Source organism: Streptomyces beijiangensis, assembly GCF_017315755.1.
Classification (GTDB): Bacteria; Actinomycetota; Actinomycetes; order Streptomycetales; family Streptomycetaceae; genus Streptomyces; species Streptomyces beijiangensis.
Genome location: NZ_JAFLRJ010000007.1, coordinates 1 through 55,708 on the forward strand (window position 1 = coordinate 1; position 55,708 = coordinate 55,708).

The following is a 55,708-nucleotide window of genomic DNA, read 5'->3' on the forward strand; positions in this document are numbered from 1 at the left end:
CGCCGTCGGGGAAGAGCTCGTGCGGGAGTTGGACGTAACGGCCGGTATAGCTGAGGTCGGTGTTGTAGAGGGCCAGCAGTGGGTGCTGGTAGTTCTTGCCGTCCTCCAGCGGGGCGATGATCCGGCCGTCCGCGTAGTCGATGTCGCCGATGTGGTCGGTTCCGTACTGGCTGCTGAGGGCGGCTGGGATCGCGAAGGGGTTCGAGGAGGTCTGATGGTCGCCGGAGACCGTCGTTCTGACCAGGCTGTAAGTGCCGGAGTAGTAGAAGGACGTGTTGTCCGTCGCGATGCCCTGGCCGCGCGTGAGCGCGGTGAGAGCCGTCCACCGCTGGTAGTCGGGGGTGCGCGACCAGCCGGCGGCGCTCGCCGACTGCGGCAGCAGGGCGAGCGCGACGGCCAGTCCGGTGCAGGTGAGCGCCGTGCGTGTGCGGTTCATCGACTCGGGTCTCATTCCGCTGTCAGCCGAGCAGCTTGGCGCGCAGGGATGCGATCGTGGTGTCGTCGAGCTTGAGGCCCTTGCGCAGATACGCGTCGAAGCTGCCGTACAGATGGTCGACCTCGGCGAAGGCGGCCCGCAGCCAGGACAGTTCCACTGCCTTCGCGTCTCCCGTGTACGTGTTGCTGGCGAGGAAGTCCGCCTCTACGGTGGCGCGCGGGACGCCAAGGAGCGTGAGCAGTACGGCGGTGCTCCAGCCGGTGCGGTCCTTGCCCGCGGAGCAGTGGTAGACCGTGGCGCCCTCATTGGTGGCCACAGCGGTCAGCAGGTCGTGGAAGGCGTAGTCGGCGCCCTTGAAATTGACCATGAACGGGTAGCCGATGGACTGGCCGAGGTCGGAGGAGCCCGAGAAGAGCCCGGCGGCCAGTGCGGCGGCGAGGGTGATCAGGGCCGGGTCGTGGAAGCCGATGCCGTGGCTGAGCGAGACGACGTCCGCCACCTGGTAGCGGATGCCGGGCGGGAGCGCGTCCGGATCCTCTTTGCGCTCCGAGGCGTTCCGTAGATCGACGTCGAGGGTGAGGTGCTGGGAGAGGAGCTTCTGCTGCTCGGCCGGGGTGAGCGAGGAGAGTTTGTTGGAGCGGTAGACCAGGCCCGTACGGACCCAGTGGCCGTCGGTCGTGCGATAGCCCCCGATGTCACGGAAGTTGCGTGCCGACGTGATGGACAGGGACCGTTCCGCGATGACGAGCGGTGTGCCGCTGTCGGGGGTGAGGCGGAAGTACCAGCGCTCGGCGGCGGGCAGCGTACCCGCGGGGACTGCGAGAGAGCCGGAACCGGCCGAGGTGCCGACGACCGTGCCGCCGGCGGCCGTCGGGTCGGTGACGGCCGTGACCGTCACCGACGCGCTGGGGGACGACCAGGAGAGGGTGTAGCCGCCGTCGGGGGCGAGGTGGGCCTCGGCCGCGGTGAAGGGCGCGGGAGCGGTGGCCAGGGCCGCGGCGGCAGCGGGCGGCGCCGCGGCGGCCGGGGATGCCAGGACGGGACCGGCGCCGATGAGCAGGGCCGTGGCGATCGCGGCACCGGTCAGCTTCCGTTGCGTACGCATGAAGGTGTTCCTCCGGTCAGGGCGTGGGGGCGGCGGTGCAGGGGAGTGTGCCGCAGACATCTATGACCTGCCCGGTGGTCAGGAAGGTGGCCTTCTGCTGTCGCGCGGCTGACGAGTTGCGGGGATCCGAGTGCGGGTCGTGCCCGTAAGCGGGTTCCGTGGGCGGGGTGTTGGTGACCGGCGGGCTCGGCGTGCCGCTGTCCCAGACCACCAGAGCGGAACCCTGATAGGGGAGTTGGGACGTGGTGACGGGGCGGATTCCCCAGTACGGGGTCCGGTCGGGGCTGCGGCCGGGCGTGAGTGCGGGGCTGACGATCCGGGCGCCGATCGTGCGGGCCTCGGCCTCGGCGGCGGCATTGGCCACCTGGTGGTCGCCGTACGCGATGTGCATCAGCACCTGGTGGCGGTCGGTGAGCTGAGCCGCGTAACCATTGGTCTCGCCCCGGTCCCAGACCATCTGGAACAGTTGCAGGACGACCTGCTGCCGGAGCTTGTCCGGGTAGGCGCCGTCCAGGACCTGCTGGAACGGTGCGAAGTCGGCGCTGCGGTTGAGGAGGAGGCCGTAGTTCATGCCGGTGACGCCGAGGACCCCGCGCCTGATGTCCTTCGACGCGGCGACGAGTGCGCCGCCGAGGATGCCGCCCTGGCTGTTCCCGTCGTACGAGAGCCCGTGAGCGGTGTCGAGCAGGGGGCGCCCCTCGGGCGTGCGGAACGCGGCGTCGGCGGTCAGTCCGTGGGGGTGGATCAGGTCGCGGCCGAGGAACAGGGCGTTCAGCATGCCCTGTTCGGAGCGTTCGGGGACGGTGGGGAAGCGGCTCAGGTCGGCCAGGGCGCCGAGGACGACGGGGATGTCCTCCTGGGCCATGCCGATCCAGTCGGTCGCGCAGAACGTGAAGTTGTGCTCGGCGGCCATCGCCTTGACGTTGCCCGCGCCGACTTCGTTACGGCTGCCGAGCAGTCCGTGCCCGTACAGCGAGGGGCGGGACGGCGAGGTGAAGGCGGAGCGGGGTATCTCGCAGCGGAAAAAGGCGAGTTGGGTGTTGCCGGGGAGACTGCGGGGCCGGCCGTCCCGGCCGCGGAGGAGTGTGGACCCGGGGAGTCCGCCGGGCAGTGAGAGGTAGCTGGGGACGGTGACCTGGCCGGAGACCTCACGGGCGATGCGCGGATCCTGGGCGGCGGTGAAGTCCTTCACCTCGGTGACCTTGAACTCCGGTGCTGCGGAGCCGAGTCGGCGGAAGGCGTCGTCCCGGAGGGAGAAGAGGTCACCGGTGAGGCCGCGGTCGCTGGCCACCGTGAAGTCCCAGGCGAGATAGAGCGATTTACTGCCGACACCGGAGTGCTTCAACGCGCCTAGTACGGGGGTCAGTTCGCGCTGGCGCTCGTACAGCGGGTGCGTACGGGGGAGCCGGTGGCCTGCCGCCGTCGCGAAGGCCTCCGGGGCGGTGAGCGTACGGCCGTCGGAGTCCTTGAGGGAGCGCAGGGCGACCAGATAGCGGTGGCCCTCGCGGAAGTTGCGCGCCGGGTGGATGAGCAGTGCCCGGCGGTCGGGCCGGGTGGCGTTGGAGTCCGGTTCCGCCCAGTACGGCCACCGCTCGCCCGTCGCGGCATCCGTCAGGACGATGGGGGCGTCGGCGGCCAGGGAGCGTCCGATGTCGGTCAGCGGTGCCGCTCCGGTGGCAGTCAGGTCGAGCCCCGGCACCTGCACGATCAGCGCGGACCCCGGCGAGAAACCGTCGGACCGGTTCCAGGCGGTGGGATCCGCGGGGACGCCCGCGGCGTTCCGGGGGAGCGTGGCAGGGGTGAAGGCGACCCGGCGCCCGGTGGGCGTGGAGGGGTCCGCGCGGGTGAACCAGTCGTTGGGGAACGGCAGCAGGCACTCGGCCGGGGCCAGCGGATCGCAGCCCCGAACCGCTGCGGGCGGGCCGACGGCCTGGGACGCGGTGGGCGACAGAAGTGCGGCGGCGGCGCCGAGCGCCGCCGCCGGCACGGTGAGGAGACGGAAGCGCATGGGGGTCGTCAGCCACCGATCCGGGCGCCGACGAAGGTGGCGTACGCCTGCTCGCCCAGCGCGTTGGGGTGCAGCGGCGCGGCCGGCGCGGTCGGCAGGAAGCCTTCCAGCCACTTCACGCCCGGCACCTGACAGGCGTCATGACCCTTGCTCGGGGTGCGCACGTCGACGTACTCGGCGCCATGGGCGGACGCCTGGGCGGCGATCACCCCGTTCATCCGGTCGACGCTTCCCTGCAGCCAGTCGGCGTCACTGCCGAGCACCGGCACCACGGGCCAGCAGCCGCCCCGCTTGATGTACTCCCCGTACCCCGTGACCAGCACCCGGGCCTGCGGGGAGCGCTGGTGGATCGTGTCCAGTACGACGGCGAGCTTCGGCCCCAGCGCATCGATGCGCAGCGCCTCCTGGTCGACCCCGTCCTTGATGTACGCGTCCTTGCAGTGGGCGCCGAGAGGGTTGAGCTGCAGACAGTCCTGCGCGACCCCCACCAGTCCGGCGTCATTGCCGCCGATGGTGAGCGTGACCAGGGTGGTGTCGGCGCTGAGCGCGTCGAACTGGGGCGGTGCGGTACCCGCGTCCACACCGAGCAGGGAGAGCTTCTGCGGCTGGGTCATGTCCCCGGTGTCCGCGCCGCTGCAGGTCACGTCGCGGAACGCGTCGACCTTCAGCCGGGCGGCCAGCAGATGCGCGTAATTGCGGGTGGAGCGCCCGCAGGCGAGCGGCCCGGTGATCGGCGGTACCAGCGGGCCCGATGCCATCGAGTCACCGAGCGCCACATAGACCTGCCGGCCCGCGTCGGCCGAGGCGGGCGACGCGCCGACGCCGAGGGAGGCGCCCGCCAGCGCCGCCACCCCCAGCGCGGTCCGGACCAGGCGGCGGAATCTCGGGTAAGTCTCTTTGCTGTACGGAGAGTTCACTGCGGCTCCCGGCTGCTGTCACTGCGGTGGTGGACTGTGCCGACGGCCATCTTGCAGACTCGAGTGACGCTGTTTAACTGGTGGGTAACGCAGACTTCCCCGGGGGCCGTTGTGACGCGTGACAGAGAAACCGGTCCGCCAGGGGCCGGGACGCACCTGCGGATCGGCGGCCGGCCGGTCGGTCCGTACCTCAGGGCGAGAAGCCCCGCCCTGGCCCGCCAGGTCGTCGAACGGCTCCTCGCCGAACTGCCCGTGTACGCGGGGCTGCCGCGCGAGGAGGTCGCGGGCGACATCGCCGACATCGTCCAGCACAATCTGCGGCTCTTCGCGGACGTCGTCGAACACCGTCGCCCCGCAACCGACGCCGAGCTCGACCAGCAGCGCGACTCCGCCGCCCAGCGCGCCGAGGAGGGCGTGCCGCTGGACGCCATCCTCACCGCGTACCAGCTCGGCACGGCCATGTGCTGGGAGGAGATCTCCGCGGACGCCGGCCCCGGCGACCTCGCCGACGTACAGGCTGCCGTCGCCCACATCATGGTCCTGCAAAGGCAGTTGACCTCGGCGGTGAGCGCCGCCTACCTGGAGGCCAGACAGATCCTCGACAGCCAGGAGCACGGCGGCCGGCACGCCCTGCTGGCGGCGCTGCTCACGGGCGATGGGCCCGGCCTGCTACGGGCCGGACCGCGCCCCGCTGCCCTCTATGCCGCCTTCACCTTCGCCTTCGGCGCGCATCCCGACGAGACGGAGCCGGGCCCGGGATCGCGTATCGCCACCCGCCGCAAGATCAGACGCGTGAGGGCGGCTCTCGACCGGTACGCGGGAGAGCCCGCCCTCACCGCGCTCGACGGCGAGGGCGGCACGGTACTACTGCCGGTGGCCGCAACGCCACCCTGGGACGAATTGTGCGCCCTCGTCGAAGGGGCCGCCGGATCGGCCGCCGTGCCGGTCACGGCGGCGGCCGACGTGGTCGAGCCCGCCGCCGTACCCGATGCGGTGGCGCGCACCGCGGAGATCGTGGCGGTCGTACGGTCGACAGGGCGCGGCCCGGGTCTCTACCGGCTCACGGACGTGCTCCTCGACTACCAGCTGAGCAGGCCGAGCGCGGCACGCGACGGGCTCGCGAAACTGCTCGGCCCGCTGGAGTGCAAGCCGGAACTGCTGCACACCCTGGAGACGTTCCTCGGCTGCGGACTCGACCGCAGGACGGCGGCGGCCGTCCTGCACATCCACCCGAACACGGTCGACTACCGCATCCGGCGCATCGCCGGGCTCACCGGCCTCTCACCCGCCCGTCCAGCCGACCTCCAGCACCTCAACGCGGCGCTCGTGGCGCGGCGTTCACTCACGGGCGGGCCCCAGGAGGCATCGAGGCCGGGCACTTCCTAGCCGCGCTCGGCGTTCAGCGCGTCCACCGCGCCCCGGGTGTCGCCGATGGTGGCGTAGTCGACGGCAACGAAGTTCACCGGCCTGCCGCGCTCCCGCTCACAGGCGTGGGCGCGCTCCAGCACCTGCGCCCGCGTGTTGATCTTCCCGGCGTCCAGCCTGCTGCCGCCCGCGACCGTGATGAAGTGGTTGAGCAGGAAGAGCCGCTTGCCGGTGCCCCCGCGGTGCGGGACACAGCTCAGCTCCGCCGGGCTCTGGAAGGAGAAGGGGGTCTCCATCCCGTAGCGGTAGAAGTTGCGGTACCAGGGCGCGGGCCCGTCCGCCCGCTCCGCGAAGACCACCAACCGCTTTCCGCTGTCGATCATCTTGCCCAGCGTGGGCCAGGGGCGGTCGGGGTCCTCGTCGGGTACGTACAGCAGATCCTTCAGCCCGGCCTGCTCGAAGGCGCTCGCGGTCTCCTCGCCACTGATGTCGTCCTGGACGATCAGCGTCAGGATCTCCGAGGGGTGTCCGCGCAGCCAGCTCCCGATCTGCTCCAGTGCCGGTACGAGAGGGACCGCACCGGCGCGGCAGACGGCGTGGCACAGCCAGGTCCCCTCGCGCGGCGGGTTGAACCGGTTGACGGCTGCCGCGATCTGGCGCTGCTGCTCCGGCGGAAGGTCCGAGGCACGGAGGCGTTCCGTCACCTCCGCCGGGCTCTCCCAGTGGTAGGTGTCGATCTGGAGGGCGCGCACCCCGTCGTTCAACTGGCCGACGATCAGCGGGTCCTGCAGGGGACCGATGAACTTGTCTGCGGTCGTCGACATCGCATTGTGGGAGGTGACCTGGGCGAGTTCGTCGTACGGAAGGTCGCACAGCCTGCTGCTGCCCTGGCAGATGCGCTGCCCCTGCCCGGCGAAGGCGAGAGGGACCAGGACGATCCCGGCCAGGGCGAACGCCGTCGCGCCCAGCGCTGCCCAGGCCGGCCGGCGCGGAGCGGCACCGAGCGCGTCCCGCGCGCGCAGCACCCCGGCGAGGGCGACGAGCACGGCCCCCGCCGCCACCGGGACCAGAGCGGTCAGCAGCGCGACGGTCACCACGCGGTCGACCGCGCTCCGCTGTACGTCGTCGACCAGCCGGGCGACCGAGCCGGGCCACGAAGCCGCGGGCTCGACCACCGACCCGCCCGTCGTCCACCGGGCGACCGCGATGACGATCGCGAAGAGCAGCCCGCCCGCCGCGATCGTCCAGCCGAGCAGCATCACCCGGCGCGAGCGCGACGAGGGCCCGGTCAGCCAGAGCGCCGCCAGGGCCGCGAGCCCCAGTGCGGCGGCGACAGGCTCCACCACGCCCAGCGCGAGCCGGGTGGCGGACCGCACCTGGTGCACCGTCGCCAGAGCCCCTTGCGAGGTGTCGAGGTCCGCTGTGATGTTCCAGGTGCCGCCGTCGGCCGCCTGCCGCAGCTGCGCGGCCGCGTCCTGCGTACGGCCGGAGAAGGCGGCGGGGCCGACGGCGGCCAGCGCCGTGCCCACGTCCCCGCTCCTGAGCGCCACCTCGACCTCGGGGCGCAGCGCCGCACGGTCCGACTGCGGTACGACTCTCAGCAGCGCGTCCGTCGCCGTCGCCGCCTCGTCGGGCGACAGGGCGAGCCTGGGCAGACCGGCGGGCGGGCGGCCGGCGACGACATCGCGTGCGGCCGCGTTGATCCCGTCGAGGAAGGCCGGGAAGTCGGGTTCGGTGCTCTGCTGCACCGAGGCGATCAGATCGCCGAAGTAGATCTGTGCGAGGGTTCCGACGTTCGCGCTCAGACGGCGGACGTCGACGGTCAGCCGCAGGGTGCTGTGCTCCCCCCTGAGGTAGCCGATCACCTCGGAGATCTGCTGGTCGACGAGGGCCCGCAGGGTCTCCGGCGGCAGCACGATCTTGAGGTTGGACGTGAGGATCGCCTCGGGGACGGGCAGCTGCCCCAGGAGGTTCCGGGTCACCGGTGTGATCTGCGGATCGACGAGGACCTGGTCGTACACCCGGTTCCAGGCGTGTTCGTCGTCGAGCGCGGTCCGGTAGAAACCGGCGCTGAGTACGGTGCTGCGCGCGGTGGCGGCCCCGGCCACGGCGACGATGCACAGCACGGCGAGCACGCACAGGGCCGGGCGGAGCATCCTCGAGGCAGAGGCGGGCAGGCCCATGCATTCATGCTGGGCCACCGGTGACGCGGCGGCGACCCGGGACGAGGCGCATCCGACGATTTCATGCCTACGATGACGAAATGGTGACGTACCGCCCCACGCCCGGAGTGGTGACCGACGCCCTGGCGGAGCTCCTTGAGCGGTTCGCTCCTCTGCGTGAGGGCAGCCTTGCCGACTACATCCCCCAGCTGGCCCTGGCCGACCCGGACGACTTCGGGATCGCGCTGGTGAGCATGGAGGGCCACTGCTACCAGGCGGGCAGGGCGGACGTCCCGTTCACCGTGCAGTCGGTGTCCAAGCCCTTCGTCTACGCGCTCGCGCTCTCCCGGCTCGGCCTCGAAGAGGTGACCAGGTGGGTCGGTACGGAGCCGAGCGGCGACGTGTTCAACGCCATCAGCCTGGAGCCGCGTACCGGCAGACCCGCGAACGCGATGATCAACGCGGGGGCGATCGCCACCACGGCACTGGTGCCCGGGACCACTCCGGAGGAGCGGTTCGGGCACATTCTGGACTGCCTGAGCCGGTTCGCGGGACGCTGCCTGGACGTCGACGAGGACGTGTACGCGTCGGAGGCGCGGACCGGGGACCGCAATCGCGCCCTGGCCTTCCTGCTGAGCAGTGCGGGCACGCTGCCCGGCGACCCGTCCGAGGCGGTGGACACCTACTTCCGGCAGTGCTCGGTACGGGTGACCGCGGCCGATCTCGCCGTGATGACGGCGACGCTGGCCAACAGTGGCGTCAACCCGGTGACCGGCGAGACGGTGGTGTCGGAGGAGGTCGCGGTGCAGGTGCTCGCCGTGATGGCGTCGTGCGGGATGTACGACGCCTCAGGGGACTGGCTGCTGCGGGTGGGGCTGCCGGCGAAGAGCGGGGTCTCCGGCGGCCTGGTCGCGGCCGGCCCGGCCCGGTTCGGCATCGCCGTCTTCAGCCCGCCGCTCGATGTGCACGGCAACTCGGTGCGCGGTGTGGCGGCGCTGCGGGATCTCTCCGAGCGGTTCGGTCTGCACCTCATGCGCCGCCCGGTGCAGCTCGCCCCGACCGTCGCCCCGACCGTCGTGCCGGGCACAGGGCCCGCGGACGAGGAAGTGCGCCTGGCCGCCAGGGGATTCCTGGATTTCACCGCCGCGGAGCGCCTGCTCCACGGACTGGCCCACGGCGGTCCGGAGTCCGGCGGCCGGGTGGTGCTCGACCTGACGGACGCGACCGGAGTCGATCCGTTCGCGGCGCGGCTGCTGCGGGCGGCACTGGCGCGGCTGGAGGGGAGCGGGCGGCGTACGAGTGTGGTCGGCGGTGAGGCGCTCGCCCGCGATGCGGGACCCGGATCTGCCGGATTTTCCGGATGATTCATATGTAATGCGGCATAACGAGTCAACTTTCGTGGCGTGAGTCTGCCGTCGCCGCCCGAGTGCGGTCTACCGTGGGACTTCCTGTCCTGGGGAGAGTGGTGGCAGCGTGGACACTGCTTGGAAGATCCTGGTGGTGGACGACCGCGAGGACAACCTCTTCGCAGTCGAAAGCGTGCTGCGCCATGTGGGCCGGCCGGTGATCTGTGCGCGCAGTGGGGACGAGGCGCTCAAGACCGTCATGCGCGGCGGGATCGCGGTGATCGTGCTCGATGTGATCATGCCGCAGATGGACGGTCTGGAGGTGCTCGCGTACCTCAAGAAGCTGGATCACACGAGGGATCTGCCGGTCATTCTGATGACGGGCCTGGGCCGGGACGACGATCTCGCGGCGCGTGCCTACCATCTCGGCGTCGCGGACTTTCTGGTCAAGCCCGTCGACCCCTGGGCGGTACGGGCCAAGGTCAGGGTGCTGGCGGACCTCTACGCGGACAATCAGAACCTGCGGCGGCGTCTCGACGCCGCGCAGTCCAGCGGCGCGTTTCCCGAGCCTCGGGTGCCCGTGCAGCGTGACGGTCCCGACGATCACGGCCGGGTCGTGAACGCGGCCGAGTGAGGTCACGCGGCCGGGACGGTGTGGTGGATCTGCCGGAGGAAGGCCGCGTTGGTCGGCGTACGGCGGAGCTTGTCAAGCAGCGTCTCCAGGGTCGCCTGGCTGTCCCTGGTGTGCAGGGCCCGGCGCAGTCCTCGTACGGCATTCAACTCCGCTGCAGGAAGCAGCAGTTCTTCGCGGCGGGTGCCCGAGGGAGTGATGTCGACGGCCGGGAAGATGCGCTTGTCCGCAAGGGTGCGGTCCAGGCGGAGCTCCATGTTGCCGGTGCTCTTCAGCTCCTCGAAGAAGTAGTCGTCGGCCCGGGAGCCGGTGTCGACGAGCGCCGTGGCGAGGATGGTGAGGGAGCCGGCCTCCTCGGTGTTGCGCGCGGCTCCGAACAGGCGCTTGGGGCCCTGGACGGCGGCGGCGTCGACACCGCCGCTGAGGGTGCGGCCGCCGGCCGCGGCCGCGTTGTTGTGGGCCCGGCACAGCCGGGTGAGGGAGTCGAGAAGGATCACGACGTCCTGGCCCTGCTCGACGAGGCGCTTGGCGCGCTCCACGGCGAGCTCGGCGAGGGCGATGTGCTCCTTGGCCGGCCGGTCGAAGGTGGAGGCGAGCACCTCTCCCCGTACCGAGCGGCGCATGTCGGTGACCTCCTCGGGGCGCTCGTCCAGCAGCACCACCATCAGATGGACCTCCGGGTGGTTTGCGGCGATGGAGGCGGCGAGCTGCTGAAGGAGGACCGTCTTGCCGGTCTTGGGCGGCGCGACGATCAGACCGCGCTGGCCCTTGCCGACCGGCGAGACGAGGTCGACGAGCCGGGTGGTCACTCCGCCGGCGGGGCTTTCGAGCCGGAGCCGCTGGTCGGGGTGGAGCGGGGTGAGGTCACGGAAGTGCGGCCGGCGGCGCAGCGTCTCGGGCAGTTGCCCGTTGACGCGCTCGATGTGGCTGAGCGTGCGCTGCCGTGAGCAGGAGCCCTCGACGATATCGCCGGTGCGCAGGGCGTGTTGGCGGATGAGGGCGGCGGACACCTGGGTGTCGCCGGACGTGGGGTGGTAGTTGACGGAACGGAGGAAGCCGTTCCCTTGGCGTGTGACGTCCAGGACGCCGGTGACCTGGGTCAACGGGGTCTGGACAGGCGGGTGTTCAAGGGTGGTGGTCATGATGGAGTCCTTTCGCGGACATGATGAAGGGAGTCCCGGCAGGGGGCGGTGTCAGCACGCCCCCGGACCATGGGCAGAGAGTGCCCGGGCCGGGAGAGAAGAGGTGGTGCGAGGGGCTGGATCGCCGATCGGAAAGACGGGCGCATCAGCATGGTGGAAACGAAGAAGCACCGGCGCCATCAACGTGGCGTACACAAGTGCTGTAAGCACCATAGCACGGGTCGGTGATTCATGGTGCGGGTCTACGGTGCCGGGCCGGGATCACTGGGTACGCTGAGGCCGGTGTTCACCTCCGAGGGACCCACATTCCGCGAGCTCACCGTGCAGGCGCTCTCCTCCATCGAGCGCGGCTACGACCTGCTGGCCCCCAAGTTCGATCACACCCCGTTCCGTACCCCCGACCGCTTCCTCGACGCGACCGCCGAGACCCTGGCTCCGCTGGGTCCCTTCGACGCGGGTCTCGACGTCTGCTGCGGGACGGGCGCGGGCGTCGGCATGCTGAGGTCGCTGTGCCGGGAGCGGGTCACCGGGGTCGACTTCAGCGCCGGGATGCTGGCTGCCGCGCGGGAATCCGTACAGGGTGATCAGCCGCCTGCGGTGGACTGGGTGCGGGCCGACGCGCGTGAGATGCCGTTCGACGGTGCGTTCGATCTGGCTGTGAGCTTCGGGGCGTTCGGACACTTCCTGCCCGCCGAGCGGCCCGCCGTGTTCGCCGGGGTGCACCGGGCGCTGAGGCCCGGCGGAGTCTTCGCCTTCCCCATCGGAGCGCCCCAGCCCCTGCGGTCCCCGCTCTACTGGGCGACGCTCGGCTTCGACTCGGTGATGCGGGTGCGCAACGCACTGTGGCGGCCGCCGTTCGTCATGTATTACCGGACCTTCCCGCTGCGGGGGGTGCGCGAGGACCTCGTGGAGGCCGGATTCTCCGTGCGACTGCTCCCGATGGAGGAGTTCGGGCGCCGCGCGGACGGCAGCCCCAACTGGCGGCTGCTGGTGGCGGACCGCCTCTGACGCTTGTGTTCATTTCCTGAACACACCTATCTCTACGGCAAGTTCTTCCGTCACATGTCTTGACGGAATGCTGCGGGCGACCAAGACTCACACCTCGTAACACCGTATTTACACGTGTGACCAGTTCAAGTTCTGTCCGGGTTGCGGGACCCGGATCCTTAAGCCGCGCGGGCGACGGAGCCCGCACCGCGTGCTGCGCGGCGACTCCTTCTCCGGAGGTCTCCTCGTCATGCCTGCCGCACCGAACGACGCCACACCCCGTACGAGCCGACGTGATCTCTTCAAGCAACTCGGCGGCACCGCAGCCGCTTTCGCCTTCCTGGCCGCAGCAGGTCCGCTCGCCACGGCCTCACCGGCAGTCGCGGCGGCCGCAGGGCCCGTCCGCACCTCGAACCGGGTGCGCAAGCTGCTCACCCGGCTCACCATCGACGAGAAGATATCCCTGGTCCACGGCGCGACCGACCCGCAGAGACTCGGCCAGGCCGGCTATCTGCCGGGCGTCGAGCGCCTGGGCATCCCCGAACTGCGGCTGACCGACGGACCGGCGGGTGTCAATGTCGCGAGGTCGGCGACCGGACTGCCGCCGGTCTCCACGCTCGGCGCCACCTTCAACCCCCACCTCGCCCGCGATTACGGCGCGGTCATGGGGCGCGAGGGCCGCACGCTCGGCATGGACGTCCTGCTGGCCCCGCAGATCGAGCTCTCCCGCACCCCGCTGTTCAGCCGCAACAAGGACCAGGCGGGCGAGGATCCGTACCTCAACGCACTGATCGGCGTCGCACAGGTCGAGGGCGTACAGGCGCAGGGCATGCTCGCCCAGGCCAAGCACTTCCTCGCCAACAATCAGTCCGTGGGGCAGAACGGCGACTTCACCACCGGCAAGGGCGCCTACGACTTCCGGGTCGACGACCGCACCCTCCACGAGATCTATCTCCCTGCCTGGGAAGCGGTGGTACGCGCCGGAGTCGCCTCCGTGATGGCCGCGTACAACCATCTCAACGGCCAGTGGAACTCCGAGAACAAGACCACCCTCACCGGTATCCTCCGCGGTGAACTGGGCTTCGACGGATTCGTCACCTCGGACTGGGGCGCCACCCACAGCGTCTCCATCGACGCCGGCCTCGACATGCAGATGCCCGACGCCGGCTACTTCGGCACCGCGCTCAAGGCCGCGATCGCCGCCGGCACGGTCCCGCAGGCGGCGCTCGACACCGCTGTCGGCCGCATCCTCGGCCAGTACGACGCCTTCGGAATGCTCGATTCCACCCGGGTGCACGCCCGCGGGAACGTCGACGTCGAGGCCGGGGCGCGCGTCGCCCGTGCAGTCGCCACACAGGGCGCGGTGCTGCTCGCCAATGACGGTGGCCTGCCGCTGAGCCGGACCGCGCTCCGCGATCTCGCCCTCATCGGCCCGACCGCGGCCCAGGTCGCGATATCGGCCTCGGGGGAGCGGGCGTACGGCTTCGAGGAGCGCATGGTCGGTCCGCTCGACGCCTTGCGGCGGACCGCGGGCCATGACGCGCACATCCGTTACGCGGCCGGACTCGACCTCACCGGCACGGCCGTGCCCGCCTCCGCGTTCCCCTCGGGCCTCACCCGTACGTCGGGCACGGGGGCCCAAGTCCCCGACCGTGCCGTCGACTTCACCGGCGGCAGAGCATTCGCCACCGGCTCGACCGAGACCTGGACCGGTGACTTCACTCCGCCGACCACCGGCGAGTACGCCCTGTCCGTACAGGGCTGGGGCGCCGCCCTCGGCCTGTCGCTCGACGGGACCCAGATCGTCACCGCGGCCACCTCGCGCGACAGCTTCGTCCGCAAGTGGAGCAGCATCGTGCCCACCACCGACGGGCTCGACAACGGCCGGACGTCGCTGCAGCTCACAGGTGGCAGGACGTACGCGCTGAAGATCACCGCGACCGGCTGGGCGGCGGGCACCGCGGACCGCGGCCCCGTACAGGTCCGCTTCGCCTGGGTCACCCCGGAGGAGCGTGCGGCCAACATCCGGGAGGCCGCCGCCCTGGCCCGCACGGTGCACACGCCGGTGGTGTTCGCGTACAACGGCGCGGGCGGGTCCTTCGGCGGCGCGAGCGAGACCGGCAGCCTCGCGCTCCCCGACCACCAGGACGAACTGATCGCCGCGGTGGCCGCGGCCAACCCGCGCACGGTCCTCGTCCTGAACACAGGAACCCCCAACACCATGCCCTGGCGGCGGCAGATCGGCACGATCCTGCGGGCCGGTTACGTGGGCCAGGAGGGCGGCTGGGCCACGGCCGACCTGCTGCTGGGGCGCGCAAATCCGAGCGGGCGGCTCACGGTCACGTACCCGAAGCAGCTCACCGACCACCCGGCGCACGCCCCCGGGCACCCGGAGCGCTACCTGGGCGTCAACGAGGTGGTGACGTACAGCGAAGGGATCTTCACCGGCTACCGGGGCTTCGACAAGGCAGGCACCGAGCCGCTCTTCCCCTTCGGGCACGGCCTGTCCTACACGGAGTTCGGGTACGGGCGGCTCTCCGTGCGCCGGGACGGTGACGGTCTCGCGGTGTCCTTCACGGTCACCAACCGCGGGCGCAGGTCCGGGGCCGAGGTGCCGCAGGTGTACCTGGGCGCGGCGCACGGCGCACCCGTGGAGATGGCGGTGAAGTCGCTCGCAGGCTTCGAGCGCGTCGAGCTGGACCCGGGGGAGTCCCGCCGGGTCACCGCACGCATCAGTGAGCGGCAGCTTTCGTACTGGGACACGGTGCGTGGCCGCTGGGTTCGGGCCAGGGGTGAGCGCCCGGTGTACGTGGGCGCCTCCTCGCGGGACATCCGCCTCACGGGGACGACGGGCGGGTCGCACGGGCACTGAGCCGCCGGTAGTGGCGGTGGGGGCGGATGGGTCTGCTGTGTTCCGTACGGGAACAGGCAGGCCCATCCGCCTCCCCGGGGCGCAGGACCGTGGACCAGATACCCCCTAGGGGTATAGTGTCCGGTGTCGGAAGCCACTCCGAGGAGCAGAGGGTTCGTCATGAACACCGGACTGAAGATCACCGCTTTTGCCGCCGCCGTCGCCGCCACCTTCGGCACGGCCTACGGGGTGGGCCAGGCTGTCGACCCCGTGGTCGCGACGGACCGGGGAAACAGCGCCCAGGGCGGTCACGACGCCGGTGGCGAGCACGGCGGGCATGACGGACAGGCCGCCGGCGGAGGTGCTCCGGCCACCGGGCTCAAGAGCTCGGAGGGCGGTTACACCCTGGCTCTGGACAAGCCCTCGGTCGCCGCGGGCGTGCCCGGCGAGATCCGGTTCGCCGTCAAAGGCGAGGACGGCCGCAATGTCACCGCGTACCGGCGCGAGCACGGCAAGGAGCTGCACTTCATCGTCGCCTCGCGCGATCTCACCGAATTCCGCCATCTGCACCCCGTGCGCGCCGCCGACGGCACCTGGTCGACCCCGGTGCGCCTGCCGAAGGCCGGTGCCTACCGGGTCTTCGCCGACTTCACGCCGGCGGCCGAGGGTGCCGAGGGGCACACGCTCGGCACCGGGCTCACGGTCTCGGGCGAGGCGAGCCCGGCACCCCTGCCACCCGTCCGCGCCACCGCCGGGGTCGACGGCTACCAGGTCGCTCTCTCGGGCGCCCTGCACTCGGGCCGGGCGGGAGAGCTGAGGCTGACGGTACGGAAGGACGGCAGGCCGGTCACGGATCTTCAGCCCTATCTGGGCGCGTACGGGCATCTGGTCGCCCTGCGCTCCGGGGATCTCGCCTATCTTCATGTCCACCCGAACGACGGGGGACCGGGACCCGTGGTGTCGTTCACGGCGACCGCGCCGAGTGCAGGTGTCTACCGGCTGTTCCTGGACTTCCAGCACGAGGGGAAGGTCCGTACCGCCGCATTTACGGTGCGGGCGGCGGGGTAGCAGTCGGCCGCGGGGCCCGATATCGAGGAGGCGGCCAGTGAAGACGGTGGTGGAGGTCGACGCGCTCGTCGGCGCTGCGCATGCGGGGCAGCTCGACAAGATCGGCGTCCCGTACGCCGACCATGTGCGAGCGGTCGCCGCCGGGCTGGCGCACTTCGGCCCGGACCTGGAGATGGCCGGGCTGCTGCACGACATCGTCGAGGACACGGACTGGACGGCCGGAAGACTCCGCTCCGTCGGCGTACCGGACCATGTCGTCGGCATCGTCCAAGCCGTCACCAATCAGCGAGACATGTCGTACGAGGAGAAGATCCGGCGCATCACCCGTAGCCGCGACGCCACGCTCGTCAAGATCGCCGACAACGCGCACAACAGCATCCCCGAGCGTGCTGCTCAGCTCCCGGCGGCAGAGCGTGACCGCCTTGCCGCGAAGTACCGTGCCGCGCGCGATGTCCTCTGGGCGGCGGCCGACCCTGCGCAGGTCGAATCCATCATCGCGATCGTCAACCCCGCGCTGCTGACCGAGCTCCGGGAGCGGCTGGCCGGGTGACGGCCGTGGTCCTGGCGCTTCGTCACGCGTCAGGGCCGGTGCCGAGGACGCCTTCGCCGAAGGCGGCGGCGAGCGCCTTCGCGATCACGTCGGGCAGATCGGTCCTTCCGTCGTCCTCGGACCAGCGGACCAATGCCGTGTGCATGGCGGCCAGGCAGGCGCTCGCCGCCGCTTGGGTGCGGAATGCCGTGTCGGAATCGGTGGCACCGTCCCCGAGGGCGTCGACGATCGCCTGCTGCAGCGCGTAGTTGTTGTCCAGATGCCTGGCCCGCAGGGCCGGCGTCGAGATCATGAGCCGCAGCCGGGCGAGCAGGAACTGCTCGTTCGTGGTCGGGCTGTCCCCGCTGTTCCCGCTGCCGCCACTGGTCAATGTCGTGGCCGCGTCGATGAGCGCGCTGCCGATGCGCCGGACCAGTGGCTGCGCGGCGGAGGACGCGGCGATCCGCTCGGCGACGAGCCTGGCGTGCTGGTCGACGAGGACGAGGTCCTCTTTCGTGGGGAAGTGCCGATAGACGGTCATGGGTGACACACCTGCGGCTTCGGCGACGTCGGCCACGGTCGTGGCGTCGTATCCGTGCCCGGTGAAGAGCCGTACCGCGTGCGCCTGGATCACGCGCTGCGTCTCGGCTCTCCGTTGTGCTCGCAAGGTTGAGTGCTGATCGGGCATGTGGTAGACCCTATCGTATTGGTAGTGACTACCAGATTGGTAGCGGCTAACGGTATGGGGTGGCGGACATGGGCGATCTGTCGGATCTGACGGGCAGGACGGCGCTGGTGACCGGGGCGTCGCGCGGGATAGGGCAGGCGATCGCGGTCCGGCTGGCGGCGAGGGGGGCGGTGGTCATCGTGCACTTCGGAACGGACGAGGGTGGTGCGGCGGCGACGGTCGACGAGATCGGACGTGCCGGGGGAGCGGCGTTCGCCGTCGGGGCGGAGCTGGGTGTCGACGGCGACGTCGAGACACTCTTCGCGGGAGTCGAGGCGCGCCTGGCCGGACGCCCGCTCGACATCCTCGTGAACAACGCGGCTGCCGCACCCGCAGGCCCGCTGGGTGTCACGACGCGGGCGGAGTTCGACCATCTCTTCGCCGTGAACGTGCGGGCGCCGTACTTCATCGTCCAGCGCGCATTGCCGCTGTTCCGCGACGGCGGCCGCATTGTCACGATCTCGTCAGTGGCGACCAGGATGGCGAACCCCGGCCAGACGTCCTTCGCCATGACGAAGGGGGCGGTCGAGACGATGAGCATGACTCTGGCCAACGAGCTCGGGGTGCGCGGGATCACGGTGAACGCGGTGGCCCCCGGGGCCACCCGTACGGCGACCAACGGTTCGTACTTCGAGGCGCCGGGCCTGGCCGAGTTCATCGCGGGGACGACGGCGCTCGATCGGCTGGGCGCGCCCGACGATGTCGCCGACGTGGTCGCGTTCCTCGCCTCCGACGCTGCGCGCTGGATCACCGGCCAAGTGATCGACGCAAGCGGTGGCCTGTTCCTCGGTCCGCGCGTCTGAGGCCGGAGCCGGTTGGTGCCGAGTGGCGCCACTCGGTGCCATTTCGCGCTGCAGAGGTGCATGGGCGTGCGTGGCGCGCCATGGTCGCTCAGCTGAGTGCCACGTGTCTTCGCAGGTCAGAGTGGTCGAACCGGATGCCGACGGCGAGGATGTCGCCGTATGGCTTGCAAGTGGCACCACTGTGGTGCCATCATGACGTCATGGACCTCACTCCGTATATCGACAAGCTCCGCCGCGAACTCGCGGTGGCCGCCGAAGCCGGCGGTGACGAAGCCCGTGAGCTGGCGGAGAGGCTCACCGCTCCACTGGGGTCGGCGACCCGGCTGGCCATGCTCAATGTGCTCTCCGCCGCGACGGACGAGATCACCCGCGAGCTCGCCCCCGGCTCGGTCGATGTACGGCTGCGCGGGCTCGACCCCGACTTCGTGGTGACGCTGCCGCCCACCGACGGCGGCGCCCGCGAGGAGCCGGCTCCGCCCACCGAATCGCTCAAGACCTCGGCCCCGGCCGACGGCGACGAGGGTGGCACCGCCCGCGTCAACCTGCGTCTGCCGACCCACCTCAAGTCCCGTGCCGAGGAGGCCGCGGCCCGCGAGGGTCTGTCGGTCAACGCGTGGCTGGTGCGCGCCGTGTCGGCCGCGGTCGACGGTGACATCCGGCCGCGTACGCCGGAGAGGGCCCAGACCCTCGGGCAGAGCTTTACGGGCTGGGTGCGCTAGCCGCACTCCCGCCCCTCGCACCACTTCACCCACACCACGTCCCACCAGCGGGGACGCCCTGTAGACCCAAGAGGACGGGACAGCCATGCCTACTTTCGACACTCCCGAACCGATCTCGGCCACGACATACGTGGAGGCCGGTTCCATCGGGTTCAGCGCGGGCGACCGCCTCGACACCGTCGTCGAGGTGCGGCCCCGCGACCCGAAGCGGGACCAGGACGTACGAGCGGCCGACCAGACCCAGGTGACGTACGCCGGCGGCGCACTGACTGTCAGGACGCCCAAGCCCAATCTGTTCGGCCGCACCGGCACGGTCGATGTGACGGTCGAACTGCCCACGGGCTCGCGCATCGACATGACCGGCGCCTGGGCCCAGGTGCTCGGTGAGGGCCGGCTCGGCGAGGTCCGCGTGAAGACCTCGTCCGGCGATGTCCGCCTCGACACGACCGGCCCGCTGTAGCTGATCGCGTCGCACGGCTCGATCACCGTGGACCGGGTGGAGGGCAGGGCCGAGATCACCACCAGCTCCGGCAGTCTGCGCGTCGGCCTCGTCGACGGTCCGGCCGTCCTGAAGAACTCGCACGGCACCACGACCGTCGGCGCCGCGACCGGCGAGCTGCGGGTGCGTGGCGCAAACGGAGACATCGAGATCCGGCGCGCCGAGGGCTCGGTCACCGCCGTCACCTCTCACGGCACCCTGCGCGTAGACGAAGTGGCCCGCGGCACCGTCCAGTTGGAGACCTCGTACGGCGCCATCCAGGTCGGCGTCCGCGAGGGCACGGCCGCCTGGCTCGATGTCCACTCGGGCTCCGGGCAGGTGCGCAACACGCTCACCGCGTCCGAGACCCCGGGGAAGACCGAGGACACCGTCGAGGTCCGCGCCCGCACCCGGTACGGCAACATCGACATCCGCCGCGCCAAGGTCTGACCCCGGAAGCGCCCGTCTCGACTCGCTCACCCCGCCAGCCACTTCATCCCCCCGAACGGGAGGGCCCCATGCCTTCTTCTGTCATGCCCATGTCTATCAAGCACGACGGTCACCCGTCGCCTGCCGCCGTCTCCGCCGTCGGTCTGCGCAAGTCGTACGGCGACAAGACCGTCCTCGACGGCGTCGATCTGCGCATCCCGGCCGGGTCGGTGTTCGCGCTGCTCGGGCCGAACGGCGCCGGGAAGACCACCGCCGTGAAGATCCTCTCCACGCTCATCACCGCCGACGGCGGGCAGGTCCAGGTAGCAGGCCACGACCTGGCCGTCGCCCCGCAGGCCGTACGGGCGGCGATCGGTGTCACCGGACAGTTCTCTGCGGTCGACGGGCTGATCACCGGCGAGGAGAACATGCTCCTCATGGCGGACCTGCACCACCTGTCCAAGCGTGAGGGGCGGCGCGTCACCGCCGAGCTGCTGGAGCGCTTCGACCTCGTCGACGCTGCCAATAAGCCTGCCTCCAGCTACTCCGGCGGTATGAAGCGCCGCCTCGATCTCGCGATGACGCTGGTCGGAGGCCCGCGGATCATCTTTCTGGACGAGCCGACCACCGGACTCGACCCGCGCTCCCGCCACAACATGTGGCAGATCATCCGCGAGCTCGTCGCCGACGGCGTGACCGTCTTCCTCACCACCCAGTACCTGGAAGAGGCCGACGAACTCGCCGACCGCATCGCCGTACTCAACGACGGGAAGATCGCCGCCGAGGGGACGGCGGACGAGCTGAAACGGCTCATCCCCGGCGGACACGTCCGGCTCCGGTTCGACGACCCTGCCTCCTACCAGTCCGCCGCGGTCGCCCTGCGCGAAGTCACCAGGGACGACGAGGCGCTGGCCCTGACCATCCCCAGCGGCGGCAGCCAGCGCGAACTGCGTTCCATCCTCGACTGGCTGGATGCCTGCGACATCGCGGCGGACGAACTGACCGTGCACACCCCCGACCTCGACGACGTGTTCTTCGCCCTGACCGGCAGCACCGACGTCCCCGCCCAGCCCAAGGAGACCGTCCGATGAGCTCCCTTTCCCTCGCGGTGCGCGACTCGTCCACGATGCTGCGGCGAAATCTGCTGCACGCGCGGCGCTACCCGTCCCTGACGCTCAATCTGCTGCTCACGCCGGTCATGCTGTTGCTGCTCTTCGTCTACATCTTCGGAGATGTGATGAGCGCCGGCATCGGGGGCGGCGGGGCGGACCGGTCCGACTACATCGCGTATCTCGTCCCCGGCATCCTGATGCTGACCATCGGCGGCACCACCATCGGCAGCGCGGTATCCGTCTCCAGCGACATGAACGAGGGGATCATCGCCCGCTTCCGTACGCTGGCGATCCACCGCGGTTCCGTGCTCATCGGGCACGTCGTGGGCAGCGTGCTCCAGTGCATCGCCAGCGTGGTCCTCGTCGGCGCCGTCGCCGTGGCCATCGGCTTCCGGTCGACGGACGCCACCGCTCTGGAGTGGATCCTGGCGCTGGGGCTGTTGACGCTCGTAGCCCTGGCGCTGACCTGGATCGCGGTCGGGATGGGCCTGTCCAGCCCGAACGCCGAGGCGGCAAGTAACAGCGCCATGCCGCTGATGATCCTGCCGCTCATCTCCAGCGCCTTCGTACCGGTCGACGCGATGCCGGGCTGGTTCCAGCCGATTGCCGAGTACCAGCCGTTCACTCCGGCCATCGAGACCCTGCGCGGGCTGCTGCTCGGCACCGAGATCGGCAACAACGGGTGGCTGGCCGTCGTCTGGTGCCTTGGGCTGGCCGTGCTCGGCTACTTCTGGTCCAGGTCACTGTTCGACCGCGACCCGGAGTAGCGCCGGTTTCTCGGGGGTACTGTCCTGCCCGCACCCCGCCGCGCACCCTTCGCAGAGATCGGCGTGCGCGGCGCTGCAGGGGGGCCGTTTCGGTTACGACTTGGGCGGGTCCTGCTCTGATCCCAGCTGCTGCTTGAGCTTTTCCTGGGCGGTGTCGACCTGGCTGCTGTATTTGCCCTGGGTCTTCTCGTCCACGAAGTCGCCGGCCTTGTCGATTCCCTGGCCCGCCTTGTCCTCGTGGCCCTTGAGCATCTGCTTGAGCTTGTCCAACATGGCCATGGTGCTCCTCCTAGAACAGCCCCCACACCACAGGATCCCCCCTTTCCCCGCCACTCCGCATCCGGGGCGATCCTCCCGGGGGCGGGCGCTGTCCGACACATAGGGTGTGAATATGTTCAATTCGAAGCGAATCAAGCCAGAGGACTCCTGGCGGGGCGCCATCGTCGACAAGAGCCGCAACATTCCCGACGGCTCGAACATGTACCACTACATCAAAGTGGAACTGACCGAGGGCCAGACCAAGAAGTTCCGCGTCGACAAGGCGCTCTGGGAGACGCTGGAGGTCGGCGATCGTCTCATCAAGCAGCCCGGCAACGCCGCCCCCACAAAGCAGTAGGTCAATGCCGCCGACACCGATGCAGTCGCCCGTGTTGGTGCCTGGGCCGATCCCACCTGCGGCTACGCCCCGCGAGAACCAGCGAGTGGCTCCGGGATGCGCCAAGTCGGACCGCGACCCGGAGTAGCGCCCGTTTCCCGGGGTATCGGTCAGTCGCACACTGGCGGTACATATCCCTGCCGAAAGAGGCGATCATGGAGATCTCGGGCCTTCTCAGTGCGATTGTGATCGGCGTCGTCATCGGCGTACTGGGACGGCTCGTCGTCCCGGGGCGTCAGCGGATCGGCATCCTGTGGACGATCCTGATCGGCATCGTGGCGGCGCTGATCGGCAGCGTCATCGCGCATGCCACCGGCGTCGACGACACGAACGGTGTCGACTGGATCGAGTGGCTGATCCAGATCGGGCTCGCCGCACTCGGCGTCGCCGGTCTCGACCGCGCCAAGTCGCGCTGACAGCAGACAGAGAAGAAAACAGGCGACTGACCGTCAGGGGCCGTCAGTACGACGGCCCCTGACAGGGGTTCAGACAATGCCCTCCGCGATCTCGGTCTGCTCGCGGTCCGATCCGTAGGCGGCCGGGGTGCTGTACCTGTTCCGGGCGACGTACCACCAGATGCTGGCCAGTACGAGTACGGCCGCCAGCGCGATCACCGCGTAGTTCATCGAGTCGATGTTCACCGGTGACTTCTGGGGGAGGCAGAAGAGCACGGTGACCAGGGCCACCCACACCACGGCCACCCAGCCGATCGGCTTGCTCCAGCGGCCCAGGTTCCAGGGGCCGGGCTGGAAACGGTCGCCGGCGCGCAGCTTCAGATAGATCGGGATGGCGTACGCGGGCGTGATGCCGATGACGTTGATGGCGGTCACCGCGCCGTACGCGGTCGCCGAGTACAGCGACGGCAGGGCGAGCACGCCGGCGAAACCGACCGAGAGCCAGACCGCGTTGACCGGTGTCTGGGTGCGGCTGCTGACCTTGCGCCACAGCTTGGAGCCCGGCAGTGCGTTGTCGCGGCTGAAGGCGAAGACCATCCGGCTCGCCGCGGCCACCTCGGCGTTGCCGCAGAAGAGCTGCGCCACGATGACGACCAGCAGCAGGGCGGTGGCGCCGCCGGTGCCGAGTGCGTCGATGAAGATCTGGGCCGGCGGGACACCGGTGTCGCTGTTCTGGGTGCCGGCGTAGTTCTGGATGGCGAAGGTCAGCCCGGCGAGGAGGACGAAGCCGGCGATCCAGGAGACCCAGATGGAGCGGACGATGCCCTTGGCCGCCGACACCGAGGCGTTGGACGTCTCCTCCGACAGGTGGGCCGAGGCGTCGTAACCGCAGAAGGTGTACTGGGCCAGCAGGAGGCCGATCGCGGCCACGTACAGCGGGTTCGACCAGCCGGTGTCGTTGGCGAAGTGGGTGAAGACGAACGACGCCGACTGGTGGTGGTCGGGGACGATGGCCAGGACGCCGACGATCACCGCGACACCTGCCAGGTGCCACCACACGCTGATCGAGTTGAGCACGCTGACCAGCTGTACGCCGAAGAGGTTCAGCACGGCGTGCAGCAGCAGGATGCCCATGAAGATGAGCATGGTCGAGCCGGGTGTGGGGACGAATCCGAACTGCAGGTTAAGGAAGGCGCCCGTGAACAGGGCCGCGCCGTAGTCGATTCCGGCGATCGCGCCCAGCAGCCCGAGCAGATTCAGCCAGCCGGTGTACCAGCCCCAGCGGCGGCCGCCGAGCCGGTCGGCCATGTAGTAGAGCGCCCCCGACGTGGGGTACGCGCTGGTGACCTCGGCCAGTGCCAGGCCGACGAACAGCACGAACAAGCCGACGCCCGCCCAGCCCCACAGCATCACGGCGGGACCGCCGGTGCCGAGCCCGAATCCGTACAGCGTCATGCATCCCGAGAGCACGGATATGACGGAGAAACTTATCGCGAAGTTGCCGAAACTGCCCATACGGCGGGCCAGGACGGGCTGGTAGCCGAGTTCCCGCAGGCGCGCTTCCTCGTCCTGCTGCGGTGGGTTACCGGTACCGGTGCTCGACCAGGTGGTGGTACGCGACACGGAAGTGCCTCCAGGGGTGAGGGACGGGGACGGTGGTGGTTCAGTTCTGGGGGCCGGGACCCGGACCGCGGGGAGCGGACATGCAGCGGGCGCGCGCCTGGACGTACGTCTCCGCGGCCAGGTCCGGATCGCCGGGGTCGTGGGTACGGTGAGACCAGGGGGCGGGGGTGAAGTACGGGCCGAGCGCGTCGAACACCCGTACCGCGTCCGGGAATTGGAGCGATCCCCACAGGGCGTGCGCCAGATGGCTGAGGTCGAGCAGCGAGTTGGCGGCCGGCGGCGAGCGGTCGAACCAGCCGTGCAGGGCACGCAGCGTCTCCCGGGTGGCGTCCTCCGCGACCCAGTGCAGGTCGAGGGCCTTCTCGCGGCCGCCCTCCCTGAGGTACCGCTCGACCCGTACGTACAGAGGCAGCACCAGGAGCGCGGAGCCCTCGGGCGCCTGGGCGGCTGCCCAATGGACGAAACCGACCGCTTCTGACAGATGCCCACCAGGTCTGCGCGCGTAGGTGAACTGCAGCATGCGGTGGTAGGCCTCGCGGTTGTACGGGTCACGCTTGTCGGCCTCGGCCAGCAGACCCCAGGGGCCGGGGAACAGCATCTGCTCCGGGGGTGCCTGCCGGTGCTCCTCCCACTGCTGCCGCTCGTCGAGCTGCGACAGCGCCAGCTGGCACACCCACGGCACAGGGTCCTGGGGCGTCGCCTCGGCGGCGATCTGGCACGCCTGCCAGGCCTCGCGCCACAGGCTGTCCGTACTCCGGTGGCCCGCGCGGTGGGCGCGCAGGGTCCGTTCCACCAGGACCCGGGTGTGCATGACGGCGGCGTCGGCGCTGCGCGGCTCCTCGCTCCGCCACATCTGCACCACGTCCGTGCCCGCGGCCGCGGCCGCCAGGACCTGGGTGCGCTGCGTCCACAGTGACCAGCCGGGGGTGTCGGCGAGCAGATCGCGCATGGACCGCCAGCGGCCGGTCCTGAGATCCTGAAGCGCGTTGCGCAATCCGTCGTCGTGGCCGGCCGGGTGATACACCGGACGTGCTAACACCTGGCTCCTTTGGGGGAAGAGCGATAGAGGCGGACGCTCCGGTTCTCGCGGAGCGTTGCTGATCTTATGCAACTCTGAGCCAAATTTGGGAAATTGATGGTGTGTCAGTAACCCTTGACGTCGGCGACGGCCGTGTAGCAGGCTGCCGCAGTGATCACGAACGACGGCCCGGTACTGGCGATCGACCAAGGCACCTCCGGTACGAAGGCGCTGGTCGTCTGCCCCGAACGCGGCGTGATCGGCACCGGCGCGGCAGAGGTGCGCCCCCGTCACCGCCCCGGTGGACTGGTCGAGGTGGACCCGGCCGCGCTGCTCTCCTCCGTCGTCGACGCGGGGCGCCAGGCACTGGCGGCGGCAGGTGAACCGGTGGCGGCTGTGGGTCTGGCCAACCAGGGAGAGACGGTCCTCGCCTGGGACCCCGCGACCGGGCGGCCGCTGACGGACGCGATCGTCTGGCAGGACCGCAGAGCCGGACCACTCTGCTCCGAACTCGCCGCGTACGACGCGGAGTTGCGCGAGCTGACCGGGCTGCCGCTCGACCCGTACTTCGCCGCACCCAAGATGGCCTGGATACGCCGCTCCCTCACCCGGGAGGGGACGGTCACCACCAGCGACGTCTGGCTGGTCCATCAGCTCACCGGCGCCTATGTCACCGATGCGTCGACCGCAGGACGCACCCAGCTGCTCGACCTCGACGAGGCCGCGTGGTCGCCCCGCGCACTCGACATCTTCGGGCTCGCGGACGAGCGGCTGCCGGAGGTCGTCGACGCGGCGGGACACTTCGGCACCACCAGCGCCTTCGGTCCCGAGATACCGCTCACCGGCCTCCTCGTCGACCAGCAGGCCGCACTTCTCGCCCAGGACGTCACGGCGCCGGGCACCGCCAAGTGCACCTACGGAACAGGTGCGTTCCTCCTCGCCCAGACGGGTGCCCGTCCGCTCCGCTCCAGCAACGGGCTCGTCAGCTGCGTGGCCTGGCGGCTCGCGGGCGAGACCAGCTACTGCCTCGACGGGCAGGTCTACACCGCCGCGTCCGCCGTAGGCTGGCTCGCCGACCTCGGCGTGATCTCCGGCGCCCAGGACATCGACCCGGTCGGCTCCGCCGAAACCGACTCGGGCGGCGTCACCTTCGTCCCCGCACTCGCCGGACTCGCCGCGCCCTGGTGGCGGGGCGATCTGCGCGGCTCGGTGACCGGCCTCGGCCTGGACACCACACGCGGGCATCTGGTGCGGGCCCTCTGCGAGGGCATAGCGGCCCAGGTCGCGGAGGTGGCCGCCGCGGCCGTGGGTGACCTGGGCGCGCCGCTGTCCGTACTGCGAGTGGACGGCGGTCTGACCCGCTCGGCCCTGCTGATGCAGACGCAGGCGGATCTGCTCCAAATCCCGGTCGAAGTCTCGGAGTTGCCCGACACGACCGCACTCGGCGTGGCCGCCGTCACCCGCCTCGGACTGAACCCGGGCCTCCCCCTGCGGGCGGTCCTGCGGACCGGTGAGCCGTCCGCCGTCTACGAACCCTGGATCAGCGCAGGGCAGGCAGCCGAGCGCCTCGGCGTCTTCCGCGCCGAGGTGGCCGCCCTGCTCGACCGCAGGCCCGCCGCCTCATGACCGTCACCACCGCCGGTGAACTGCCGGACGGGACGTACGACGTCGTGGTCGTCGGGGCCGGTGTGGTGGGCACGGCCATCGCGCGGGAGCTCGCCCGCCACCCGCTGCGCACAGCAGTCGTCGAGGCCGCGAACGACGTGGGCGACGCCACGTCCAAGGCCAACACGGCGATCCTGCACACCGGTTTCGACGCCGTGCCCGGATCCCTGGAATCCCGTCTCGTACGGGAAGGACAGCGGCGCCTGGCCGCGTACGCGACCGAGTCGGGCATCCCCGTCGAACCCGTCGGCGCGCTGCTGGTCGCCTGGGACGAGGAGCAGCGCGCCGCGCTCCCCGCACTGGCGGAGAAGGCCGGACGCAACGGCTGTCCGGACGCACGGATCATCGGCGCCGACGAGGTGTACCGCCGCGAACCGCACCTGGGCCCCGGCGCCCTCGCCGCACTCGACGTCCCGGGCGAGAGCATCATCTGCCCCTGGACGACCACGCTCTCGTACGCGACCCAAGCGGTCCGCGCGGGCGTCGACCTGCACCTCAACTGCCGCCTGCACGACGTCAGTCGTACGCCGGACGGAGAGGGGGACGGGCACAGTCTGCGCACCTCCCGCGGGACGGTGCGCACCCGCTACCTCGTCAACGCGGCCGGACTTCACTCGGACACCGTCGACCGCGCGCTCGGGCACGACGACTTCACCGTCACTCCGCGCCGCGGCCAGCTCATCGTCTTCGACAAGTTCGCGCGCGATCTGGTCCGCCACATCCTGCTGCCCGTGCCCACGGCGCTCGGCAAGGGCGTCCTGGTCGCGCCGACGGTGTACGGAAACGTGCTGCTCGGCCCCACCGCCGAGGACCTGGACGACAAGGCCGCGACCGGTTCGACCGCCGGGGGAATCGCCGTCCTGCGCGAGAAGGGCCGCCGTATCGTCCCCGGGCTCATCGACGAGGAGGTCACCGCGGTCTACGCGGGACTGCGCGCCGCCACGGAGCACGACGACTTCCAGATCCGCGCCCACCCCGGACAGCGGTACATCACGGTAGGCGGAATCCGGTCCACCGGACTCACCGCCTCGATGGCGATCGCCGCGTACGTCACCGAACTGCTCGCCGGGGCAGGCCTCGGCCTGGGAGAGCCCCGCGACCTGGAACCCGTGCGCATGCCCAACCTCGGCGAGGCGTTCCCGCGCCCGTATCAGCGCGCCGAACTCATCGCGGCCGACCCCGAGTACGGCGTCCTGGTCTGCCACTGTGAACGGGTGACCCGCGGCGAGATCCGCGACGCCCTCGCCGGACCGGTCCCACCCGGCTCGCTCGACGGACTGCGACGGCGCACCCGTGCCAGGGGAGGCCGCTGCCAGGGTTTCTACTGCGGGGCCGAAGTCCGGGAACTCTTCGACGAGCGTGCGGAGGTGCAGCGGGGATGAGAAGCGAGCGCACCGTCGACGTCCTGGTCGTCGGCGCAGGACCCGCGGGTCTCGCCACCGCGGCCCGGCTGGCCGACGCGGGCGAAGTGGAGGTCCTGGAGCGCGAGGCCCGGGCCGGCGGCATCCCGCGCCACTGCCACCACGGCGGGTTCGGGCAGCGCACCGGCCCGCAGTATGTCCGCAAGCTGACCGGCGAGGCCGCGCGGGCCGGCGCCCGGCTGCGTACCTCGGTCACGGTCACCGGCTGGGCCGGACCGCTCACTCTCGACACCACGAGCGCGCAGGGGCTGGAACGCATCACCGCCCGCGCCGTCGTCCTCGCCACCGGTGCGCGGGAACGCCCGCGCAGCGCACGGCTGGTGCCCGGCAGCAGACCCGCCGGGGTGTTCACCACGGGCGAGCTCCAGCAGACCGTCCACCTCCACGGCCGCAGCCCCGGCACCCGTGCGGTGGTGATCGGCGCGGAACCGGTGGCCTACTCGGCCGTCCGTACGCTGCTGGGCGCGGGCGTCGAGATCGCCGCGATGATCACTGGACTGCCGCGCCACCAGGCGGCCGTCACCGACGCCGCCGACACCCGTCTGCGCCGCCGGGTACCCCTGCTCACCGACGCGACCGTCGCCGAACTCCTGGGCAGGGAAAGGCTGTCGGGGATCGTGGTGCGGCACGCGGACGGCAGACGGGCGGTGATCGCCTGCGACACCGTCGTCTTCACCGGCGACTTCGTCCCCGACCACGAACTGGCCCGGCGCGGCGGCGTACTGCTGGATCCCGGCACCCGGGGCCCTGCGGTCGACTCCGCCTTCCGCACCGCAGAGCCCGGCGTCTTCGCCGCCGGAAATCTTCTCCACGGCGCCGAACCGGCGCTGTACGCCGCCCGGGAGGGCGGGCTCGCCGCGGCCGCCGTACTGCGCCACCTGGAGGGTGCGCCCTGGCCCGCGGAGCAGATTCCCGTACGGACCGAAGACCCGCTGGGCTGGGTGGCGCCGCAGCGCATCACCCCGGGCGGGCCCCCGCCCCCGTACGGCCGCTTCCTGCTGCGCACCACGCGGTTCCTGGTGAGGCCGCACCTGGTCGTCCACCAGGACGGCCGGATCCTGCACCGGCAGAGACTCGCGCACACCGCCGTGCCGAACCGGTCCTTCGCCGTCTCCGGGAGCTGGGTGGGCGCAGTCGATCCCCGAGGTGGCACAGTGATCTTCACGGCGGAGCAGAGGAGCATCTGATGGGGCGGACGGGTCCGACGGGACTTGCGGCGGGCGAGGTGTCCCGACCGCCCTTCGAACTGATCGCGGGCGCTGCCGCATCACCCGTCATCCTGCATGTGCCGCACTCCGCACGCGCCCTGCCCGCCGCGGTGCGGCGCTCCATCGTGCTGGACGACGTGGCCCTCGGCCTCGAACTGGACCACATCACCGACGCGCACACCGCCGAGATCGCGGCAGAAGCGGCCGCATCGGTCCCACTCACCCCCTGGCAGTTCGTCAACCGGCTGTCGCGCCTGGTCGTCGACCCGGAGCGGTTCCCCGACGAACGGGAGGAGATGCGGGCGGTCGGCATGGGAGCGGTCTATACGCACACCACCCACCGCGAAAGGCTTCGCGCGCCGGAGACGGACGAACAACCCCTGATCGAGGCCTACTTCCACCCCTATGCGGCCGCGATCACGCGGGCGGTCGACGAGCGGCTGGCGTCCGCGGGCCGGGCGGTGGTGATCGACGTCCACTCGTACCCGACCGAGCCCCTGCCCTACGAACTCCACGGCGATGGCCCGCGCCCTCCCGTCTGCCTCGGCACCGACCCCTTCCATACCCCCGACGGGCTGCTCGCCCGCGCGCGAGAAGCCTTCGCTCCGCTCGGCGTGACCGCCGTGAACACCCCCTTCGCCGGCACCTACGTACCCCTGAAGCACTACGGCAAGGACCGGCGGGTGAGCGCCCTGATGATCGAGATCCGGCGCGACCTCTATATGAGCGAACCGGGCGGGCAGCCGGGTCCGGGCCTCAAGGCACTGGCCGAGGCGGTCGCCGCACTGGTCCATGGCGAGAGCGCGAAGTGAGCGCGAAGTGAGCGCGAAGTGAAGGCCGAGCGCGCCGAGCGGCGCTTCCCCGTACCGAACAGCCTCACCGGCGTCGGCCTCGTCGTCACCCGCGACGACGGCCGCATCCTGCTGGGACGTAGCCACGACGGGCGCTGGGAGCTGCCCGGCGGGAAGGTCGACGCGGGCGAGGGCTTCGCGGACGCGGCCGTACGGGAGCTCGCCGAGGAGACCGGCATGCGCGCCGAAGCGGCCGGAGTCGAGATCCTCGCCGTGCTCCTGGACAGCCGCGGCGGGGTGCCCCGGGTGACCGCCGCCGCACGGACCCCGTACGCGGCAGGGACCGCCCGGGTCATGGAGCCGGACAAGATCGAGCGGTGGGAGTGGTTCGCGCCGGACGCGATCCCGGCCGAGCTCTTCGGGCCGTCCGCCGCCGTACTGGACTGCCTCTGGCCGGGACGGGCCGCACAGGCCGGGTCCGGGACCCACCGCTACCGCGTGGTCAGCCCGCCGCCGCTTCCCTGAGCGCCTGGACCTCGATCTTCCCCATGCCCATCATGGCCTGCATGACCCGGCCGGCCTTGGCCCCGTCCGGGTCGGAGAGCAGGTCGGTCAGCTCCTTGGGGATGATCTGCCAGGACAGCCCGAACTTGTCCTTGAGCCAGCCGCACTGGCTCTCCTGGCCGCCGTCGGCCGTCAGCCTGGACCACAGATCGTCGACCTCCTCCTGGGAGGAACAGTCGACGTACAGCGAGATGGCCTCGGTGAAGCGGAACTCCGGTCCGCCGTTGAAGGCGGAGTAGCGCTGCCCGTCGAGCTCGAACGTGACGACCATGACCGAACCCGGTTTGCCGGGACCGCTGTCGCCGTAGTGGTTCGCCTCGACGATCCGGGAGTTCTTGAAGAGGGATGTGTAGAAGCGTGCTGCTTCCTCGGCCTGGTCGTCGAACCACAGGGTTGGCGTGATCTTCTGCATGAGGTGTCCTCCTCGGGAGGTGGCGCGCGGTTGCTTCCGAAGGGTGGACCGGCGCGGCCACCGGAACTCATCGGCCTTCGGCAAGACCATCCTGAGCCCGTATCCCGCTCTTCGCACGACGGGCCGGAAGGGTGACGAGCGCGATGCCGGCGCAGCACACCGCGAGCAGGGCCACCTCGGCGGCGGAGGGCGGCGGAGCGGTCCCGAGCGACCAGTCGCCGAGGCGCACGGTGAAAGGGACGGCAAGTTGCACCGCCGCGGTGAAGACGGGTCCTGTACGCAGGATGAGCCGGTGCTGGACCAGGTAGGCGGGCGCGTAGATCACCGCACCGAGCAGCACGATGCCCCAGGCCTGGGCCGCGGTCGGCGGATCCGAGAGGAGCGAGGGCAGCGCCATCGGCAGAAGCACCGCGCTCGCCGCGCCCAGGAGTACGGGAAGGACCGCGAGCGGCGGCAGACCGGACAGCCTGCCCCGGTACAGGAAGCCGTAGACCGCGAACCCGGCGGTCGCGGCGGCCGCGAGCAGCAGCCCTACCGGGTCCAGGTCGCCCGCGTCCGCGCCGAGCGCCGCGTACCCGGCCGCTGCCGCGGCGGCCAGTGCCGCCCCGCCCATCTGCCGCGCACCGGACCGCTCCCCGAAGAAGAGCGCCCCGATGGCCACCGCGAAGCACGGCATCAGCGCCACCACCAGATTGGTGAGCGAGGTCCCGATCCGCGGTATCGCGAGCAGGGTGCCCGCCGCGTACCCGGCGAAGCCGAGCAGTCCCAGGAGCCACACCGTGCCGGGGCGGGCCGCCGCCCGGCGCAGATCCGCGCGTCCGGACGCGGTCGAGGCGGCGACGGCGGTCAGCGTCAGGCAGCAGACGGCGGTGCGGCCCGCCGCCACCGCGAGCGGTGCGGTGCCGGCGACCAGCGCACCCGAGAGGAGCCAGGTCCCCGCGAGCAGCGCCACCAGGCACACCGCCATCGCGGGCACGGCCCGGGAGCGTGCGCCGCGCTCCCTCACGGCAGCCGGACGACGTGGCCGGTGCGCCGCGCCCGTTCGGCCGCGAAGACCACACGATGGCTGTCGCGGCTCTCCTCGGCGCCGGAAAGGAGCAGGTCGGGGCGGCCTTCGTGATGGGCGCGTACGAAAGCCTCGACGAGCCCCGCGTCCCCTCCGCCGTGGCCCTCGGCCGCCGAGGCTCCGCCGTTGTCGGTGTCGATGACGGTGCGTTCGTCGGTGGCGAAGTCGTAGATCTCGATGGTGCGGCCGTCCCCGGTGATCTGGCCGCCGGTGCCGAAGATCTTGGTGTGGCGGTTCTCCTGCGGGGTGAAGGCGGAGAGGGTGAAGGCGACGGTGGCGCCGCCCTCGTACTGGAGGCTGACCACCTGGTGGTCGACGACGTCGTTGTCGCTGCGGTACACGCAGCGGCCGTACGGGCCCTCGGCGATGGCCTTCCCGACCGCCTCCTCGGTCAGCTCGTCGGAGGCGATCCTGGTGAAGTAGCGCTTGACGCCGCCCTCGCGCAGTCCCACCTGGTAGAGCTTGCGTGCCGAGTAGGGGCAGTCGGGTTCGACGGCGCAGGAGACACAGCGCTCGCCGGCGCCTTCAGGAGCGTTCTCGGGGCGGAAGTGGTGGAGCGAGCCGAAGGAGGAGACGGCGGTGACCGGGCGGCCGACGAGATGGCCGAGCCAGTCGATGTCGTGGCAGGACTTGGTGAGCAGGGTGAAGCTGGCCAGGTCCTCGCGGCGCCAGTTCCCTCGGACGTACGAATGCGCGTAATGCCAGTAGCCGATCGGCTCCAGGTGCTCGATGCCCACCAGGTCCCCGATGCGCCCGGAGTCCACGAGCGCCTTGAGCCGCACGCTGTAGGGCGAGTAGCGCAGCACGTGGCAGACGGTCAGGGAGACCCGGGCCGCCTCGGTGGCGGCGGCGATGCGGTCGCACTCGTCGGCGCTGAGCGCCATCGGCTTCTCGAGGAGGATGTCGTACCCGCGTGCGGCGAAGGCCTCGGCGGCCTCCAGATGCTGGGCGTCCTGTACGGCGATGATCACCGCGTCCGCGAGGCGGGGGAGCGCGGCCAGCTCGCGCCAGTCGTCGAAGCGCTGCCCGGCCGGGATGCCGTACCGCTCCGCGAGTTCGTCACGGCGGGCGGTCCGCGGCTCGGCAACCGCCGTCAGCTGTACGGGTGTTGACGAGGCGGTCGCGAGGGAGGCGTAGCCGGTGCCGCGTGCGCCCGCACCGGCGAGCGCGATGGTGAGGGGGCGGGCGAGGGGGAGGCCCGGATGGGTGCGGAGATTGCTGAACTGCTGTGCGGTCACGGTCATCCCTTGACGGCTCCTCCGGTGAGGCCCTTGACGAAGTGCTTCTGGAGGGCGATGTAGAAGATCAGTACGGGCAGGGCGGCGAGGAACATCAGGCCGAAGACCTGCCCGTAGTTCTGCTGGTGTTCGCCGATCGCCCGGTAGACGCCGACGGTCACGGTGGTGCCGCCGGCCGGGCCGAGAATGATCAGCGGGTTGAGGAAGTCGTTCCAGATCCACACACCGAGGAAGATCAGCACGCTGGCGGTGGCGGGGCGCAGCAGCGGGAAGACGATCTGCCAGAACACGCGCCAGCGGCCCGCGCCGTCCAGCGACGCGGACTCCTCCAGCTCCAGGGGGATGGTGCGGATGAAACCGGAGAAGACGAACACGCCGAAGGGCACGTAGTAGCCGACGTTGAAGGCGACGATGCCCTGCAGGGTGGCCATCATCCCGGTGAGCTGGAGGATGTCGGTGACCGGTACGAGGATCACCTGCGGCGGGATCATCAGCCCGGCGAGCAGCACGAGCATCGTGATCCGGGCGGTCCTGCTGCGGCTGCGGCACAGATAGTGGCCGAGCATCGCCGAGAGGACCGTGAGCAGCACGATCGACAGCAGGGTGATCGTGACGCTGTTGATCAGGCCGTTCCAGAAGAGCCGGTCGGGCCTGGACAGCGCCTGGGAGAGGTTGTCCAGGGTGGGTGGCCACGGCAGGGAAGCGGGGTGGCCGGAGATGTCCTCGCCCGGCTTGAAGACATTGGCGAGGACGAGATAGAGGGGGAGGAAGAAGGCGGCGGTGACGGCGAGCGCCACCACGGGCCGCAGCCACGGGGTGCGTTGACGGTCCTGCATCAGAAGTCCACCTCACGGCGCTGGAGGAAGCGCAGCGCGACGCTGGAGACGACGGCGACGATCACCAGCATCAGCAGGGCCATCGCGGAGGCCTCGCCGGTGCGGTTGGCGGTGAAGCCGGTCTGGATCACGGAGAAGGCGAGTGTGGCGGTGGTGCCGGTGCCCGGGCCGCCGCCGGTGAGGACCTGGATGTGGTCGTACGCCTTGAAGCCGGTGATCAGCAGCATCACCGTGTTGATGGTGAGCGCGGGCGCGAGCATCGGCCAGGTGACCTTGCGGAAGCGCAGCCAGGGTCCTGCGCCGTCGATCGCGGCGGCCTCGTGCAACTCCTGCGGGACGCTTTGGAGTCCCGCCAGATAGACCACCGCGCAGAAGCCGAGCATCTGCCAGCTGATGATGAAGCCGACCGAGTACAGGGCGATGTCCGGGTCGGAGAGCCAGCCGGGCGGCGAGTGCACGCCCATCGCGCGCAACGCCGTGTTGACCAGGCCGTCGTCGGTGAGCATGGCCTGCCAGACGACCGAGACGACGACCGAACTGAGCACGACGGGAACGAAGAACACACCGCGCAGGGCGTTGTAGAACCAGCCGCGCCGGTCGAGCAGTACGGCGACCGCCAGACCCAGCACATTGGGGACGATCACCACGATGAGGGTGAGGATCGTCGTCACCTTCAACGCGGTGAGGAACTCCTGGTCGGTGAGGAGCCTGGTGTAGTTGTCCAGGCCCACGAAGCGGGTACGGGGCACGAACTGGTTGGCGTTGGTGAAGCTGTAGCCGACGCTCAGCGCGATCGGGGCCAGCACGAAACAGGCGTAGACGAGCAGCCCCGGCGCGCCGAATCCGAGGAAGTGCCACAGCCGGGGCAGCGCGCCGCGGCGGGTGCCTGGCGGGGTGCGGGGCGGAGCGTCCGTGCGGATGCCCGCCCTCTCCTTGACGAGGCTCACTGGGTGGCGGCCTTCTTCCAGTCCTCGTCGAGCGCCTTGGTGGCCGCGTCGGCGTCCTTGCGGCCCGCGATGACGTCCTGGGCGAGTGCGTACGACTTCTCGACCAGGCCGGGCAGAAGTGCGTCGTCCCCGGTCTCGACGAGGAAGGCGTTGGTGACGCCCTTGGCCTGAACGGCGGCGTCGTACACCTTCACGGTGGCGTCGTAGACGGGGCCCATGCCGGCCGGCGGGGTGTAGCCCTTCATGGCGATGATCGCGCCGTCGCTCTTGACGACCGCGTCGAGGTTGGCCTTGTCCTGCTGGAAGGCGAGCGCGAACTCCTTCGCCTCCTTGAGGTTCTTGGACTTCGCCGACACGGACATGCCGCCGCCGGTGTACGAGGGCACGGAGAGGCTGCCGTCGTCCGTCGGGAAGGCGAACACGCCGATGTCGTCCTTCATGGCGCTCTTGTCGCCCGCGGTGGCGAACCAGGTGCCCATCGGGTACATGGCGCCCTTGCCGCCGAGGAAGGCCTTCTCGGTGTTGGCGTAGTCGCGGGAGAGGCCCGCTTTGTCGACGTACCCCTTCTTCACCAGCTGGACGAACTTGTCCGTCGCGCCCTTGAAGCCGGCGTCGTTGAACGCGACCTTGCCCGCGCGCCGTTGTGCCATCCAGTCCGGCGTCTGCTTGTACACATCGGTGCCGACCAGGGCCGTCCAGAGGTACGAGGAAGCGAAGGTGTCCTTGCCGCCGCCACCGACCACGAAGGGGTCGATGCCCTTGCTCTTCAGCTTCGCCGAGTCGTCGAGCAGCTCCTGGTACGTCCTGGGGGGCGCCGTGATGTCCGCCTCGGCGAAGAGCTTCTTGCTGTAGTACACCAGCGGTGTCGGCTGGGTGTTGTACGGCAGCTGATAGACCTTGCCGCCGATGGGATTGGAGTGCGGGAAGGTGTACTGCGCGAGTTCCTTGTCCGTCCACGGGGCCATCTGCCCGGACTCGGCGAAGCCCACGGGGGAGACGGAGATCATCACGTCGGGGAACTGCCCGGAGGCCAGCAGCTGCTTGGCGTATCCGGTGCGGTCGGTGCTGGGGGCCACCAGCTTCTTGACCTTGAGGCCCGGGACCTTCGCCTCGGCCCGCGCGATGGCGGCGTCCCAGTACGCGGCGTCCAGGTTGGGCGTCTCGAAGGTGAGGAAGGTGATCTCCTTCTTCCCGCCGGCGCCGCTGCTCCCGGCGTCGGTGCCGGCCGGCGAGCAGCCGACAGCGGCCAGAGTGAGGGCAGTTAGCGGGACAGCTAGGCGCGCGATGCGGTTCACGTGGTAGTCCTCGGTTCGGAAGGTTGGCAGTGCCAGGGATTATTTTTGGTACCTTCTGAAATAACAACGGGCTGATGGTGCAGCCCACCGCCGAGTGGAGTCAAGGGGGTCGAGCACGATCGTGACCGTTGCCGGAGGGGATTCCTCCTTGCTGCGCCGTCTCAACGCGGCCGCCGTACTACGGGTGTTGTACGAAGCGCAGAGTCTCACCCTCACCGAGCTCGTCCAGTCGACAGCCGTCACCCGGGCCACCGTGGAGAACGCGCTCGCCGGACTGACCGAGCAATCCTGGGTCGAGGAGGTGGCCCCCGACGCCGACGGCCCCCGCCAGGTCGGCCGCCCCGCCAAGCGCTACCGCTTCCGCGCGGAGGCGGGATGCGTACTGGGACTCGACATCGGTGTGCACACGGTCCGCGCGGTCGTCACGGACCTCAAGGGCGAGGTCCTCGGCGTACGCCACACCGCGGTCACCCCCGGGCTCCCCGGCGCCGAACGCATCGCCGCCGCACGGGTCCTGGGCCGCCGGGCGCTGCGCGGATGCGACCGTACGACCGCCGAGGTGCGGGCCGTGGGCATCGGCACGACCGGCATCGTCGACGCCTCGGGCAAGGTGACGCTCAGCGCGCTCCTCCCCGACTGGGCGGGCACCGATCTCTGTGCGGCCCTGGCGGAGCCCTTCGATGCCCCTGTCGTGGTGGGCAACGACTCCAAGCTCGCCGCCCTGGGCGAGCACTGGAAGGGCGCGGCCGCCGCGGCACGCGACGTGCTCTACATCCACGCCGGACGCGGGATCTCCGCGGGCATGCTCATCGACGCCAAGGTGCACGCGGGGCGCCGCGGCGCCGCGGGCGAGATCGGCAATCTGCCCGCCTCGCGCTGGCACACCGCCCCCGCCCGGCTGCTCGGCTGGACCGGCGAGGGGCAGGGCGACGCCGAAGCGCTCTTCGCCGCCGTACGCGAAAGGGACCCGCGCGCCCTGCGCATCCTGGAGCAGTACGCGGACGACCTGGTGCAGGGCGTCGCGGCGATGGTCCTCGCGCTCGACCCCGAACTGGTCGTCGTCGGCGGCGGGGTGGCCCGGGCGGGCGACCTGCTTCTCGACCCCCTGCGCAGCAGACTCGACGGCCTGGTCCTCTTCCCGGTGGAGGTCGTCGCCTCCACGCTGGGGGACCGGTCGGTGGCGCTCGGCGCCGTGCGCCTCGCCCTGGACGAGGTGGAGAAGCAGCTCTTCGAGGTGGCTTCCCGGGGCTGAGGCCGGGCCGTACCCTTGCGGACCATGAATCCCGGTGAAGCGGCCCGCGCCGTGGTCGAAGAACGTCATCCCGCTGCCCGTGCGGCCTTCCTCGGCGGCAGTGTGCTGACCGCGCGGCGCACGGACCGCTCGGACCTGGACATCGTGGTACTGCTCCCGGACGGCGATCCGGACGTGTACCGGGAGAGCTTCTGGTACGGGCCGTGGCCGGTGGAACTGTTCTCCCACACCGAAGCGCGCTGGCGCGGATTCGTGGACCGGGAGATACCGCTGCGCCGCTCACCGCTGCTGTTCATGTGCGCCGAGGGCGAGTTGCTCTTCGACCGGGACGGAGGGGGTGCGCTCCTGGCGGCGGAAGCCGCACGCCTGGTGGCGGCGGGGCCGCCGGCGGTGACGGTGGAGGAGCTGGAGGTCGAGCGCTACCGTCTCACCGACCTGCTGGACGATCTGGCCGGCTGCACCGACCCCGGCGAACGGCTGTGCATCGTCGGCGACATCGCCCGGAACACGGGCCGGTTGCTGCTGCTCTCGCAGGGTGCGTGGCTGGGCGGCGGCAAGTGGCTCGCCCGGCGCACCGACGCGGTGCGGCCCGGGTTCTCCGGTGACATGCACCGCACGGTGCGCGAGGCGCTCGACGGCCGTACGGACGCGCTGGTCGCCCTCGTCGACGAGGTGCTGGCCCTGGTCGGCGGACGGTTCTGGGAAGGGTTCCGACGCGGCTGAGGGGGCGGCGGCATGCCGCTTCCCCCTCGTACACGAAGACCCTAGGAACCCGGAACCGCCAAGGTCGCCTCGCGCAGCGCCCTCCGGCAGAGGGCGTCCGCGCGACGGGTCGTCTCCGGCAGGCGGTAGGCGGAGGCGAGGTGCAGGGTGTGGGCGCAGGCGTTGTCGAGGCTCACCCGGTGGCCGACCGAGACATAGACCGGCTTGACGGACTCCTGGGTGCGCAGCGCGCGGCCGACCACGTCGCCCCCGTCGGCGAGCAGCGGCGAGGAGTCGCCGCGCCGGGTGCCCGGCTGCGCGTAGGTGAAGGTGAAGGGGTTCTTGGCGACGCCGATCACCGGCAGCCCGGTGAGCACGCCCAGATGGCTGGCCAGCCCGAAGCGGCGGGGGTGCGCCTGGCCGTAGCCGTCGCAGACCACCAGGCCGGGGCCTGACGTCAGTTGCTCCAGTGCGGCCAGGACCGTGGGGATCTCGCGGAAGGCGAGCAGCCCGGGGACGTACGGAAAGGCCACCTGGCCCACCGCGGTGGCCTCCTCGACGACGGCGAGCGTGGCCGCGTCGAGGACGACCGCCGCGGCCGCGACGATGTTCCGCTCGTCGTCGTACGCCACGTCGACACCCGTGACCAGGCCCGTTCCGGGAGGCGGTCCGGTCTCGTCCAGCACCACCCGGGTGCGGAGTCGGTCCTGGATCGCACGGGCGGCGGCTTCGTCGGTGGGGGTGTCCATGACCAACAGCCTACGAGTGCGGCTGCTTTGCGGGCTCCAGTACGAAGACGGGGATCTGCCGGTCCGTCTTCTTCTGGTAGCCGGCGTAGTCGGGGAACGCAGCGACCGCACGCTCCCACCACAGGGCCTTCTCGTCGCCGGTCACCTCACGGGCCGTCATGTCCTGTCGTACGGTGCCGTCCTGGAGCTCGACCCGGGGGTCGGCCACGACGTTGTGGTACCAGACGGGGTGTTTGGGCGCGCCGCCCAGCGAGGCCACCGCGGCATAGGTTCCGTCGTGCTCGACGCGCATCAGCGGCGACTTGCGGAGCTTGCCGCTCTTCGCCCCGCGGGTGGTCAGCAGGATGACCGACATGCCACGCATGGTCATGCCCTCGGCGCCGCCGGACTTCTCGATCCGCTCGACCTGCTCGCGTACCCACGAGGTCGGGCTCGGTACGTACTCGCCTTCGAGAGGCATGGCAGTGGTCCCTTCGTCGATTGGTACTGACGATGGCTCAACGTAGCGGAGAGGGGAATTCATCCTCGCCCGAATGGCCCAGCACCGGTGTGGGCGGGCGCCTCGCGCACGGAGAGTGGAGAGGTTACGTCCGCAGCCGCTCACCTGGAGACCGCGATGACCTGTATCAACCGGCGTGACCTCGGCCTGCTCGTGCTCCGGGCCGGCACCGGCGGGGTGCTGATGGCGCACGGGGCGCAGAAACTGCTGGGCTGGTTCGGCGGCGGGGGCATCGAGGGCACCGCCGCGGCGATGGAGCAGATGGGGTTCAGGCCAGGAAAGCAGAGCGCGCTCGCCTCCGGGCTCGGCGAGGCGGGCGGCGGGGCGCTGCTGCTGCTCGGGCTCGCCACCCCGGCCGCGGGCGCCGCGGCCGCCGGAACGATGGCGGGGGCGGTGGCGGTCCACGCGCCCGCCGGGTTCTTCGCCCACGGCGGGGGCTACGAGTACCCCGCCTTCCTCGGCTTCACCGCGGCCGCCATCGGGGTGGCCGGTGCGGGCCGCTACTCCGTCGACCACGCGACGGATCATGTCTTCGACCGGCCGTGGACCGTCGCGCTGGCCTTCGCGGGCAGCGCGCTCGCGGCCGCTGTCGTGGTGGGCAGGCGGAACAAGGCACAGCGCGCCGCCCAGGACGACGGGGCGGAGACGTAACCCTCCCGGTGCCCGTCAGGCGATGGACGCCGCGATGACCGCCGCCACCGCGATGTTGCAGGAGGCCGTGACCCACACCGCGGGGTGCGGCTCGGGGTCGACGAGGGTCGCGCCCAGCTTCCCCGGGGTGACGAGGTCGACGACGAAGAACGCAAGCGCCATCATCACCAGGCCGAGCACCCCGAACGCGGCGGTCGACGCGAGGCCCTTGCCGAAGTCGTCGTACGTCGTCCAGATCGACGTGAACACGATCCCGCCTATGGAGAGCAGGGCGGAACTGAGGAGAGTGGCCGCGTTGCGGTTGCGGTCCTCCCAGATCTGACGGCCGAGCTTGCCCGGCGTCAGGGCGTCCACCAGGAAGATGCCGAGGACCAACAGCACTACGCCCAGGGCTCCGTAGGCGGCGGCGCGGCCAAGTCCGTTGACGATGTCGTTCATGGTGAGATCGTTCTCCGCACGTGAAAGTTGATCAGGTCAAGGAAGCGCAAAACCTATCGCACCCCTGCCGCGAGAGGTATGTGCTTGACCTCGATCTTGGTTGAGGTTTTAGCGTTCACGTTGTCCCTCACCAGAACCCATGGAGGCACGACGTGAGCATGGAAGCCACCGCATGGACATCACTGCACAGCGTGATGAACGCACAGCAGGAAAAACGGCCCTTCTCCCGCGCGACCCTGCGCCGGATCGCCGCGTTCGCCCGTCCGCACCGTACCCAAGTGGTGCAGTTCCTGCTGCTCAGTGTGGTCATGGCGCTGCTCGCGGTCGCAACTCCCGTTCTTTCGGGCCGGGTTGTCGACGCGATCGTCAAGGGAAAAGCCTCGGGCACGGTCACCGCACTCGCCCTGCTGATCGCCGGGATCGCCCTCGTCGAGGCGGCGATCGGGGTGCTGACCCGCTGGCTCTCCTCGACGCTCGGCGAGGGGCTGATCCTCGATCTGCGGACCGCGGTCTTCGACCACGTACAGCGCATGCCGGTCGCGTTCTTCACCCGGACCCGCACCGGAGCACTGGTGAGCCGGCTGAACAATGATGTGATCGGCGCCCAGCGGGCCTTCAGCAGCACCCTGTCGGGAGTCGTCGGCAATGTCGTCACACTGCTCCTGACGGTCGCGGTGATGCTCTCCATCTCCTGGCAGATCACCCTGCTCGCCCTGGTCCTTCTGCCGGTCTTCGTGATCCCCGCCCGCCGTACCGGCTCCCGTATGGCACACCTCCAGCGCGAGGCGGCCGGCCACAACGCGGCCATGGGCACGCAGATGACGGAGCGGTTCTCGGCTCCCGGCGCGACCCTCGTGAAGCTCTTCGGGCGACCTGCCGACGAGTCCGCCGAGTTCGCCGCACGGGCCAGCAGGGTGCGTGACATCGGAGTGCGTACCGCCATGGCGCAGTCGGTGTTCATCACCGCGCTCACCCTCGTCTCGGCCCTCGCCCTCGCGCTGGTCTACGGACTGGGTGGTTTCTACGCGCTGCGCGGCCAGTTGGAGCCCGGCGCGGTCGTCGCGCTCGCCCTTCTGCTCACCCGGCTGTACGCCCCGCTCACCTCGCTGGCCGGCGCCCGTGTGGAGGTCATGAGCGCCCTCGTCAGCTTCGAGCGGGTCTTCGAGATCCTCGACCTGAAGCCGCTCATCGCCGAGAAGCCGGACGCGCGAACGGTCCCCGAGGGGCCCGTCTCCGTGGAGTTCGACGATGTGCGCTTCGGCTACCCGTCCGCCGACAAGGTCTCCCTCGCCTCCCTCGAAGAGGTCGCCACCCTCGACTCGCGTGGCGGCACCGAGGTCCTGCACGGGGTCTCCTTCCGCGCCGAACCCGGACAGATGATCGCCCTCGTCGGATCATCCGGCGCCGGCAAGTCGACCATCGCCCAACTGCTGCCGCGCCTCTACGACACCGACGCCGGGTCCGTACGCCTGGGCGGCATCGACGTACGCGACCTCACCGCGGACTCCGTACGCGCCACCCTCGGCATGGTCACCCAGGACGGCCACCTGTTCCACGAATCGGTACGTGCCAACCTGCTGCTCGCCAGGCCGGAGGCGACTGAGGCCGAGGTCTGGGACGCTCTGCGCCGCTCGCGTCTGGACGGCCTCGTCGCCTCGTTGCCCGACGGTCTCGACACCGTCGTCGGCGAGCGCGGTTACCGGCTCTCGGGCGGCGAACGCCAGCGGCTGACCATCGCCAGGCTCCTCCTCGCCCGTCAGCGCGTCGTGATCCTCGACGAGGCAACCGCCCATCTGGACTCGACCTCCGAGGCCGCGGTCCAGGAGGCGCTGGGGGAGGCGCTGGCGGACAGGACCGCGATCGTCATCGCCCACAGGCTCTCGACCGTGCGGGCCGCCGACCTGATCCTCGTCATCGAGGAGGGCCAGGTCGTCGAACGGGGCACCCACACCGAGCTCCTCGCGGTCGGTGGCCGGTACGAGGAGCTGTACCGGACCCAGTTCGAGCGGCCGGGAACAGAGACCGCGGAGGTGGCGGGATGACCGAAGAGCGATGAGTTTTCCGGGGCGCCGGAGTCCTACCTTCAAACCGCTGACGCGGACGCCCACGTACGGAAGGACCTGCTCTCATGACCACCGTCCACACCCTTGAGGTTCCCGGCGCCCGCCTGCACTACGAGGTCCGCGGCACAGGGCCGCTGCTGCTGATCATGGGAGCGCCCATGGACGCGTCGGCCTTCGCGCCGCTGGCCGACGCACTCGCGAACGACCACACGGTCGTCACGCACGACCCGCGCGGCATCTCGGGCAGCGTCCTCGACGACCCGGAGCAGGAGTCCACCCCCGACCTGCGGGCGGACGACGTCGCCGCTCTGCTGGACGCGCTCGGAGCCGAATCGGCCGACGTGTTCGGCAGCAGCGGCGGCGCGGTGACCGGCCTCGCGCTGGTCACCCGGCACCCCGGGCGGGTGCGGACGCTCGTCGCACACGAACCGCCCCTGCTCGAACTCCTCCCCGACGCCGCCGAACAGCGTGCCAAGGTCGACGACCTGGTCGACACCTTCCACCGGGAGGGGCTCCAGTCGGCGTGGAAGAAGTTCATGACCGGCGCGGGATTCGAGGACGACGCCGACGGCGCCCCCGCGCAGGCGCCGGACGAGCCCTCCCTGCAGGATCTCGCCAACAGCGCCCGCTTCTTCGGCCATGAACTGAAGGCCACCAGCCTCTACCTGGCCGACATCGACGCGCTGAAGGCCGGTCCCGCCAGGGTCGAGGTCGGCATCGGAGAAGGCTCGGGCAGTCTCGACACCTTCCGTACCTCCAACGCCCTGGCCGGACTGCTCGGCAGGCCGCCGGTCGAGTTCCCCGGCGACCACGGCGGCTTCATCCCCGGGCCGGTGGAGTTCGCCGACGTGCTGCGGAAGGTACTGGCGGACGGCCCCGGACGGGCATGACGCCGGAGCCGTCGGCAGCGTGGGCCGGCGTCCGCTGATCGATTGCTCTCAGGTGAAGTAGTGGCCCTTGTCGAGGTCGTCGATAAGCCCGGGCCGGGTCGGCTGCCACCCCAGCAGTTCGCGGGTGTACGCGCTGGAGACCGGGCTGTCCATGCCGAAGTAGGCGGCCAGCCAGGTGAAGTGCGCGGGCGCGTCGTCGGGGGAGATGGAGGCGACGGGCAGGCCGAGGTGCCGTCCGATCACTTCGGCGACGGCACGGATCGGCACGCCCTCGTCCGCGATCGCGTGCAGCGAGGAGCCGGCCGGGGCGCCTTCCAGCGCCAGACGGAAGAGGTGCGCGGCATCGGTACGGTGCACGGCGGGCCAGCGGTTGGCGCCCTCGCCGATGTAGCCGGAGACACCCTTCTCACGGGCGATGGCGACCACGGTGGAGAGGAAGCCGTGATCCCCGTCGCCGTACACGGTCGGAGGGAGCCGTACGACGGACGAGCGGACGCCGCGGTCCGCGAGGGCGACCGTCGCCTGCGCGTTGGCCAGCCGCTTGGCCGGGCCCGCGGGCATATGGGCGCCGAGCGGGGTGGACGCCTGGCCGTCCTGTTCGGTGGCGAACCGCCCCGGAGTCAGCCCGAGCGTCCCTGAGGCGATGAGGAACGGGCGGTCGGAGCCTGCGAGCGCCTCGCCGAATGTGTCGATGGCACGCCGGTCGGCTTCGGCGGCGGCCTCGAAGCCGCCGCTGAATGCGATGTCGTGCTTGAAGGCGAGGTGGATCACGCCGTCGGACTCGGCAGCCGCGCTGCGCAGCGTGTCGAGATCGTCGATCGTGCCGTGGCGCACCTCGGCGCCGGCCTCGGCGAGGGCAGCGGCCGAGGCGTCCGAGCGGGCGAGCCCGACGACCTGGTGGCCGGCGCCGATGAGTTCCGGAACGACTGCTGAACCGATCCAGCCGGACGCGCCGGTGACGAATACACGCATGAGGAGAACCTCCGGGTAAGGAGAGGCCATGTCAGTCACTGTCATCGACCGTAACATGCAATGTCAGTCACTGTCATCGCGTAGGATCCGGGCATGAGCAGATGGCAGCCGAACGCGCGCGGGCGCCTCGAACAGGCGGCGCTGGACCTTTACAGCGAGCGCGGATTCGAGCAGACGACCGCCGCCCAGATCGCGGAACGCGCCGGGCTCACCGAGCGGACGTTCTTCCGGCACTATGCCGACAAGCGCGAGGTGCTCTTCGGGGGTGCGCATCTGTTGCAGGAGCTCTTCGTGAACACCCTCGCCGACATCCCGGAATCGGCCGCGCCGATCGACGCGATGGCCTCGACGCTGGAGACCGTCGCCGACGCTGTCTTTCTGGAGCGCCATGAGCATTCACGGCAGCGTCAGGCCGTCATCGCGGCCAGTGCGGAGCTGCGCGAGCGCGAGCTGATCAAGCTCGCGTCGCTGTCCGCCGCGCTCGCCGCCACGCTGCGGCGGCGCGGTGTCGACGACCAGGCGGCGAGTCTCACCGCCGAGGCGGGCATCGCTGTGTTCAAGGTCGGCTTCGAGGGCTGGGTCGGCGGCAACGGGGAGCACACGCTGGCGGATTTCCTGCGGGAGTCGCTCGAAGAACTCAAGGCGGTAGCTGCGGGCGCGGGGCGGCGTAAGAACTGAATCACCCGTATGGTCCCCGCCCCGGCATTCATGCTCAGCGATCCGGTGCGGCTGTAATCCAGTTGCGCGTCTTCGGAAGCCCGCCGAGAATCTGGCGAATGCCAACAGTCCTGACAGCAGACGAGATTGAGCGGTTCGTCACTGACGGCTTCGTGCGTCTCCCAGGGGCGTTCCCTCGCTCGGTCGCCGAAGAGTGCCGGGCATTCCTGTGGCGCGAGACCGGGCTCGACCCGGATGACCCCGCAACCTGGCAGCACCCGGTCATCAGGCTCAGCGGCTACGCAACCGAGCCGTTCCAGCGCGCGGCCACGACCCCGCGCCTGCACCAGGCCATGGACCAACTTGTCGGCGCGGGCAGGTGGGCACCGAGAGCCGGCCTGGGCACCTTCCCCATCCGCTTCCCCCACCCGGACGACCCGGGCGACGCAGGATGGCACCTGGACGCCGGCTTCAGCCCCGATGGTGAGACGGGAACCTGGATCAACCTCCGTTCGCGCGGCCGCGCCCTGCTGATGCTGTTCCTCTTCTCCGACATCGACGCCGACCATGGCCCCACCCGGATCAAGGTGGGCTCGCACCTGGACGTCCCGGCGTTCCTGGAGCCCGCCGGTGAGCGAGGTGTCGAATTCTTCACGCTCTGCCGGTCCATGGACGCTGCGGGGGAGCTCGACTCACCGGAACGGCCCGTCGCCCTGGCCACCGGTCGCGCCGGCGACGTCTATCTCTGCCACCCGTTCCTGATCCACGCCGCTCAGCCCAACCGGGGCACCGTCCCTCGGTTCATCGCCCAGCCGCCTCTGCTGCCGACGGGCCTGCTCGACCTCGACCGCCAAGACGGTGCGTACTCGCCCGTCGAACGTGCGGTACGGCTCGGCCTGGGCACCACCGACGACGCACGGACCTACTGACCCCCGGACACAGGCAGGAAGTCGGAGGAGACAGTCCACGGGCCAGCAATCGGGCGAAAGACACTCGTCAGGATGATGCGATCCGCAATACGAGACGAGCTTCGGGTTATACCTGCCCGGTGACCACAACACGCCCCTCTCAGAGGCGACGTCCCCGCACGCTCATCGGCCTCTCGGCAGCGATCGCAGCCCTGCTCGTCGGCTGCGTCGCTGCGCCCGCCGCCGCCGCGCACCGAGTGCCGGCTCCCGCCTTCACCGCCCACGTCACGACCGTCTCCCAGACGAATCTGGGCCGCAGCTGGCATCGGGGCTGCCCGGTGAATCCTCGGGGGCTGCGGCTCATCCGGATGAACCACTGGGGATTCGACGGCAGGATCCACACGGGCGAGCTCGTCGTCGGCAAGCAGGCCGTGCGCCCACTCATGTACGTGTTCGGCCGGGCATTCGCCGCCCATTTCCCCATCCGACGGATGCGGCCCATGGCCAAGTACGGTGGCAGCGACACCGCCGCGATGAATGCCGACAACACCTCGGCCTTCAACTGCCGTGCTGTCACCGGGGATCCGACCCGCCGCTCCCAGCATTCCTTCGGCAACGCCGTGGACATCAACACACGGGAGAATCCCTATGTCGACAGATACGGGCGCGTCTACCCTGCCTCAGGCGCCGCCTATCTCGACCGCAGGCGCAAGGCGAAGGGCATGATCCGTACCGGGGACGTCATCACTACGGCCATGCATGCCGTGGGCTGGAAATGGGGCGGGCGCTGGTGGGCACCGGACTACCAGCATTTTTCCGCGAACGGTCGCTGACCGCGCTTTCACCGTGCTCGCGGGTGTGTCGGCGGCGTCGCCCGACTCGGGGGCCCAGGGTGCGGCTGTCGGTTCGCCCGGGGTGCACTCCGGCAATCTCGTTCAGGGCCCGGTGCACGCGACGATCGGCTACACCGTGGGCAAGGTGGGCTCCATCGCGACCTGGAGATCGGATCGGTGCATCGACACCGTGGCGTTGGCACTGGCGGCCGCGAGGATGCCGAGCTGCGGATGCTCGGCGAACGCGACGTCTGGTGGATCTGTGCGCGGGAGCCGGTCACGGGCGGGAGCGGTAACCGATGCCGGCGAGGGGTCGAATGCGGCGCTCACATCGACCCGGTGGCCGGCCTTGCGCAGCATCTCGACGGCCCTGGTGGTGCGGCCCTGCCCGTCACGCCGCTGGTCGGTCAGCGCGTACAGGGTCGGGTGGTCCGGGACGGGGTGGCGGCCGACTGCGATGTTCGGCAGCGAGTCTCGCTCGGGGTGGCGTCGGGGACGGACTGGCGGACGATGCAACAGACGACGGCAAGGCAATACGGAGCAGCGCCGCATCGGCGGGGCACTGTTCGAGCGCAGCAATCGCCACGTTGCCCTTAAGCCGGGTGGTCGGCAAATACGCGACGGCCTGCTGCCCGCGTAACAGCAGATGCGTTTCGGCCGTCGCCAATGCGACGGCGGCCTGCGAGGGCATCAGGGGAGTGCTGCGTGTCGGCCCGGGTTCCTGGGCAGAGCGACATCATTCGATCGGGCTACCGGGGACGATGCGTTTACGGGGCCGCAGACCCTTGATACTGCGCCCCAGGCCGGTATGCGGAGGGGTACGCCGCCGCCGTGCGGCGCCGTGAGGAACCGGATCGCTTTGCGCGCCGATGTCAGGCGATCGAAGCTGAGGGCATGCGCGATTTCCCACTGGGTGCGGTGCTCCACCGACGGATCCGATTGTCCGGCCGCATACGGCGCGTTGCCTGTACGGCGGTGAACCGTGCCTGGACCGCAGCCCAGGAATACGGCCGGATCAGCAAGGACAGCCCGGCGGGGCTGCGTTTCGCCCATTTCGGGGACCACGCCTGTATCGCCTTCCCCTCCGGCGCGATCTTCGGTGAGCCGTGGATCGCGATCGGCGACGGCACTCTGATCGGGGCGCAGGTCTCGCTCTCGGCCGGCTTCGTGCCCGGCCAGGATCTCGGCACCGGCCTTGTGGTGGACATCGGGAAGCGTTGTGCGATCGGCCGGGGCAGCCACATCGTCGGGCACAGCTCGATCCGCATCGGTGACGACGTGTTCATCGCCCCCTACGCCTACATCACCGACCAGAACCACACCTACGCCGACCCCGACAAGCCCATCGGCGGCCAGTGGCCGCAGAACGTCCCGGTCTCCATCGGCGACGGCAGCTGGATCGGCACCGGCGCCGTCATTCTGCCGGGCGTCATCGTCGGCGCCAACTGTGTGGTCGCCGGTGGCGCGGTGGTACGCGGCCAGTTCCCCGACCACTGCGTCATCGCGGGGGTGCCGGCGCGGATCGTTCGCCGCTATGACCCCGACCTCGGCTGGCAAAGCGTCAGCGCCGCCCCCGTCGCCTGACACCGCTCGGTCCTCAAGAGCCCTCACAGCAGGAGTACTTGTCATGACGTCTGTCGACTACGACAACCCCGGTGTCGTCGAAGTGTCCCTGATGATCGTCGGTGACTCGATCAGTCACGGCAGCAGTGGCGACTGGACCTGGCGCTACCGGTTCTGGAAACACCTGCGGACCTTCGGGCTCGACGTGGACTTCGTCGGTCCGTACAAGACCCTGGACAACATCCGTACCGAAGAGGTCGGCGACGGTGACGAGACCTACGCCGACTCCGAGTTCGACCGTGACCACGCCGCGAAGTGGGGCCAGCCCTACGTCGTGGCGAAGACCACCATCCAGGAGTACGTCGAGACATACCGGCCCGACTTCGTCCTCGTCCTGCTGGGTATCAACGACCTCGTCTGGTACGACACGGACCCCGACGAGTTCGAGACGAACCTGCGGGAGTTCATCGGCAACGCCCGCAGCGGGCACCACGCGGTGCGCCTGATCCTCGGCACCATCCTGGAGACCGCCCGGGCCACTGAGGACTTCGCATTCGCCAAACGCGTCAGCAAGTGCAACGACCGCATCCGCGCGGTCGCCGCCGAGCTGCGCAGGCCCATCTCACCGATCGAGGTCGCCGACACCGCGGTGGAGTTCGTGGCCGCCGAGCACACCTGGGACGACACCCACCCCAACCCGAACGGCGAGGTGCGTATCGCCGCCGCGTTCTCCGACGTTCTCGCGCAGCGCTTCCAGATCGGCGGCATGTACCCGCGCCCGTACCCGGTACTGGACGACATCCGGCCGGAGGCGAAGGCCCCGGTACACATCGACACCGCCGAGGACGCCGGTCGGTGAACTCTCCGTGGGTGTGGGGCCCGGCCGCTCGTCAGTCGCGGGCCAGGACGACGACCGCGTTGTGGCCGCCGAAGCCGAAGGAGTTGCTGACGGCGACAGTCGAGGTCACGGGCCGGGCACGGCCGGCGACCACGTCGATGTCGAGCGCCGGATCCGGGTCGGTCAGCCCTGCTGTGGGTGGTACGAGGTCGGCGCGCAGCGCCAGGACCGTGAGGGCGGCCTCGATGGCGCCGGCCGCACCGAGCGTGTGGCCCAGGGCCCCCTTGGCGGAGGTGACGGGCGGCCGGTGCGGGAAGACCCGGGCCAGGACCGCAGCCTCCATCGCGTCGCCGCGCGGGGTGGAAGTGCCGTGTGCGCTGACGTGTCCGACGTCGCCGGGTGCGATCCCCGCCTCGGCGAGCGCGGCGCGCAGTGCCCGTTCGGCGTGACGCCCTTCGGGGTGCGGGGCCACCATGTGGTGGGCGTCGCTGCTCGCCCCGTAGCCGATGAACCGGGCGAGCCGGGGGGCCGAGCGGGCGGTCGCGTACTCCGGCCGCTCCAGGATCAGGGCCCCCGCGCCCTCGGCGATGACGAAGCCGTCGCGGGCAGCGTCGAACGGACGGGAGGCCTGGTCGGACAAGGCGCGGAGCTGCGCGAAGCCCGTCACCACGAGTGGCGTGACGGCCGCGTCGGCACCGCAGACAACGGCGATGTCGCACTGACCCGAGGCGAGCAGGTCGCGGGCCGTACCGAGAGCGGTGGCCCCCGAGGCGCACGCTGTCGCGACGTTGAGGCTCGGCCCGGTCACGCCGAGGTGCAGGGCGATGGCGGCACACACCATGTTGGGCAGATAGCCGGTCAGAAAGTACGGGGAGACGCTCTGCGGCCCGTCGGCGGCAAGGCGCATCGCGGCGGCCTGCTGCGTGTGCATTCCACCGAGCGAGCAGCCGGTGACGACGGCGACGCGAGCCGGGTCCCACTCGGCGGGGTCGAGCTTGGCCGACTCCAGGGCCTGGGCGACGGCGGCCAGGCCCATCCGGGCGCCGGGGTCCAGGTGCGCGGCGCCGGGCTGCCGCGGTCGAAGTTCGTCCACGGCGTCGACTCGGCAGCTCAGGGAGACCTGCAGGTCCCGCAGTTGCGGGTCGGGCCGGGCGGTCGCGCGACCGTCGCGGATCGCGGCCCAGGTGCTCTCCGTATCGGGCCCTCCCGCGGTGACCAGCCCGAGGCCGGTCACCACGACGGCGGTGTCGCGTGTCATCCGGCGCGGCGCTCGTCGACGCGGGCGGAGAACTCGGCGAAGGTGAGCTCGCGCAGCTCGTCCTCGGTGGCGCTGACACCCAGGTCGTCCTTGAGCGTGATGGCCATTTCGACGACCATCAGCGAGTCGGCGAGCAGCTCGGCCATGTGGGCATCGGCCCGGATGGCGGCCGGGTCGACCTCGAACTTGCCGACGAGCAGGCCAGTGATCAGATCCGCGGTCGCAGGTGACGCAGAAGTACCCATGGTGACCTTTCCCTGAACAGCACCCGGGAATCGGGCACCATGAAAGAAGACCACCTAAATGGCACCTTTAATCTTGCAATGTTCCATTTTGGGCTGAAAGTGGGATCTTGTGACAGAAGCGAATATGGGGCCATGGGGTGAACTCGGCACCGATCTGCTGGACGGCATACTGGGATGGCTGGCCGACGACTACTTCCGCGTCGACGTCTCGGGCCTGGAGAACGTGCCGCGGACCGGGCCCGCGCTCGTGGTCGCCAACCACTCCGGCGCCTGGGGTCTCGACGCATTCGTCCTGCATAAACTCCTGCACCGGGAGCTGTGCCGGCCGGTGCACTTCTACGCCTCCGCACTGGCCTTCCGGCTGCCGGCACTGGCTGCGTACGCCCGTCGGCACGACGCCTTCACCGACGATCCGACCCTGGGCCAGGACCGGCTGGAGGCGGGGCACCTCGTCGCGGTGTTCCCCGAGGGGGTCGACGGGGTCGGCAAGCCGTTCTCACAGCGCTACCGGCTCCGGCCCTTCAGCCCCGGCTTCGCCGTCACCGCGGTGCGGACCGGCGTGCCAGTGGTGCCCGTGTCGATCGTGGGCGCCGAGGAGACGTACCCGAAACTCGGTGAGATCCGGGCGCTGGCCCGCCGGTTCGACCTGCCGTACTTCCCTCTGACCACGCTGCTGCCGCTTCCGGCGAAATGGCGGATCAGCATCGGTGAGCCGGTTCCCGCCCCGGCCCGCTCCGCTTCCTTCGCCGTCCGCTCTGCGGCGGCCCGGCGGCTGTGCGACGAGGTCTTTTTCACCGTCCAGGGCATGGTCGACAGGGACCGGGAACACCGGGTGTCCCCCTTCTGGTAGGAGCCCGGGGCCTCAGTTCGCCAGCCACTCGGCGGCCCGGCGCGCATCGCCGGCCGCGCGGGCACAGCGCTCGGCGTGGGCGAGCAGCGTCATCCGGCAGCGCTCGCCGAACGCGTCGTGGTTCCAGCCGGACTGCCGCGCGCAGGCGACGAGTTTCCGCGCGTGCTCCTCCAGGCTGCGGGCGTCGGCCGCGGCGAGCGCGGCGTAATGGGCGGGACTCTGCCCGACGATGGGCGGCACGTACCCGTCGATCACCGGTTCGGCGGCGTCTCGCGGTGCGTGGTCGGTGTCCTCCATGGCGAGGCGCAAGGACGCGGCGGGCAGGTCGGCCGGCAGCGCGTCGAGGGTGAGGTGCGGGGCGAGGACGACCGGTTCGGCGATCCGGGTGAGGGCGCGTACGAGTTCGGTGGCCGCGAGGACGGCGAGTCCGGCAGCGGAGCACGGGGCGGGCGCCGCGCACAGGGACGCCGACGGGTCCCCGCCGCTGCGGCCCTGCTCCTCGTCCAGGTCCCGCAGCCAGGCGGTCGCACACAGGATCTCGGTGCCCGCCTCGACGGCCAGGCTGTGCCAGACAAAGGGGGCACAGACCGTGTGCACCGTGGCGGCCAACGGTGGGTAGCGGCGCAGGGCCTCGCTCACGGCCCGCTCGGTGCGGTCGGTCGCAGGCATCAACGGCTGCACCGTCACCAGCGCCAGTGCCTGCGGCGCCGTGTCGGTGAGGGCCCTGGAGACGGTCTCCAGCGCGTGCTCGACCACAGCGTCCCTGGCGTCGTCGGCAAGGTCGGAGGTGACGAGTCCGCCCGGGGCCTCGGCATGGACGTACGGGGCGAGGCGACGACGCAGGGCGGCGGTCCGGGCGTCGTACTCAGTGCTGTCCTCGGCCTGGGCGGTGGCTTCGAGGATGGCGCTGACGAGGCTGTCGTCGGCGGCGCCGTCCCCCAGGACGATCCGTCGCGCGAGGCGTGCGGTGAGCGTGCACCAGTCGGCGCGGCCGAGGCTTCCGTCCCTGCGGCGCATGGCGTAGATCGCGGCAGCCTCCTCTTCGGCGGCGGCCCGCACCTGGGTGCGCAACGTCCCGAGGGGGACGGGAAGCGCCGCATGCGGTGTCAGCCGCAGGCGGCGGCCCTCGGCTGTCAGGGTGGTGACGTCGCCCCGGGCGCCGGCCTCATCGGCCCTACCGATCAGGCTCGTGGCGTCGTCGGCGTTCAACGGCATCAGGAACGTGCCGAATGCGGTGCGCAACCGGGTGGGCCGTCCGGACGAGGTGCGCCGCAACTGGGCCAGGACCTGACGGGTCAGGTGCTGGCGCGTCAACGGCTTGAGGCCGATGGCACGCGCCGGAGCGTCGATCCAGGAGACGCGCTGGGCCGCCAGCGCGGCGCTGACCAGAGCGTTCTCCAGGGGCCAGGCCCTCGCGGGCCGGCGAGGAGCGGTGGTGGTGTCACTGGTGTTCATCGCCGGTCTCCCTGTAGGTGGTTGCTGGCCGGCGGCGTCACTTGTCGCGCAGCAGATAGGGCTGGTTGCCGACAATTTCGCCGTCGTATCGGGTGATCAGCTCATTCACGCGGGCACGGTGCGGGACCTCACCGCTGCGCAAGGTGTCGGCGTACGCCTGCGGGGCGTGGGAAAGGGGGTAGTCGTACGTCTCGTCCAGCCAGGAGCACTCGATCCAGCTCTCGGGGATGTCGTTCGCGCTGGCCGGCCCGCGCCCGTCAAGGCCCGGGATCACGTCGTGCTCGTTGACGAGGCTGACCACCTGGGTCATGGGGTCGGCCGGGCGCTTGGCGTCAATGGGCGAGCCGACGGTGACGACGTGCGTGAGCCGGTACGCCGACACGAAGTCGAGATCGCAGGCCAGGTTCATGGCGGTGATGCCGCCGAGGCTGTGTCCGACGATCATCAGCTCCGTGCCCTCGGGCACACCCGCGCGCGTCAGCATCTGCTTGACGGACCGGCTGTACGTCGTGTCGGTGTGCAGCAGTGCGTCGAACGCGCCGACGAGATCCTGCGGCGTGCTGTTGCTCAGCAGCCCGAAGCTGGTGCCCGGCAGCAGCAGGACGTGCCGCGGCGTGCCGTCCGCACAGGCGATGCGCCGCAGCAGGGCGAGCCCGTGATTGCCGAGGGCCGAGATGTCGTCGATGTAGCGGACGATGTCGTTTCCGGAGCGGGCCAGGACGCGGGCCAGCATCGCGTCGGCCTCGGTGCGCTCGGCGCGCCCCGGGCCCGGGTTGAGGTGCCGGACCAGCGCTGAGGGCAGGCCGAACAGTGGTTCGGTGGTGGGCACACCGCCGGCCAGGGTGACCCAGGCGAAGCTGTCGTTGGTCGGATTCTCGTCGAGCAGTCCGGCCAGAGCCAGCAGCTCCATGATCACGGGGCTGATCGTCGTCAGGGTGCGGGTGACTCCCATGAGGGCCACCAACTCCCGTGCGGCGCGCAGCGCTTCGATCCTGCGGCCGGCAACGACGGCATCCGTGAGCCGTTTGGCGAGCGGCGCCGCCAGGTTCGGGTGCTCATGGGCGGCGGCCTCGATGCGCAGGGCGAAGGCGTCCACTGCCATCGCCACGCCGGCGGGCCGCTGACGCGCCAGGGCCCCCAACGACCGGACGGTCTCACCGACCAGTCCGCCGTTGGCCGCGAGGCCGAGCCCAGCGGGGTTCGTCATCGCACGGGCCGCCGACAACGCGGTGCCGAGCGCCCACCCGGGGCGCCGGAGCGCCTGCAGCCCGACTCGCCAGCTGGCGCCGGCCGCGGTCAGTCCCGCGCCGGTCCGCCGTACCGCGAGTGCGGCATCCGCGAGCAGGACCGAGGCCGCGAGCAGCAGCTCGGCATCCGTCCGTGTCTGCTGTTCATGTCGTACGGGCGTCTGCTCGCCGACAGCGTCAACTGTCCGGGCTGCCATAGCCGCCACCTCGTCTCTGATGCTTGCCGGTCTGGCAGCGCGGCTGCGCGCGATGACGGACCTGTCACTCTCAGCAGTAGAACCCTCCCCGGGGCTACCGGCAGGGCTTCTGCCGCCACGTGGGTGAATCGCTGAGCGTGTCCGCGTGTCGGGGGTGCGTCCGATGCGCGACCGTGCACAGCATTCCGGTGTGATCATCGGGCGAGAGGATGCGGCAACGGCACGGCGGCTGGTGGTCGGCATTCTCCTGACCGCGGTCTGCTGGTCGGCCGCCGATCCCTCCGCCGCCGACGGCATCGGACCGCACGGCCTCACCCTCGAGGTCACGGTGAACACCCGGCCGGGCCTCGGCGCCCTGCACCCCGGAATCCGAACCGGCGCCGTTGTCGTCAAGTCGTACCGCCTCGTCAATCGCAGCGGCGCCGACCTGCGCGACGTACGGGTGCGGGACCTCGGAATGCCGGGCGCCGCGATCCGCTGCCCAGGAGGGCTGGACCGCGTTCCGATGCTGACCGGACTGCGCTCGGTACGCTGCACGGCGACCGGAGCCGCGCGCCCCGGAGCCTGGATCGGCAAGGTCCTGGCGGCCGGACAGCAACGCACGCTGCGCGCCACCGTGCAGGCAACCGCACGTTCCGGCTACGCCGGGGTGGGCGCCGCTCTGGACCTGTCCGAGACGGCGCGCGTCACGGGCCCGGAGCAGGCTGAGGTCCGCTACGTCCTGG

55 protein-coding genes and 2 pseudogenes (1 of these 57 cut by a window edge) are annotated in these 55,708 nt (G+C 70.6%); 32 read left to right on the forward strand and 25 right to left on the reverse strand.

Going from position 1 to position 55,708, the window contains the following annotated elements; translation table 11 throughout:
- The 4 genes from J0695_RS00870 to J0695_RS00885 form a co-directional block, all read right to left on the reverse strand.
- On the reverse strand, positions 1-436 hold a 436-nt coding region (locus tag J0695_RS00870), incomplete at its 3' end, for a hypothetical protein (protein ID WP_206959084.1).
- A gap of 22 nt (positions 437-458) precedes the next feature.
- Positions 459-1,541 (reverse strand): tyrosine-protein phosphatase, encoded by a 1,083-nt coding sequence (locus J0695_RS00875; RefSeq protein ID WP_206959086.1) that lies wholly within the window; start codon positions 1,539-1,541, stop codon positions 459-461.
- 16 nt (positions 1,542-1,557) lie between these two features.
- Positions 1,558-3,549: a hypothetical protein gene (locus J0695_RS00880; RefSeq protein WP_206959088.1), complete on the reverse strand. Its 1,992-nt coding sequence runs from the start codon at positions 3,547-3,549 to the stop codon at positions 1,558-1,560.
- A gap of 8 nt (positions 3,550-3,557) precedes the next feature.
- On the reverse strand, positions 3,558-4,466 hold the full coding sequence (locus J0695_RS00885) for an SGNH/GDSL hydrolase family protein (RefSeq protein WP_206959090.1): 909 nt from the start codon (positions 4,464-4,466) through the stop codon (positions 3,558-3,560).
- Positions 4,467-4,577: 111 nt separating this feature from the next.
- Between J0695_RS00885 and J0695_RS00890 the strand changes: the two genes are divergently transcribed.
- On the forward strand, positions 4,578-5,852 hold the full coding sequence (locus J0695_RS00890) for a PucR family transcriptional regulator (RefSeq protein ID WP_372445677.1): 1,275 nt from the start codon (positions 4,578-4,580) through the stop codon (positions 5,850-5,852).
- Here the strand turns inward: J0695_RS00890 and J0695_RS00895 are convergent.
- Positions 5,849-8,014 (reverse strand): PI-PLC domain-containing protein, encoded by a 2,166-nt coding sequence (locus J0695_RS00895; protein WP_206959091.1) that lies wholly within the window; start codon positions 8,012-8,014, stop codon positions 5,849-5,851. The two genes, J0695_RS00890 and J0695_RS00895, sit on opposite strands and share 4 nt — an antisense overlap.
- 80 nt (positions 8,015-8,094) lie before the next feature.
- Here J0695_RS00895 and glsA point away from each other — a divergent pair, with 80 nt between their 5' ends.
- Both glsA and J0695_RS00905 read left to right on the forward strand, forming a co-directional pair.
- Positions 8,095-9,357, forward strand: coding sequence for a glutaminase A (gene glsA, locus J0695_RS00900; protein ID WP_206959093.1), 1,263 nt, complete (start codon positions 8,095-8,097; stop codon positions 9,355-9,357).
- Positions 9,358-9,466: 109 nt separating this feature from the next.
- The gene (locus J0695_RS00905; protein WP_206959095.1) at positions 9,467-9,973 is read left to right on the forward strand and encodes a response regulator; all 507 of its coding nucleotides are present in this window, start codon (positions 9,467-9,469) and stop codon (positions 9,971-9,973) included.
- Positions 9,974-9,975: 2 nt separating this feature from the next.
- On the opposite strand, the gene rho is transcribed toward J0695_RS00905, so the two are convergent.
- Positions 9,976-11,115, reverse strand: a complete 1,140-nt coding sequence (gene rho / locus J0695_RS00910; RefSeq protein ID WP_206959268.1) for a transcription termination factor Rho — start codon at positions 11,113-11,115, stop codon at positions 9,976-9,978.
- A gap of 279 nt (positions 11,116-11,394) precedes the next feature.
- On the opposite strand from rho, the gene J0695_RS00915 reads away from it, so the two are divergent.
- From J0695_RS00915 to J0695_RS00930, 4 genes are all read left to right on the forward strand, one after another.
- Positions 11,395-12,120 carry a class I SAM-dependent methyltransferase gene (locus J0695_RS00915; RefSeq protein ID WP_206959096.1) on the forward strand — a complete coding sequence of 242 codons (726 nt, stop codon included), beginning with the start codon at positions 11,395-11,397 and terminating at the stop codon, positions 12,118-12,120.
- A 229-nt stretch (positions 12,121-12,349) separates the two neighbouring features.
- Positions 12,350-14,971: a glycoside hydrolase family 3 protein gene (locus tag J0695_RS00920; RefSeq protein ID WP_206959098.1), complete on the forward strand. Its 2,622-nt coding sequence runs from the start codon at positions 12,350-12,352 to the stop codon at positions 14,969-14,971.
- Between the two features lie 159 nt (positions 14,972-15,130).
- Positions 15,131-16,018, forward strand: a complete 888-nt coding sequence (locus J0695_RS00925) for a DUF8832 domain-containing protein (RefSeq protein ID WP_206959099.1) — start codon at positions 15,131-15,133, stop codon at positions 16,016-16,018.
- A 37-nt stretch (positions 16,019-16,055) separates the two neighbouring features.
- Positions 16,056-16,568: an HD domain-containing protein gene (locus J0695_RS00930; RefSeq protein ID WP_206959101.1), complete on the forward strand. Its 513-nt coding sequence runs from the start codon at positions 16,056-16,058 to the stop codon at positions 16,566-16,568.
- 22 nt (positions 16,569-16,590) lie between these two features.
- Here J0695_RS00930 and J0695_RS00935 read toward each other — a convergent pair whose 3' ends face one another.
- Positions 16,591-17,181 (reverse strand): TetR/AcrR family transcriptional regulator, encoded by a 591-nt coding sequence (locus tag J0695_RS00935; RefSeq protein WP_307798336.1) that lies wholly within the window; start codon positions 17,179-17,181, stop codon positions 16,591-16,593.
- A 131-nt stretch (positions 17,182-17,312) separates the two neighbouring features.
- Here J0695_RS00935 and J0695_RS00940 point away from each other — a divergent pair, with 131 nt between their 5' ends.
- The 5 genes and pseudogenes from J0695_RS00940 to J0695_RS00960 all read left to right on the forward strand — a co-directional run bounded on the left by J0695_RS00940 (position 17,313) and on the right by J0695_RS00960 (position 21,582).
- On the forward strand, positions 17,313-18,077 hold the full coding sequence (locus J0695_RS00940; RefSeq protein ID WP_372445679.1) for an SDR family NAD(P)-dependent oxidoreductase: 765 nt from the start codon (positions 17,313-17,315) through the stop codon (positions 18,075-18,077).
- A 200-nt stretch (positions 18,078-18,277) separates the two neighbouring features.
- Positions 18,278-18,796 (forward strand): toxin-antitoxin system HicB family antitoxin, encoded by a 519-nt coding sequence (locus J0695_RS00945; protein ID WP_206959107.1) that lies wholly within the window; start codon positions 18,278-18,280, stop codon positions 18,794-18,796.
- Positions 18,797-18,881: 85 nt separating this feature from the next.
- A pseudogene (locus J0695_RS00950) lies at positions 18,882-19,724 on the forward strand (DUF4097 family beta strand repeat-containing protein).
- Between the two features lie 68 nt (positions 19,725-19,792).
- Positions 19,793-20,794, forward strand: coding sequence for an ATP-binding cassette domain-containing protein (locus J0695_RS00955; RefSeq protein WP_206959119.1), 1,002 nt, complete (start codon positions 19,793-19,795; stop codon positions 20,792-20,794).
- Entirely contained in the window at positions 20,791-21,582 is a 792-nt protein-coding gene (locus J0695_RS00960; protein ID WP_206959122.1) for an ABC transporter permease, read from the forward strand. The genes J0695_RS00955 and J0695_RS00960 overlap by 4 nt, the downstream gene beginning before the upstream one ends.
- A gap of 93 nt (positions 21,583-21,675) precedes the next feature.
- Here the strand turns inward: J0695_RS00960 and J0695_RS00965 are convergent, their stop codons facing one another.
- Positions 21,676-21,861 (reverse strand): antitoxin, encoded by a 186-nt coding sequence (locus J0695_RS00965; RefSeq protein ID WP_206959124.1) that lies wholly within the window; start codon positions 21,859-21,861, stop codon positions 21,676-21,678.
- A gap of 112 nt (positions 21,862-21,973) precedes the next feature.
- Between J0695_RS00965 and J0695_RS00970 the strand changes: the two genes are divergently transcribed.
- Together J0695_RS00970 and J0695_RS00975 are read left to right on the forward strand one after the other, a co-directional pair.
- Entirely contained in the window at positions 21,974-22,198 is a 225-nt protein-coding gene (locus tag J0695_RS00970; protein WP_206959127.1) for a DUF7489 domain-containing protein, read from the forward strand.
- Between the two features lie 194 nt (positions 22,199-22,392).
- Complete coding sequence (locus J0695_RS00975) at positions 22,393-22,653, forward strand: GlsB/YeaQ/YmgE family stress response membrane protein (RefSeq protein WP_206959130.1); 261 nt, start codon at positions 22,393-22,395, stop codon at positions 22,651-22,653.
- 69 nt (positions 22,654-22,722) lie between these two features.
- On the opposite strand, the gene J0695_RS00980 is transcribed toward J0695_RS00975, so the two are convergent.
- The gene (locus J0695_RS00980; RefSeq protein WP_206959269.1) at positions 22,723-24,147 is read right to left on the reverse strand and encodes an amino acid permease; all 1,425 of its coding nucleotides are present in this window, start codon (positions 24,145-24,147) and stop codon (positions 22,723-22,725) included.
- A 148-nt stretch (positions 24,148-24,295) separates the two neighbouring features.
- On the reverse strand, positions 24,296-25,294 hold the full coding sequence (locus J0695_RS00985; RefSeq protein WP_206959132.1) for a hypothetical protein: 999 nt from the start codon (positions 25,292-25,294) through the stop codon (positions 24,296-24,298).
- 150 nt (positions 25,295-25,444) lie between these two features.
- Here J0695_RS00985 and J0695_RS00990 point away from each other — a divergent pair, with 150 nt between their 5' ends.
- Genes J0695_RS00990 through J0695_RS01010 form a run of 5 tightly spaced genes read left to right on the forward strand, consistent with a single transcriptional unit; the run spans position 25,445 to position 30,883 of the window.
- Positions 25,445-26,899 carry an FGGY family carbohydrate kinase gene (locus tag J0695_RS00990; RefSeq protein ID WP_307798340.1) on the forward strand — a complete coding sequence of 485 codons (1,455 nt, stop codon included), beginning with the start codon at positions 25,445-25,447 and terminating at the stop codon, positions 26,897-26,899.
- Positions 26,896-28,320 carry an FAD-dependent oxidoreductase gene (locus J0695_RS00995; RefSeq protein WP_206959134.1) on the forward strand — a complete coding sequence of 475 codons (1,425 nt, stop codon included), beginning with the start codon at positions 26,896-26,898 and terminating at the stop codon, positions 28,318-28,320. The genes J0695_RS00990 and J0695_RS00995 overlap by 4 nt, the downstream gene beginning before the upstream one ends.
- Positions 28,317-29,546: an NAD(P)/FAD-dependent oxidoreductase gene (locus J0695_RS01000; RefSeq protein WP_206959136.1), complete on the forward strand. Its 1,230-nt coding sequence runs from the start codon at positions 28,317-28,319 to the stop codon at positions 29,544-29,546. The genes J0695_RS00995 and J0695_RS01000 overlap by 4 nt, the downstream gene beginning before the upstream one ends.
- Positions 29,546-30,379, forward strand: a complete 834-nt coding sequence (locus J0695_RS01005) for an N-formylglutamate amidohydrolase (RefSeq protein WP_206959138.1) — start codon at positions 29,546-29,548, stop codon at positions 30,377-30,379. Before J0695_RS01000 ends, J0695_RS01005 begins: the two co-directional genes overlap by 1 nt.
- Before the next feature lie 18 nt (positions 30,380-30,397).
- Entirely contained in the window at positions 30,398-30,883 is a 486-nt protein-coding gene (locus J0695_RS01010; RefSeq protein ID WP_206959140.1) for a nucleotide triphosphate diphosphatase NUDT15, read from the forward strand.
- Here J0695_RS01010 and J0695_RS01015 read toward each other — a convergent pair.
- The 6 genes from J0695_RS01015 to J0695_RS01040 form a co-directional block, all read right to left on the reverse strand.
- Positions 30,861-31,334 carry a VOC family protein gene (locus J0695_RS01015; RefSeq protein WP_206959142.1) on the reverse strand — a complete coding sequence of 158 codons (474 nt, stop codon included), beginning with the start codon at positions 31,332-31,334 and terminating at the stop codon, positions 30,861-30,863. The genes J0695_RS01010 and J0695_RS01015 overlap by 23 nt on opposite strands.
- A gap of 67 nt (positions 31,335-31,401) precedes the next feature.
- Entirely contained in the window at positions 31,402-32,301 is a 900-nt protein-coding gene (locus tag J0695_RS01020; protein WP_242552054.1) for a DMT family transporter, read from the reverse strand.
- Between the two features lie 35 nt (positions 32,302-32,336).
- Positions 32,337-33,644: a Gfo/Idh/MocA family protein gene (locus tag J0695_RS01025; RefSeq protein WP_206959146.1), complete on the reverse strand. Its 1,308-nt coding sequence runs from the start codon at positions 33,642-33,644 to the stop codon at positions 32,337-32,339.
- Entirely contained in the window at positions 33,641-34,474 is an 834-nt protein-coding gene (locus J0695_RS01030; protein WP_206959148.1) for a carbohydrate ABC transporter permease, read from the reverse strand. The genes J0695_RS01025 and J0695_RS01030 overlap by 4 nt, the downstream gene beginning before the upstream one ends.
- A complete protein-coding gene (locus tag J0695_RS01035) occupies positions 34,474-35,421 on the reverse strand; it encodes a carbohydrate ABC transporter permease (protein ID WP_307798341.1) in 948 nt (315 codons plus the stop codon). Before J0695_RS01035 ends, J0695_RS01030 begins: the two co-directional genes overlap by 1 nt.
- On the reverse strand, positions 35,418-36,716 hold the full coding sequence (locus tag J0695_RS01040; RefSeq protein WP_206959158.1) for an ABC transporter substrate-binding protein: 1,299 nt from the start codon (positions 36,714-36,716) through the stop codon (positions 35,418-35,420). The genes J0695_RS01035 and J0695_RS01040 overlap by 4 nt, the downstream gene beginning before the upstream one ends.
- Positions 36,717-36,864: 148 nt before the next feature.
- On the opposite strand from J0695_RS01040, the gene J0695_RS01045 reads away from it, so the two are divergent.
- Complete coding sequence (locus J0695_RS01045; protein WP_206959160.1) at positions 36,865-37,968, forward strand: ROK family transcriptional regulator; 1,104 nt, start codon at positions 36,865-36,867, stop codon at positions 37,966-37,968.
- A gap of 24 nt (positions 37,969-37,992) precedes the next feature.
- Complete coding sequence (locus J0695_RS01050; protein ID WP_206959162.1) at positions 37,993-38,691, forward strand: nucleotidyltransferase domain-containing protein; 699 nt, start codon at positions 37,993-37,995, stop codon at positions 38,689-38,691.
- A 41-nt stretch (positions 38,692-38,732) separates the two neighbouring features.
- Here J0695_RS01050 and J0695_RS01055 read toward each other — a convergent pair whose 3' ends face one another.
- Positions 38,733-39,419 (reverse strand): endonuclease V, encoded by a 687-nt coding sequence (locus tag J0695_RS01055; protein ID WP_206959164.1) that lies wholly within the window; start codon positions 39,417-39,419, stop codon positions 38,733-38,735.
- Between the two features lie 10 nt (positions 39,420-39,429).
- Positions 39,430-39,879, reverse strand: a complete 450-nt coding sequence (locus tag J0695_RS01060) for a nitroreductase family deazaflavin-dependent oxidoreductase (protein WP_206959166.1) — start codon at positions 39,877-39,879, stop codon at positions 39,430-39,432.
- Between the two features lie 156 nt (positions 39,880-40,035).
- On the opposite strand from J0695_RS01060, the gene J0695_RS01065 reads away from it, so the two are divergent.
- Positions 40,036-40,569 (forward strand): DoxX family membrane protein, encoded by a 534-nt coding sequence (locus tag J0695_RS01065; RefSeq protein ID WP_206959168.1) that lies wholly within the window; start codon positions 40,036-40,038, stop codon positions 40,567-40,569.
- Positions 40,570-40,584: 15 nt separating this feature from the next.
- Here the strand turns inward: J0695_RS01065 and J0695_RS01070 are convergent, their stop codons facing one another.
- Positions 40,585-41,007 (reverse strand): DUF350 domain-containing protein, encoded by a 423-nt coding sequence (locus J0695_RS01070; protein ID WP_206959170.1) that lies wholly within the window; start codon positions 41,005-41,007, stop codon positions 40,585-40,587.
- A 152-nt stretch (positions 41,008-41,159) separates the two neighbouring features.
- Between J0695_RS01070 and J0695_RS01075 the strand changes: the two genes are divergently transcribed.
- Positions 41,160-43,049 (forward strand): ABC transporter ATP-binding protein, encoded by a 1,890-nt coding sequence (locus tag J0695_RS01075; protein WP_206959172.1) that lies wholly within the window; start codon positions 41,160-41,162, stop codon positions 43,047-43,049.
- Between the two features lie 86 nt (positions 43,050-43,135).
- Positions 43,136-43,960, forward strand: a complete 825-nt coding sequence (locus J0695_RS01080; RefSeq protein WP_206959180.1) for an alpha/beta fold hydrolase — start codon at positions 43,136-43,138, stop codon at positions 43,958-43,960.
- Positions 43,961-44,008: 48 nt separating this feature from the next.
- On the opposite strand, the gene J0695_RS01085 is transcribed toward J0695_RS01080, so the two are convergent.
- Positions 44,009-44,932: an SDR family oxidoreductase gene (locus J0695_RS01085; RefSeq protein ID WP_206959187.1), complete on the reverse strand. Its 924-nt coding sequence runs from the start codon at positions 44,930-44,932 to the stop codon at positions 44,009-44,011.
- A 93-nt stretch (positions 44,933-45,025) separates the two neighbouring features.
- Between J0695_RS01085 and J0695_RS01090 the strand changes: the two genes are divergently transcribed.
- The 4 genes and pseudogenes from J0695_RS01090 to J0695_RS43605 form a co-directional block, all read left to right on the forward strand.
- Positions 45,026-45,610 (forward strand): TetR family transcriptional regulator, encoded by a 585-nt coding sequence (locus J0695_RS01090; RefSeq protein WP_206959189.1) that lies wholly within the window; start codon positions 45,026-45,028, stop codon positions 45,608-45,610.
- Between the two features lie 98 nt (positions 45,611-45,708).
- Positions 45,709-46,518: a phytanoyl-CoA dioxygenase family protein gene (locus J0695_RS01095; RefSeq protein WP_206959198.1), complete on the forward strand. Its 810-nt coding sequence runs from the start codon at positions 45,709-45,711 to the stop codon at positions 46,516-46,518.
- Positions 46,519-46,637: 119 nt separating this feature from the next.
- Positions 46,638-47,330: a M15 family metallopeptidase gene (locus J0695_RS01100; RefSeq protein WP_307798343.1), complete on the forward strand. Its 693-nt coding sequence runs from the start codon at positions 46,638-46,640 to the stop codon at positions 47,328-47,330.
- A pseudogene (locus J0695_RS43605) lies at positions 47,308-47,520 on the forward strand (chaplin); the annotation flags it as partial. The gene J0695_RS01100 and the pseudogene J0695_RS43605, both read left to right, overlap by 23 nt.
- On the opposite strand, the gene J0695_RS01110 reads toward J0695_RS43605, so the two are convergent.
- Positions 47,460-47,846 carry a hypothetical protein gene (locus J0695_RS01110; RefSeq protein ID WP_242552064.1) on the reverse strand — a complete coding sequence of 129 codons (387 nt, stop codon included), beginning with the start codon at positions 47,844-47,846 and terminating at the stop codon, positions 47,460-47,462. The pseudogene J0695_RS43605 and the gene J0695_RS01110 overlap by 61 nt on opposite strands.
- 459 nt (positions 47,847-48,305) lie before the next feature.
- On the opposite strand from J0695_RS01110, the gene J0695_RS01115 reads away from it, so the two are divergent.
- Entirely contained in the window at positions 48,306-48,914 is a 609-nt protein-coding gene (locus J0695_RS01115; RefSeq protein WP_307798345.1) for an acyltransferase, read from the forward strand.
- A 43-nt stretch (positions 48,915-48,957) separates the two neighbouring features.
- The gene (locus tag J0695_RS01120; RefSeq protein WP_206959200.1) at positions 48,958-49,752 is read left to right on the forward strand and encodes a GDSL-type esterase/lipase family protein; all 795 of its coding nucleotides are present in this window, start codon (positions 48,958-48,960) and stop codon (positions 49,750-49,752) included.
- A 31-nt stretch (positions 49,753-49,783) separates the two neighbouring features.
- Here J0695_RS01120 and J0695_RS01125 read toward each other — a convergent pair whose 3' ends face one another.
- Positions 49,784-50,989 (reverse strand): beta-ketoacyl-[acyl-carrier-protein] synthase family protein, encoded by a 1,206-nt coding sequence (locus J0695_RS01125; RefSeq protein ID WP_206959202.1) that lies wholly within the window; start codon positions 50,987-50,989, stop codon positions 49,784-49,786.
- Complete coding sequence (locus tag J0695_RS01130) at positions 50,986-51,234, reverse strand: acyl carrier protein (RefSeq protein WP_206959204.1); 249 nt, start codon at positions 51,232-51,234, stop codon at positions 50,986-50,988. Before J0695_RS01130 ends, J0695_RS01125 begins: the two co-directional genes overlap by 4 nt.
- 109 nt (positions 51,235-51,343) lie before the next feature.
- On the opposite strand from J0695_RS01130, the gene J0695_RS01135 reads away from it, so the two are divergent.
- The gene (locus tag J0695_RS01135) at positions 51,344-52,084 is read left to right on the forward strand and encodes a lysophospholipid acyltransferase family protein (RefSeq protein WP_206959206.1); all 741 of its coding nucleotides are present in this window, start codon (positions 51,344-51,346) and stop codon (positions 52,082-52,084) included.
- Positions 52,085-52,096: 12 nt separating this feature from the next.
- Here the strand turns inward: J0695_RS01135 and J0695_RS01140 are convergent, their stop codons facing one another.
- Together J0695_RS01140 and J0695_RS01145 are read right to left on the reverse strand one after the other, a co-directional pair.
- Positions 52,097-53,539: a cytochrome P450 family protein gene (locus J0695_RS01140; protein ID WP_206959207.1), complete on the reverse strand. Its 1,443-nt coding sequence runs from the start codon at positions 53,537-53,539 to the stop codon at positions 52,097-52,099.
- Positions 53,540-53,576: 37 nt separating this feature from the next.
- Entirely contained in the window at positions 53,577-54,983 is a 1,407-nt protein-coding gene (locus tag J0695_RS01145) for a lipase family protein (RefSeq protein ID WP_206959209.1), read from the reverse strand.
- A 190-nt stretch (positions 54,984-55,173) separates the two neighbouring features.
- Here J0695_RS01145 and J0695_RS01150 point away from each other — a divergent pair, with 190 nt between their 5' ends.
- Positions 55,174-55,708, forward strand: the 5' end (the start) of a protein-coding gene (locus J0695_RS01150; protein ID WP_206959218.1) for a hypothetical protein. The gene runs 695 nt beyond the window's last position; 535 of the gene's 1,230 nt are visible here — the first part of the coding sequence; it begins with the start codon at positions 55,174-55,176; its stop codon lies off the right edge, out of view.

What these genes read in the sequence shown, in the direction of transcription:
- J0695_RS01015 (WP_206959142.1), bottom strand. Translation starts at nt 31,334, where the DNA reads ATGCAGAAGATCACGCCAACCCTGTGGTTCGACGACCAGGCCGAGGAA.
- J0695_RS01125 (WP_206959202.1), bottom strand. Translation starts at nt 50,989, where the DNA reads ATGACACGCGACACCGCCGTCGTGGTGACCGGCCTCGGGCTGGTCACC.
- J0695_RS01020 (WP_242552054.1), bottom strand. Translation starts at nt 32,301, where the DNA reads ATGGCGGTGTGCCTGGTGGCGCTGCTCGCGGGGACCTGGCTCCTCTCG.
- J0695_RS00955 (WP_206959119.1), top strand. Translation starts at nt 19,793, where the DNA reads ATGCCTTCTTCTGTCATGCCCATGTCTATCAAGCACGACGGTCACCCG.
- J0695_RS01095 (WP_206959198.1), top strand. Translation starts at nt 45,709, where the DNA reads ATGCCAACAGTCCTGACAGCAGACGAGATTGAGCGGTTCGTCACTGAC.
- J0695_RS00920 (WP_206959098.1), top strand. Translation starts at nt 12,350, where the DNA reads ATGCCTGCCGCACCGAACGACGCCACACCCCGTACGAGCCGACGTGAT.
- J0695_RS01070 (WP_206959170.1), bottom strand. Translation starts at nt 41,007, where the DNA reads ATGAACGACATCGTCAACGGACTTGGCCGCGCCGCCGCCTACGGAGCC.
- J0695_RS00875 (WP_206959086.1), bottom strand. Translation starts at nt 1,541, where the DNA reads ATGCGTACGCAACGGAAGCTGACCGGTGCCGCGATCGCCACGGCCCTG.
- J0695_RS00945 (WP_206959107.1), top strand. Translation starts at nt 18,278, where the DNA reads ATGGACCTCACTCCGTATATCGACAAGCTCCGCCGCGAACTCGCGGTG.
- J0695_RS00960 (WP_206959122.1), top strand. Translation starts at nt 20,791, where the DNA reads ATGAGCTCCCTTTCCCTCGCGGTGCGCGACTCGTCCACGATGCTGCGG.
- J0695_RS01090 (WP_206959189.1), top strand. Translation starts at nt 45,026, where the DNA reads ATGAGCAGATGGCAGCCGAACGCGCGCGGGCGCCTCGAACAGGCGGCG.
- J0695_RS00925 (WP_206959099.1), top strand. Translation starts at nt 15,131, where the DNA reads ATGAACACCGGACTGAAGATCACCGCTTTTGCCGCCGCCGTCGCCGCC.
- J0695_RS00980 (WP_206959269.1), bottom strand. Translation starts at nt 24,147, where the DNA reads ATGGGCAGTTTCGGCAACTTCGCGATAAGTTTCTCCGTCATATCCGTG.
- J0695_RS01060 (WP_206959166.1), bottom strand. Translation starts at nt 39,879, where the DNA reads ATGCCTCTCGAAGGCGAGTACGTACCGAGCCCGACCTCGTGGGTACGC.
- J0695_RS00995 (WP_206959134.1), top strand. Translation starts at nt 26,896, where the DNA reads ATGACCGTCACCACCGCCGGTGAACTGCCGGACGGGACGTACGACGTC.
- J0695_RS01080 (WP_206959180.1), top strand. Translation starts at nt 43,136, where the DNA reads ATGACCACCGTCCACACCCTTGAGGTTCCCGGCGCCCGCCTGCACTAC.
- J0695_RS01065 (WP_206959168.1), top strand. Translation starts at nt 40,036, where the DNA reads ATGACCTGTATCAACCGGCGTGACCTCGGCCTGCTCGTGCTCCGGGCC.
- J0695_RS01085 (WP_206959187.1), bottom strand. Translation starts at nt 44,932, where the DNA reads ATGCGTGTATTCGTCACCGGCGCGTCCGGCTGGATCGGTTCAGCAGTC.
- glsA (WP_206959093.1), top strand. Translation starts at nt 8,095, where the DNA reads ATGGTGACGTACCGCCCCACGCCCGGAGTGGTGACCGACGCCCTGGCG.
- J0695_RS00970 (WP_206959127.1), top strand. Translation starts at nt 21,974, where the DNA reads ATGTTCAATTCGAAGCGAATCAAGCCAGAGGACTCCTGGCGGGGCGCC.
- J0695_RS00965 (WP_206959124.1), bottom strand. Translation starts at nt 21,861, where the DNA reads ATGGCCATGTTGGACAAGCTCAAGCAGATGCTCAAGGGCCACGAGGAC.
- J0695_RS01145 (WP_206959209.1), bottom strand. Translation starts at nt 54,983, where the DNA reads ATGGCAGCCCGGACAGTTGACGCTGTCGGCGAGCAGACGCCCGTACGA.
- J0695_RS01000 (WP_206959136.1), top strand. Translation starts at nt 28,317, where the DNA reads ATGAGAAGCGAGCGCACCGTCGACGTCCTGGTCGTCGGCGCAGGACCC.
- J0695_RS01120 (WP_206959200.1), top strand. Translation starts at nt 48,958, where the DNA reads ATGACGTCTGTCGACTACGACAACCCCGGTGTCGTCGAAGTGTCCCTG.
- J0695_RS00975 (WP_206959130.1), top strand. Translation starts at nt 22,393, where the DNA reads ATGGAGATCTCGGGCCTTCTCAGTGCGATTGTGATCGGCGTCGTCATC.
- J0695_RS00880 (WP_206959088.1), bottom strand. Translation starts at nt 3,549, where the DNA reads ATGCGCTTCCGTCTCCTCACCGTGCCGGCGGCGGCGCTCGGCGCCGCC.
- J0695_RS01055 (WP_206959164.1), bottom strand. Translation starts at nt 39,419, where the DNA reads ATGGACACCCCCACCGACGAAGCCGCCGCCCGTGCGATCCAGGACCGA.
- J0695_RS01140 (WP_206959207.1), bottom strand. Translation starts at nt 53,539, where the DNA reads ATGAACACCAGTGACACCACCACCGCTCCTCGCCGGCCCGCGAGGGCC.
- J0695_RS01025 (WP_206959146.1), bottom strand. Translation starts at nt 33,644, where the DNA reads ATGACCGTGACCGCACAGCAGTTCAGCAATCTCCGCACCCATCCGGGC.
- J0695_RS01030 (WP_206959148.1), bottom strand. Translation starts at nt 34,474, where the DNA reads ATGCAGGACCGTCAACGCACCCCGTGGCTGCGGCCCGTGGTGGCGCTC.
- J0695_RS01005 (WP_206959138.1), top strand. Translation starts at nt 29,546, where the DNA reads ATGGGGCGGACGGGTCCGACGGGACTTGCGGCGGGCGAGGTGTCCCGA.
- J0695_RS01130 (WP_206959204.1), bottom strand. Translation starts at nt 51,234, where the DNA reads ATGGGTACTTCTGCGTCACCTGCGACCGCGGATCTGATCACTGGCCTG.
- J0695_RS01050 (WP_206959162.1), top strand. Translation starts at nt 37,993, where the DNA reads ATGAATCCCGGTGAAGCGGCCCGCGCCGTGGTCGAAGAACGTCATCCC.
- J0695_RS00895 (WP_206959091.1), bottom strand. Translation starts at nt 8,014, where the DNA reads ATGGGCCTGCCCGCCTCTGCCTCGAGGATGCTCCGCCCGGCCCTGTGC.